49 protein-coding genes (1 of these 49 cut by a window edge) are annotated in these 51,512 nt (G+C 37.5%); 22 read left to right on the forward strand and 27 right to left on the reverse strand.

The features are described from left to right. The 6 genes from gdhA to B5X53_RS02600 form a co-directional block, all read left to right on the forward strand. On the forward strand, positions 1–959 hold the 3' portion of the coding sequence (gene gdhA, locus B5X53_RS02575; RefSeq protein WP_079711656.1) for an NADP-specific glutamate dehydrogenase. 385 nt of this gene lie to the left of the window's left edge; the window shows 959 of its 1,344 coding nt (coding positions 386–1,344); its start codon lies off the left edge, out of view; its stop codon occupies positions 957–959. Between the two features lie 82 nt (positions 960–1,041). Next, positions 1,042–1,761 (forward strand): DNA repair protein RecO, encoded by a 720-nt coding sequence (recO, locus tag B5X53_RS02580; protein WP_079711657.1) that lies wholly within the window; start codon positions 1,042–1,044, stop codon positions 1,759–1,761. After that, positions 1,762–4,167, forward strand: a complete 2,406-nt coding sequence (locus B5X53_RS02585; RefSeq protein ID WP_079711658.1) for a TonB-dependent receptor — start codon at positions 1,762–1,764, stop codon at positions 4,165–4,167. 148 nt (positions 4,168–4,315) lie between these two features. Beyond that, on the forward strand, positions 4,316–7,714 hold the full coding sequence (ileS, locus tag B5X53_RS02590) for an isoleucine--tRNA ligase (protein ID WP_079711659.1): 3,399 nt from the start codon (positions 4,316–4,318) through the stop codon (positions 7,712–7,714). A 5-nt stretch (positions 7,715–7,719) separates the two neighbouring features. Beyond that, positions 7,720–8,103: a TraR/DksA family transcriptional regulator gene (locus B5X53_RS02595; protein WP_075325218.1), complete on the forward strand. Its 384-nt coding sequence runs from the start codon at positions 7,720–7,722 to the stop codon at positions 8,101–8,103. A gap of 170 nt (positions 8,104–8,273) precedes the next feature. Beyond that, positions 8,274–8,897: a lipoprotein signal peptidase gene (locus tag B5X53_RS02600; RefSeq protein ID WP_079711660.1), complete on the forward strand. Its 624-nt coding sequence runs from the start codon at positions 8,274–8,276 to the stop codon at positions 8,895–8,897. Here the strand turns inward: B5X53_RS02600 and B5X53_RS02605 are convergent, their stop codons facing one another. The 6 genes from B5X53_RS02605 to B5X53_RS02630 are packed head-to-tail and all read right to left on the reverse strand — an operon-like array spanning position 8,898 to position 13,677. Then, positions 8,898–9,320 carry a response regulator gene (locus tag B5X53_RS02605; RefSeq protein ID WP_079711661.1) on the reverse strand — a complete coding sequence of 141 codons (423 nt, stop codon included), beginning with the start codon at positions 9,318–9,320 and terminating at the stop codon, positions 8,898–8,900. It lies immediately after the preceding gene. Positions 9,321–9,338: 18 nt separating this feature from the next. Next, complete coding sequence (locus B5X53_RS02610; RefSeq protein WP_079711662.1) at positions 9,339–10,787, reverse strand: PAS domain-containing sensor histidine kinase; 1,449 nt, start codon at positions 10,785–10,787, stop codon at positions 9,339–9,341. A 49-nt stretch (positions 10,788–10,836) separates the two neighbouring features. Beyond that, a complete protein-coding gene (locus B5X53_RS02615; protein WP_079711663.1) occupies positions 10,837–11,406 on the reverse strand; it encodes a 5-formyltetrahydrofolate cyclo-ligase in 570 nt (189 codons plus the stop codon). Continuing rightward, positions 11,399–12,379 carry a succinylglutamate desuccinylase/aspartoacylase family protein gene (locus B5X53_RS02620; protein ID WP_079711664.1) on the reverse strand — a complete coding sequence of 327 codons (981 nt, stop codon included), beginning with the start codon at positions 12,377–12,379 and terminating at the stop codon, positions 11,399–11,401. Before B5X53_RS02620 ends, B5X53_RS02615 begins: the two co-directional genes overlap by 8 nt. Before the next feature lie 3 nt (positions 12,380–12,382). Next, positions 12,383–13,255: a 30S ribosomal protein S6--L-glutamate ligase gene (gene rimK / locus B5X53_RS02625; RefSeq protein ID WP_079711665.1), complete on the reverse strand. Its 873-nt coding sequence runs from the start codon at positions 13,253–13,255 to the stop codon at positions 12,383–12,385. Then, positions 13,252–13,677 carry an ATP-dependent zinc protease family protein gene (locus B5X53_RS02630; protein WP_079711729.1) on the reverse strand — a complete coding sequence of 142 codons (426 nt, stop codon included), beginning with the start codon at positions 13,675–13,677 and terminating at the stop codon, positions 13,252–13,254. The genes rimK and B5X53_RS02630 overlap by 4 nt, the downstream gene beginning before the upstream one ends. A 178-nt stretch (positions 13,678–13,855) precedes the next feature. On the opposite strand from B5X53_RS02630, the gene uvrC reads away from it, so the two are divergent. From uvrC to B5X53_RS02675, 9 genes are all read left to right on the forward strand, one after another. Then, entirely contained in the window at positions 13,856–15,652 is a 1,797-nt protein-coding gene (uvrC, locus tag B5X53_RS02635) for an excinuclease ABC subunit UvrC (RefSeq protein ID WP_079711666.1), read from the forward strand. Between the two features lie 35 nt (positions 15,653–15,687). Beyond that, positions 15,688–17,916 carry a patatin-like phospholipase family protein gene (locus B5X53_RS02640; protein WP_079711667.1) on the forward strand — a complete coding sequence of 743 codons (2,229 nt, stop codon included), beginning with the start codon at positions 15,688–15,690 and terminating at the stop codon, positions 17,914–17,916. Positions 17,917–18,124: 208 nt separating this feature from the next. After that, positions 18,125–19,294, forward strand: a complete 1,170-nt coding sequence (locus B5X53_RS02645; protein WP_079711668.1) for a homogentisate 1,2-dioxygenase — start codon at positions 18,125–18,127, stop codon at positions 19,292–19,294. Positions 19,295–19,341: 47 nt separating this feature from the next. Further along, a complete protein-coding gene (hppD, locus tag B5X53_RS02650; RefSeq protein ID WP_079711669.1) occupies positions 19,342–20,484 on the forward strand; it encodes a 4-hydroxyphenylpyruvate dioxygenase in 1,143 nt (380 codons plus the stop codon). A gap of 299 nt (positions 20,485–20,783) precedes the next feature. Continuing rightward, on the forward strand, positions 20,784–21,563 hold the full coding sequence (locus tag B5X53_RS02655) for a DUF3108 domain-containing protein (RefSeq protein ID WP_079711670.1): 780 nt from the start codon (positions 20,784–20,786) through the stop codon (positions 21,561–21,563). A gap of 7 nt (positions 21,564–21,570) precedes the next feature. Then, entirely contained in the window at positions 21,571–22,539 is a 969-nt protein-coding gene (locus B5X53_RS02660) for a tryptophan 2,3-dioxygenase family protein (RefSeq protein ID WP_079711671.1), read from the forward strand. A 4-nt stretch (positions 22,540–22,543) separates the two neighbouring features. Beyond that, positions 22,544–23,788, forward strand: coding sequence for a M23 family metallopeptidase (locus tag B5X53_RS02665; protein WP_198550704.1), 1,245 nt, complete (start codon positions 22,544–22,546; stop codon positions 23,786–23,788). 126 nt (positions 23,789–23,914) lie between these two features. Then, positions 23,915–25,546, forward strand: a complete 1,632-nt coding sequence (gene pgi / locus B5X53_RS02670) for a glucose-6-phosphate isomerase (RefSeq protein WP_079711673.1) — start codon at positions 23,915–23,917, stop codon at positions 25,544–25,546. Between the two features lie 190 nt (positions 25,547–25,736). Further along, entirely contained in the window at positions 25,737–28,415 is a 2,679-nt protein-coding gene (locus B5X53_RS02675; RefSeq protein WP_079711674.1) for a TonB-dependent receptor, read from the forward strand. 53 nt (positions 28,416–28,468) lie between these two features. On the opposite strand, the gene B5X53_RS02680 is transcribed toward B5X53_RS02675, so the two are convergent. After that, positions 28,469–29,185 (reverse strand): energy transducer TonB, encoded by a 717-nt coding sequence (locus B5X53_RS02680; protein ID WP_079711675.1) that lies wholly within the window; start codon positions 29,183–29,185, stop codon positions 28,469–28,471. 207 nt (positions 29,186–29,392) lie between these two features. Here B5X53_RS02680 and B5X53_RS02685 point away from each other — a divergent pair, with 207 nt between their 5' ends. Beyond that, entirely contained in the window at positions 29,393–29,830 is a 438-nt protein-coding gene (locus tag B5X53_RS02685) for a hypothetical protein (protein WP_079711676.1), read from the forward strand. Positions 29,831–29,846: 16 nt separating this feature from the next. On the opposite strand, the gene B5X53_RS19265 is transcribed toward B5X53_RS02685, so the two are convergent. Next, on the reverse strand, positions 29,847–30,131 hold the full coding sequence (locus tag B5X53_RS19265) for an endonuclease/exonuclease/phosphatase family protein (RefSeq protein WP_317042309.1): 285 nt from the start codon (positions 30,129–30,131) through the stop codon (positions 29,847–29,849). Positions 30,132–30,234: 103 nt separating this feature from the next. Beyond that, positions 30,235–30,402, reverse strand: a complete 168-nt coding sequence (locus B5X53_RS18990; RefSeq protein WP_157822058.1) for a hypothetical protein — start codon at positions 30,400–30,402, stop codon at positions 30,235–30,237. A gap of 59 nt (positions 30,403–30,461) precedes the next feature. On the opposite strand from B5X53_RS18990, the gene B5X53_RS02690 reads away from it, so the two are divergent. Both B5X53_RS02690 and B5X53_RS02695 read left to right on the forward strand, forming a co-directional pair. Continuing rightward, positions 30,462–30,683: a hypothetical protein gene (locus B5X53_RS02690; protein WP_079711677.1), complete on the forward strand. Its 222-nt coding sequence runs from the start codon at positions 30,462–30,464 to the stop codon at positions 30,681–30,683. 30 nt (positions 30,684–30,713) lie between these two features. Beyond that, positions 30,714–31,121, forward strand: coding sequence for a hypothetical protein (locus tag B5X53_RS02695; protein ID WP_079711678.1), 408 nt, complete (start codon positions 30,714–30,716; stop codon positions 31,119–31,121). Between the two features lie 12 nt (positions 31,122–31,133). Here B5X53_RS02695 and B5X53_RS02700 read toward each other — a convergent pair whose 3' ends face one another. From B5X53_RS02700 to B5X53_RS02760, 13 genes are all read right to left on the reverse strand, one after another. Beyond that, the gene (locus tag B5X53_RS02700; RefSeq protein WP_079711679.1) at positions 31,134–31,862 is read right to left on the reverse strand and encodes a hypothetical protein; all 729 of its coding nucleotides are present in this window, start codon (positions 31,860–31,862) and stop codon (positions 31,134–31,136) included. A gap of 206 nt (positions 31,863–32,068) precedes the next feature. Then, positions 32,069–33,289 (reverse strand): GTPase HflX, encoded by a 1,221-nt coding sequence (hflX, locus tag B5X53_RS02705; RefSeq protein WP_079711680.1) that lies wholly within the window; start codon positions 33,287–33,289, stop codon positions 32,069–32,071. A 167-nt stretch (positions 33,290–33,456) separates the two neighbouring features. Next, positions 33,457–34,350 carry a DUF3078 domain-containing protein gene (locus B5X53_RS02710; protein WP_079711681.1) on the reverse strand — a complete coding sequence of 298 codons (894 nt, stop codon included), beginning with the start codon at positions 34,348–34,350 and terminating at the stop codon, positions 33,457–33,459. 91 nt (positions 34,351–34,441) lie between these two features. Further along, positions 34,442–34,954, reverse strand: coding sequence for a DUF2480 family protein (locus tag B5X53_RS02715; RefSeq protein ID WP_079711682.1), 513 nt, complete (start codon positions 34,952–34,954; stop codon positions 34,442–34,444). A gap of 53 nt (positions 34,955–35,007) precedes the next feature. After that, positions 35,008–35,331, reverse strand: a complete 324-nt coding sequence (locus B5X53_RS02720) for an iron-sulfur cluster assembly protein (RefSeq protein WP_079711683.1) — start codon at positions 35,329–35,331, stop codon at positions 35,008–35,010. 1 nt (position 35,332) lies between these two features. After that, on the reverse strand, positions 35,333–35,710 hold the full coding sequence (locus tag B5X53_RS02725) for a SufE family protein (RefSeq protein WP_079711730.1): 378 nt from the start codon (positions 35,708–35,710) through the stop codon (positions 35,333–35,335). A 43-nt stretch (positions 35,711–35,753) separates the two neighbouring features. Further along, positions 35,754–36,182 (reverse strand): META domain-containing protein, encoded by a 429-nt coding sequence (locus B5X53_RS02730; RefSeq protein WP_157822057.1) that lies wholly within the window; start codon positions 36,180–36,182, stop codon positions 35,754–35,756. Between the two features lie 10 nt (positions 36,183–36,192). Beyond that, entirely contained in the window at positions 36,193–37,431 is a 1,239-nt protein-coding gene (locus B5X53_RS02735; RefSeq protein WP_079711685.1) for an aminotransferase class V-fold PLP-dependent enzyme, read from the reverse strand. Positions 37,432–37,478: 47 nt separating this feature from the next. Continuing rightward, on the reverse strand, positions 37,479–38,795 hold the full coding sequence (gene sufD, locus B5X53_RS02740) for a Fe-S cluster assembly protein SufD (RefSeq protein ID WP_079711686.1): 1,317 nt from the start codon (positions 38,793–38,795) through the stop codon (positions 37,479–37,481). 93 nt (positions 38,796–38,888) lie between these two features. Beyond that, the gene (gene sufC / locus B5X53_RS02745) at positions 38,889–39,641 is read right to left on the reverse strand and encodes a Fe-S cluster assembly ATPase SufC (RefSeq protein WP_079711687.1); all 753 of its coding nucleotides are present in this window, start codon (positions 39,639–39,641) and stop codon (positions 38,889–38,891) included. A 43-nt stretch (positions 39,642–39,684) separates the two neighbouring features. Continuing rightward, positions 39,685–40,089 carry a hypothetical protein gene (locus B5X53_RS02750; protein WP_079711688.1) on the reverse strand — a complete coding sequence of 135 codons (405 nt, stop codon included), beginning with the start codon at positions 40,087–40,089 and terminating at the stop codon, positions 39,685–39,687. Positions 40,090–40,098: 9 nt separating this feature from the next. Next, positions 40,099–41,544, reverse strand: coding sequence for a Fe-S cluster assembly protein SufB (gene sufB / locus B5X53_RS02755; protein ID WP_079711689.1), 1,446 nt, complete (start codon positions 41,542–41,544; stop codon positions 40,099–40,101). Positions 41,545–41,618: 74 nt separating this feature from the next. Then, positions 41,619–41,948, reverse strand: coding sequence for a HesB/IscA family protein (locus tag B5X53_RS02760; RefSeq protein ID WP_079711690.1), 330 nt, complete (start codon positions 41,946–41,948; stop codon positions 41,619–41,621). Positions 41,949–42,223: 275 nt separating this feature from the next. Between B5X53_RS02760 and thiL the strand changes: the two genes are divergently transcribed. Further along, positions 42,224–43,297 (forward strand): thiamine-phosphate kinase, encoded by a 1,074-nt coding sequence (gene thiL, locus B5X53_RS02765; RefSeq protein ID WP_079711691.1) that lies wholly within the window; start codon positions 42,224–42,226, stop codon positions 43,295–43,297. Between the two features lie 27 nt (positions 43,298–43,324). Here thiL and B5X53_RS02770 read toward each other — a convergent pair whose 3' ends face one another. From B5X53_RS02770 to B5X53_RS02790, 5 genes are all read right to left on the reverse strand, one after another. After that, entirely contained in the window at positions 43,325–43,576 is a 252-nt protein-coding gene (locus B5X53_RS02770; protein WP_079711692.1) for a hypothetical protein, read from the reverse strand. Between the two features lie 72 nt (positions 43,577–43,648). Continuing rightward, the gene (locus tag B5X53_RS02775; RefSeq protein WP_079711693.1) at positions 43,649–44,419 is read right to left on the reverse strand and encodes an alpha/beta fold hydrolase; all 771 of its coding nucleotides are present in this window, start codon (positions 44,417–44,419) and stop codon (positions 43,649–43,651) included. Between the two features lie 191 nt (positions 44,420–44,610). Further along, positions 44,611–45,903 carry an aminopeptidase P family protein gene (locus B5X53_RS02780; protein WP_079711694.1) on the reverse strand — a complete coding sequence of 431 codons (1,293 nt, stop codon included), beginning with the start codon at positions 45,901–45,903 and terminating at the stop codon, positions 44,611–44,613. A 203-nt stretch (positions 45,904–46,106) separates the two neighbouring features. After that, entirely contained in the window at positions 46,107–46,397 is a 291-nt protein-coding gene (locus tag B5X53_RS02785; protein ID WP_079711695.1) for a chaperone modulator CbpM, read from the reverse strand. Continuing rightward, on the reverse strand, positions 46,394–47,341 hold the full coding sequence (locus B5X53_RS02790) for a DnaJ C-terminal domain-containing protein (RefSeq protein WP_079711696.1): 948 nt from the start codon (positions 47,339–47,341) through the stop codon (positions 46,394–46,396). The genes B5X53_RS02785 and B5X53_RS02790 overlap by 4 nt, the downstream gene beginning before the upstream one ends. Positions 47,342–47,618: 277 nt before the next feature. On the opposite strand from B5X53_RS02790, the gene B5X53_RS02795 reads away from it, so the two are divergent. From B5X53_RS02795 to B5X53_RS02805, 3 genes are all read left to right on the forward strand, one after another. Further along, positions 47,619–48,281 carry a succinate dehydrogenase cytochrome b subunit gene (locus B5X53_RS02795; RefSeq protein WP_079711697.1) on the forward strand — a complete coding sequence of 221 codons (663 nt, stop codon included), beginning with the start codon at positions 47,619–47,621 and terminating at the stop codon, positions 48,279–48,281. Between the two features lie 12 nt (positions 48,282–48,293). Further along, positions 48,294–50,297, forward strand: a complete 2,004-nt coding sequence (locus B5X53_RS02800) for a fumarate reductase/succinate dehydrogenase flavoprotein subunit (protein ID WP_079711698.1) — start codon at positions 48,294–48,296, stop codon at positions 50,295–50,297. Between the two features lie 66 nt (positions 50,298–50,363). Beyond that, positions 50,364–51,110 carry a succinate dehydrogenase/fumarate reductase iron-sulfur subunit gene (locus B5X53_RS02805; protein ID WP_079711699.1) on the forward strand — a complete coding sequence of 249 codons (747 nt, stop codon included), beginning with the start codon at positions 50,364–50,366 and terminating at the stop codon, positions 51,108–51,110. Positions 51,111–51,512: the final 402 nt, after the last annotated feature.

The following is a 51,512-nucleotide window of genomic DNA, read 5'->3' on the forward strand; positions in this document are numbered from 1 at the left end:
CTGATTTTAATCCAAAAGGAAAATCAGATAATGAAGTAATGCGTTTCTGCCAGAGTTTTATGACGGAACTTTATCGCCATATAGGCGCAGATACCGATGTTCCTGCTGGTGATATTGGTGTTGGTGCCCGTGAAGTTGGTTATATGTTTGGCCAGTATAAAAGATTGCAAAATGAATTTACCGGGATTTTAACCGGAAAAGGACTTTCCTATGGTGGTTCTCTTATTCGTCCTGAAGCTACCGGCTACGGAAATGTGTATTTTACACAAAATATGCTTAAAACACGTGATGAATCTCTTGAAGGTAAAACTGTAGTGGTTTCAGGATCTGGAAATGTAGCGCAATATGCTGCAGAAAAAGCTCTTGAATTTGGAGCGAAAATCTTAACGATGAGTGACTCTGGAGGATATATTTATGATACAGCCGGAATTGATTCAGAAAAGCTTCAGTTTATAATGGATCTTAAGAATGTACGACGTGGAAGAATTAGCGAGTACGTAGATCAATATCCTTCAGCTAAATATTATGAAGGAGAAACTCCATGGGGTGTAAAATGTGATGTAGCGCTTCCTTGTGCTACGCAAAACGAACTTCAAAAAGCTGATGCCGAAAAGCTAATTGAAAACGGCTGTATGTGCGTTGGCGAAGGTGCCAATATGCCATGTACTCCAGATGCTGTTGAGGTATTTAAGGAAGCAAAAATCCTTTTCTCTCCCGGTAAAGCTTCAAACGCCGGTGGTGTTGCTACTTCTGGTTTAGAAATGAGCCAGAATTCTATGCGATATAACTGGACGTCTCAAGAAGTAGATCAAAAACTTCACGCAATTATGAACGATATTCACGATCGGTGTGTGGAGTTTGGAAAAGAAGAAGATGGTTATATAGACTACGTAAAAGGAGCAAATATTGCCGGTTTCGTTAAAGTTGCCGATGCCATGCTTGCACAGGGAGTAGTTTAAAATTACTTTTTAAATACAATAAATTAAGGTCGCTGTTCAGGCGGCCTTTTTTAATTACCTTCGGATAAATAATTTTTCAATAATGCTTGTTACCACTCCGGCAATTGTAATTAGTGCTTTAAAATATGGCGAAGCCGATTTGATTGTGAAGGCCTATACCTATAGCGATGGCTTAAAAACCTATATGCTTAAGGGAGTGCTGAAGTCTAAAAAAGGAAAGTTTAAAGCTTCCCAGTTTCAGTTACTTACCCAATTGGAGATCGTGGCAAACCACCGCAACCAGGGAAAAATGGAATACCTGAAAGATGCTAAGGTATTGCACACCTACACCAGCCTGCATACCAATATGGTGAAAGGCGCGATGCTCATGTTTTTAGCCGAAGTTCTAAAAAATGCAATTCGGGAAGAAGAAACCAATCCGCAGCTGTTTAATTATCTTGAAAATTCCCTGATGTGGCTGGATTTGAATGATAAAATTGCCAATTTTCATCTTTTGTTTTTACTGAATTTAACCCGTTATTTGGGCTTTTATCCTGATGTAGCTTTTAAGAACCAAAATTACTTTAATCTTCTTGACGGGGTTTTTGAAATGAATAGTATCAATAATTACTGTAGAGAAGGGCAAAATGTCGCTATTTTACGCCAGTTATTAGGCATAAATTTTGATACCCTCAATGAAGTAAAGTTAAATCAGCAAAGTCGGTCTAATTTTTTAAGTATGCTGCTTTTGTATTACGAGTTGCATATTGAAGGTTTTAAGAAACCAAAATCGCTCGCCGTGCTTAACGAAATTTTTAGCTAAATGCGAAGTCTAACTGGAGTAATACTCCTTTTTTTTATGGTTAATTGTATCTACGCCCAGCAGATACAGGTTTTGGATGAAGAAAGTCACGAACCTCTTACCAGCGTGGCCATCTATAATGCGAACAAGTCTAAAAGTGCTCTTACTAATTTTGATGGTGAGGCCGATATTTCAGCATTTGACCTCGATGAAATTATACAATTTTCGCACGTTAATTATTCCAACAGAAGTCTTCAGAAGTCCCAGATTCTTCAAGATGAAAATAAAGTTTATCTAAAGGGTAATGATAACGAGTTGGAGCAGGTGGTACTGTCGGTGGCGAAATTTGAAATGAATAATGATGAAATTCCGCAGAAGATAGTCAGTTTTTCAGCTAATGATATTATTATGGCCAGCCCGCAAACTTCGGCCGATCTTTTGGAAAGCAGTGGGCAGGTGTACGTTCAAAAAAGTCAGTTGGGAGGCGGAAGTCCCATAATTCGTGGTTTTTCCACAAACAGACTTTTAATTACGGTAGATGGTGTAAGAATGAATACCGCAATTTTTAGAAGCGGAAATCTTCAGAATATAATTTCTATAGATCCGCTGGCAGTAGAAAATACCGAAGTAATCCTTGGCCCGGGCTCGGTGGTTTATGGAAGTGATGCCGTTGGTGGCGTGATGAATTTCTATACCTTGAAGCCTAAATTTTCTTTCGGAGATAAAGCTTCTGTTTCCGGAAATGCATATTCCCGTTATGCTTCTGCTAATAATGAAAAAACGCTACACGCCGATGTTAATATTGGGCTGGAAAACTGGGCGTTTGTAAGTAGCGTGACTTATTCAGATTTTGAAGATTTAAAAATGGGATCTCACGGCCCGGAAGAATATTTACGAAATGAATATGCAGTGAGAAGAAATGGAGAAGATGTAATTGTTTCCAATGACAACCCACGGGTGCAAAAACCAACTGGTTATAATCAAATAAATTTACTGCAAAAGGTAAAATTTATGCCGCATAAAGACTGGGATCTTAATCTCGGACTTATATATTCCACAACATCAAATTTTCCAAGATTTGACAGACTTTATAGAAAACGCGATGGTGAATTGCGTTCAGCAGAATGGTATTACGGTCCGCAGGAATGGTTTATGGGGAATTTTAAAATCAACAAAAAAGGCTACGGTGCATTATATGATAAAGCCCAGATGACCGCTGCATACCAGTTTTTTGAAGAGAGCCGGCATAACCGGGATTTTGGGGAAGACTGGTTATATAACACCCAGGAAAATGTAAATGCATATTCGGTGAATTTTGATTTTGAAAAGACTTTTGAAGAAAGCCGTTTATTTTATGGAGCAGAATATGTTTTTAATAAAGTAAACTCCATCGGGAATGCACAAAATATTTTAACCGAAGAAGAAAACCTTACCGCTTCCCGATATCCAGACGGTTCTACCTGGCAATCTATTGCAGCTTATACTACTTATCAATGGAAAATTCAGGAAGATTTTTCTTTTCAATCGGGACTTCGCTATAATTATATTCTGGTAGATGCTGAATTTGATGAAAACTTATACGATTTTCCGTTTCAGGAAGCCAAAATTAATACAGGGGCTTTAACCGGAAGCGCTGGAATTAATTGGCAGCAAAATAGGTTTATAGGTTGGCGATTAAACCTTTCCACAGCATTTAGAGCGCCAAATATAGATGATGTTGGGAAAATTTTTGATTCTGAGCCGGGAGCTGTTGTAGTGCCAAATCCAGATTTAAAACCTGAGTATGCGTATAGCAGTGAACTTGGTTTTGATTGGAAGCCGGCAGAGAATATCAGTTTTATCGCTACTGCATTTTACACTTATTTAAACGATGCAATGGTTCGCAGGGATTTCAATTTAAACGGGGAAACCGAAATTGATTACCGGGGAGAACCCAGCCGGGTGCAGGCTATTCAAAATACTTCAAAAGCTCACGTATATGGTTTTGAAAGTGGCATAGAAATAGACCTTTCGGTGGCCTTAAGATTCAGTTCGCAAATTAATATTACTGAGGGGAAAGAAGAGCAGGAAGATGGTTCTACAGCGCCACTTCGCCATGCCGCTCCAATTTTCGGAAATACACATTTAACCTGGCATAAAAAACGACTGAAACTCGATCTTTTTGCAGAATATAATGGTCAGTTCGATTATGAAGATCTTGCCCCTTCAGAACAGGGAAAAGCTTTTTTATATGCTGTAGACAATAACGGAAATCCATATTCTCCTTCCTGGTATACCATTAATTTAACGGGGCAGTATAACATAAGTAAAGATCTCCTGGCCACAGTTTCTTTAGAAAATATTACCGACCAGCGATACCGCACTTATTCTTCGGGGATTGCGGCTGCAGGAAGAAATCTAATTCTGGCGTTGCGCTATAGTTTTTAAAAGTTTTGAATGTTAAAACTCAGTGATCTTCTTGAGTTTTATAGCTGATTTTTGAGGCAATATCTTTTGGGTTAGCTTTTTCCGTTTTTCTATCGCACTCTTTTCTTAAATTTGATTATTTTCGCGACTCATTGGAAATTTTGAAGAAATGAGCAATAAGTTCCCTGAATATAAAGGACTTGACTTACCTAAAGTAGCCGAAGAAATCTTAAGTTACTGGAAGGAGAACGATATTTTTGAAAAAAGCGTTTCTACACGGGAAGGCAAAGAACCGTTTGTGTTTTTTGAAGGGCCACCTTCAGCAAATGGGCTTCCGGGAATTCACCACGTAATGGCGCGTGCCATTAAAGATATTTTTTGCCGATATAAAACCCAAAAAGGATTTCAGGTTAAACGAAAAGCCGGTTGGGATACTCACGGTTTGCCCGTAGAGCTTGGAGTAGAAAAAGAACTCGGGATAACAAAAGAAGATATTGGAACCAAAATTTCTGTTGAAAAGTATAACGATGCCTGTAAAAATGCGGTAATGCGTTACACCGATGTGTGGAATGATCTTACGGAAAAAATTGGCTACTGGGTAGATATGGAAGATCCATTTATTACCTATAAATCAAAATATATGGAAACGGTTTGGTGGCTGCTTTCCGAAATTTATAAAAAGGGCCTTATTTATAAAGGCTACACCATTCAGCCGTATTCGCCAAAAGCAGGAACAGGATTAAGTTCACACGAGCTAAACCAACCGGGAACTTATCAGGACGTAACCGATACTACGGTTACCGCGATGTTTAAAATTGCTGATGCTTCAGCGGCTGTAATAAATAATTTAGAAGGGGCTTATTTAATTGCCTGGACCACCACTCCGTGGACTTTGCCTTCTAACACTGCATTAACCGTTGGTCCCAAAATCGAATATGTTTCGGTAAAAACCTATAATCAATATACGTTTGAACCGATTACGATTCTTGTAGCGAAAGCACTGGCGAAAAAGCAATTCGATAAGAAATTTACAGAAGTTCAAACCGAAGAAGACTTAAAGGCTTATACTGAAGGTGATAAAAAGATTCCATTTTTAATCGGGGAAACCTTTTTAGGAAAAGATCTAGTTGGGATAAAATATGAGCAGTTATTGCCTTATGTGCTTCCGGCCGAAAATCCTGAAAATGCATTTCGCGTAATTTCAGGAGATTTTGTAACTACAGAAGATGGTACCGGGATTGTACATACTTCACCAACATTTGGTGCAGACGATGCGATGGTGGCAAAACAGGCTACACCGCAAGTCCCGCCATTATTGGTAAAAGATGAAAACGGGAATTTAGTTCCGTTAGTAGATCTTCAGGGAAAATTTAGACCAGAAATGGGCGAATTTGCCGGGAAATATGTAAAAAATGAATATTATGACGATGGGCAGGCGCCGGAGAAATCTGTAGATGTTGAACTTGCCATTAAATTGAAAGAAGAAAATCGTGCTTTTAAAGTAGAAAAGTACGTTCACAGTTATCCAAATTGCTGGAGGACTGATAAACCTATTTTGTATTATCCGCTAGATTCCTGGTTCATTAAAGTGACCGAGTTCAAAGATCGTATGCACGAGCTTAACCAGGGTATAAACTGGAAACCAAAATCTACCGGCGAAGGCCGATTTGGAAACTGGCTGGCCAATGCTAACGACTGGAATTTATCCAGAAGCCGTTATTGGGGAATACCTTTACCGATTTGGAGAACCGATGATGGTAAAGAAGAAAAGCTCATTGGTTCTATTGCAGAATTAAAAGAAGAAATGGCGAAGGCGGTAAAAGCCGGAGTTATGGATAAAGATATTTTTGAAGGTTTTGAACCCGGAAATATGAGTGAAGAAAACTATAATTTGGTTGATCTTCATAAAAACGTGGTAGATGAAATCACATTAGTTACAGATTCTGGGAAACCGATGAAACGCGAAGCCGATCTTATAGATGTATGGTTCGATTCTGGTTCTATGCCTTATGCACAATGGCATTATCCGTTTGAAAATAAAGAAAAAGTAGAAGGAGGAGACAGACAGGCCGATTTCATAGCCGAAGGCGTTGACCAAACTCGTGGATGGTTTTATACCCTGCACGCAATCGCGACTATGATCTTTGATGATGTCGCTTATAAAAATGTAGTTTCTAACGGACTAGTTTTAGATAAAAACGGCCAGAAAATGTCTAAACGCCTCGGGAATGCGGTAGATCCATTTGAAACTTTGGCGGCTTACGGGCCCGATGCTACGCGCTGGTATATGATCTCTAACGCGAATCCATGGGATAACTTAAAATTTGATATTGAAGGAATTGCTGAGGTGCGTCGTAAATTCTTCGGTACGCTTTATAATACTTATTCTTTCTTCACCCTATACGCGAATATTGATAATTTCACTTACGAAGAGAAAGATGTCCCGCTGGAAGAAAGACCTGAAATAGATCGATGGATCCTTTCAGAATTACATACGCTTATCAGGAAAGTTGATAAATTCTATGCCGATTATGAGCCTACAAAAGCAACCCGGGCAATTTCAGAATTTGTTCAGGAAAACCTTAGTAACTGGTTTGTGCGATTAAGCAGAAGAAGATTCTGGAAAGGCGATTATCAGCAGGATAAAATTTCGGCCTATCAAACCCTTTATACCTGCCTGGTTGAAGTGGCTAAATTGGGAGCACCGGTAGCGCCATTTTTTATGGACAGGCTTTACAAAGACTTAAACCACAGCACACATAAAGAAAACTTTGATTCAGTACATTTGGCTGAATTTTCAAAGTATGATGATAAGTTTGTTGATAAATCTTTAGAGCGAAAAATGGAGAAAGCTCAAACCATTTCTTCGCTGGTATTATCTCTTAGAAAAAAGGAGATGATAAAAGTGCGCCAGCCGCTGCAAAGGGTAATGATCCCGGTGCTTGACGAGCAGCAACGTGAAGAGATTCAGGCGGTTGAAGACCTGATAAAATCTGAAGTAAATGTAAAAGAACTTCAGCTTATAGATGATGCTTCAGGATTGCTGGTAAAGCAAATAAAACCAAATTTTAAGGTGCTTGGCCCAAGATTTGGAAAGGATATGAAGCTGGTAGTCAATGAGATAAATAAATTGGCTCCCGAAGATATTAAAATGATAGAGCGCGAAGGCGGTATTGCTATAAACCTTAACGGAGAAATGATTAAATTAGCTGCTGAAGAAGTAGAAATTACTTCTCAGGATATTGAAGGCTGGTTAGTGGCAAGTAGTGGGAATATTACCGTAGCTTTAGACGTTAGTATCTCTGAAGAATTGAAAAAAGAAGGAATTGCCAGGGAATTGGTAAACAGGATACAGAATATGAGAAAAGATTCTGGCTTTGAAGTTACCGATACTATTGATGTAACCCTACAAAAGGACGGTATTGTCGAGGATGCCGTTAACCAAAATATAACCTATATTAAGAATGAAACATTAACTGCAAGTCTCGAATTTGTAGAGGTGGTAACCGAAGGAGCCGAGGTGGCTTTTGACGATATTACTACCAAAATGTTTATTAAAAAACATTAGAAATTATGGCAACTGAAGTAAAAGAACGGTACAGCGATGCCGAATTAGCTGAGTTTAAGGCCCTGATTAAAGGCAAAATCGCGAAGGCACAGGAGCAATTGGAAATTTACGAAAATGCTTATAAAAATGATGGAAATAACGGTACCGATGATACTGCTCCTACATTTAAAGCTTTTGAAGAAGGAAGCGAAACTATGAGTAAGGAAGCGAATTCTCAATTAGCCATTAGGCAGGAAAAGTTTATCCGTGACCTTAAAAATGCTTTAACCAGGATTGAAAACAAAACTTATGGAATATGCCGTGTAACCGGAAAGTTAATCGCCAAAGAGCGTTTAAAACTGGTGCCACACGCTACCTTGAGTATTGAGGCTAAAAATATGCAGAAATAAATATTCTTCTGTTAATTATATTATTTATAGCGTCCCTCTGCTTATGCTTTGGGACGTTTTTATTTTAGAGATTAAACAATTATAAAAATGCTTCCCAGAAGCTGATTTTTAGCCGGGTAAAAACTAAATAATATTAGTATTTTAGCGGCGTTTTAAATTCCACAGAGTTCATGTCCTTAAAAAAAGCGGGTATTATTATCGTTTTGGTTCTTTTAATAGACCAAATTTCAAAATTTTATATCAAAACAAATTTTTCGCTTGGCGAAGAGGTGCCGGTTTTTGATTGGTTTAGAATTCTATTTGTAGAGAATGAAGGAATGGCTTGGGGAACCAAAATCCCGGGAGAATACGGGAAGCTTTTCCTTACTTTATTTAGACTGGTGGCTATAGTTGGTATTGGTTACTGGCTGTGGGACTCGGTTAGAAAAAATGGTTCGCGGATTTTAATTACTGCAATTGCTCTAATTTTCGCCGGAGCTTTCGGGAATATTATAGACTCTGTTTTCTACGGAATTGTCTTTAACGACAGTTATGGTCAAGTAGCTGAATTTATGCCGGCAGAAGGCGGCTACGGTACCTTATTTCACGGTAAGGTGGTAGATATGCTTTACTTCCCTTTATGGCAGGGCAATTTACCCGAATGGATTCCTTTCTGGGGCGGAAATTACTTTACATTCTTTGAACCAGTATTCAATATAGCGGATACCGCAATTAGTGCGGGCGTAATTTTACTTCTGCTTTTTAATAAGCGCGCTTTCCCGAAAGAAGAGGAAGACGTTAAAGAAAGTAAATAACTAAGCCGCTGCGTTCCCGTTTCGCTCAAAAATCTTTTCGAATTTTTTCAATTCTATTGGCTTAATCAGGTAATCTGTAACCAAATTAATAGATTTGGCACGTTCCAGATCTCTTGGATCTATAGAGGAACTTACCACGTAAAGCGTAATCTTCTTTTCAAAGTTATTCTTTATCTTAATAAACTCATTTAAAAACTCCCAACCGTCCATAACTGGCATATTGATATCTAAGAAGATAATATCGGGAAGTCTTTCTTCGGTAGCGTTTTCAAGGATCAATTTAAAATGATCTAAAGCTTCCATACCGTTTTTAAAAATGAGAAGATTATTAGAAAGTTTTTTAATTTCAATAATCTTTTTAACCAGGTTAACGTATATTTTGTCATCGTCAATAATACACGCCAATTCTACTTTTTGCCCCATGAGAATTAGTTTAATTTTTTAAAATTTAATCTTAAATGTAGTACCTACATCTACAGTGCTGGTTACCGAAATTGAACCTCCAAGTGTTTCCACCTGGTTTTTAGTTATAAAAAGTCCAATTCCACGGGAATCCAGGTTCTCATGAAAGGTTTTATACATCCCAAACATCTTGTCACCATATTGATCCAGGTCAATGCCCAAACCATTGTCACTCACCTCCAAAAAAGGAGTTTCATTCTTCAAATAGGTTTGAATATAAATTACCGGTCTTCTACCGGGATGTTTATATTTAATGGCATTTGTAATTAAATTTAGTAAAATACTTTCAAGATACTCAGAGATATAGCTAATTTCTTTTAGGGCGTGAAATTCAGCTACGATTTTTGCATTTTCCCGATTAATTAAAGATGAAGTTGAAGCCATTACCCCACTTAGGGCTCTTTCGAATGAAACAATTCGGCGCTCTTTTTCTAAAACTGTTTGTTTATTTACAATTTCGTTGAGCTCATTTATAGCTAAATCCAGATTTTCAGAAATATCTGCTACATTCGGGATTAATTCAATTTTATCTTTATCGGTTTTGGCGTCTTTTAGTAATTCTACAATAAGACAAAGATTGCTACTGTGGGAGCGCAAATGGTGAGAAACAATATGTGCGAAATTGAATAAGCGGGAATTTTGAGAGGCAACAAGGTCCAGGGAATTCTGTAAATTCAGTTCATTTATTTTTTGGTCGTTTATATCCTGGAAAACTCCCCGAATTCCTATAATATCCTGTTCTTCGTTATAAACTGGTTTTCCGGTGGCACGCACCCAGAAATCTTTGTCATAAAGATTCCGCATTTTTAATTCAACTTTAAACGGGATCCCATATTTCTCACATTTATCAAAAGCCGAAGTTACTTCAGGGTGTTCCTCGGGCGCATAAAATCGTAAATGTTCTTCGTAGGGCGGTTGATAGTCCAGGGGGCATCCAATTATCTTTTTCGTAACATTATCCCAATAGATATTCTTGTTTTGGGTGTCTATGTACCAACCACCGGTATTGGTCATTTGCGCGGTTTCGCGATAATAAAAGAAGTTTTCTTCAATGGTGTATTGGTCGCGCTTATTCTGATGAATATTTACGAAAAGAAGAACTGCGGTTTCTTTCTTATTCTCTTTATTTTTTAAATTTCGGCATTCAAACCAGCGGTATTTACCGTTATTAAGTTTCAGTTTAAGCTCTATGCTGAAAGCTTCATTTTCTTCAGTAAGTTTATCAAAATAAAGCCTGAAATCATAGCGATAGTCCTGGTGCAGAATTTCCTTTAAAAAATATTCAAAATGGGATTCAGAAAAAATGGGTTTACCAACAAGCGTGTCAAAATGCTCTGACCAGCTCACCTCTTTATTCAGAAGATTGATCTTCCAGTAGGCGATATCAAAATCTTCAAGAATGCTGTTTAATTGAAGGTCGTTTAGCATTAAAGGGGGCGAAAGTTTTGTTAAAAATAACAGAATACTTCTTAATTCCCTAATTTTTAAAGCTATATATTTTATTTGGTGTAACGCAGAAATCTAAAGGAATATCGCTGCTAAAGATTTCTTTAAAAGGAGTTTCTGCTTCAAAAAAAGAGAGTCCAATTTTTATCACTTCTGGCTTGCATTCGCTTAAAAAATTATCGTAAAAGCCTTTGCCGTAACCTATGCGATGGCCGTGCTCATCAAATGCAAGAAGCGGAACAAATACCACATCTATTTGCTTAGGCGGGATAGGAATTCCTCCTTCAGGCTCTGGAATATTCCAGTTATTCTTTTTAATAATGCTGGTATCGGTAAGTAAAAAATGCTCTAATTTATGATCTTTGACATTGGTTTTAGAAAGCACCACATTTTTATCTTTCCCTTGCAGAATATGCAAAATATTTTCGGTATCAATTTCCTTTTGTTCCGCAATGCTTAAGAAAAGATGGTAGAATTCTTTTTCCCAGACCGGTAAATTCAGTAATTGATTAGCAATTTCCAGGCTGAGCTCTTCAATTTTTTCTTCGGAAAGTTCTAAACGTAAAGCTTTGTACTTTTTTCTTAATTTGGCTTTATTCATCTTTTGGTGGTGCTGAAATATGAAAAACTGCATCTCCCTGGTACACGATGGGAGATTCGTTTATATTAATTACATAACCGGTATTCACTGCCTTAATTTTATGTCTGAATTTTCCATAAGGATCGGTAATGGTACCAATGTATTCTCCTTTTTCAACGTGTTTTCCGCAGGGAATTTTGATATGCAGGAGTCCGCTGTATTTTGCACGCATCCAGTTGGTATTTTCAATCACTACCGTTTCGGTAATCGCATCAGGATATTCAAACTTTGGATTTAGCATTTCCAAAAAGCTTAATATTCGCATCGCGCCTTCTACACCGTGTTTGGCAATATCTTTATTACTGTCTTGAGATTTTCCACCTTCAAAAAGCAACACCGGAATTCCTTTTTTAGCACAGGTTTCACGATAAGATTTTGTAATTGTCTTAGAGTAAATTGTAAAGGGAGCGCTAAATATTCGCGCATATTTTAAGCTTTGCTCATCGCCGCGTTTAACCCTGATTTGTGGAGCATTAAACCTGCTCGCCCCACCGGTATGAAAGTCTAAACAGAAATTTGCGAGCGGCAGTATTTTCTTTACAAACTGAAAGGCAAACCTACTGGCCAGGGAGCCGTGTTTGGTTCCGGGGAACATTCGGTTTAAGTCACGACCATCAGGAAATTCCCGGTGTAAATTTAAAAAACCAAAAATATTCACTACGGGAATACAAATAATAGTTCCTTTTTGAGGCCTGTTGATTCCTTTAGAGATAATTTGTCTAACAATCTCAACACCGTTTATTTCATCACCGTGAATTCCTGCGGTTATTAATACGACTGGGCCGGGTTTTTTTGAACGCTCAATAATTACCGGCACCTCTACCGAAGTAGTGGTGTAGAGTTTAGCCATATTAAAGTTAATAGTGGCGCTTTTTCCCGGCTTTACTTTTTCGCCGAGTATTTCCAGAACATTGTCACTGGTTATTTTTGACATAGGCTAAACGTTCCTTTCAATATATCTTATTATAGATTTGGCAATATCTTTCCCGGTAGCTTTTTCAATTCCTTCTAACCCCGGAGAAGAATTTACTTCCAGGATTAGCGGTCCACGTGCACTTTGTAGCATATCTACGCCGGCAACGCCAAGCCCCATTGCTTTGGTAGCTTTAACGGCGGCAATTTCTTCTTCATCTGTTAGTTCTACAACCTGCGCACTACCGCCCCGGTGAAGGTTAGATCTAAACTCTCCTTCTTTACCCTGTCTCTTCATTGCGCCCACAACGTGGCCATCTACCACAAAAGCCCGGATGTCTCCACCTTTGGCTTCCTCAATAAACTCTTGCACAATTACACGAGCCTGTAAACCGTTAAATGCTTCAATTACCGATTCTGCAGCGTTATTGGTTTCAGCAAGTACCACGCCAACACCCTGGGTTCCTTCCAGTAATTTTATAACCAGGGGTGTTCCGCCAACTTGTTTGATTACTCCAGAAACATCCCTGGAATAATTAGTAAAAACGGTTTTTGGTAAACCAATTTTTGCACGAGAAAGTACCTGTAAGCTTCTTAATTTATCACGGCTTCTCACTAAAGATTCAGATTCCGTGGTGGTAAAAGCTCCCATCATCTCAAACTGGCGTACCACCGCGGTACCGTAAAAAGTAACCGAAGCTCCAATTCTTGGTATTACGGCATCTACACCTTCTATATATCCACCTTTGTAGTAAATATTAGGTTTACGCTTCTCAATAACAATGTCACATTTTAGAGGATCTATTACTTCTACTTCGTGCTTGCGTTTTGTAGCGGCTTCTACAAGACGTTTTGTAGAATACAAATGGCTATTACGCGAAAGGATTTTTATTTTCATTTTTGTTTAAGATTGTAAGAAACGTCAGTTAATTCGGTGTCCACGATAAATTTTTTGGTAAGGAATTTTCGGCCAATTAGCACCGGAAACCTCATCTCCTGTCGGGAGGACAAAGAAAGCGAAATTTTATAGACCTTATTAAAAATTTTAATAGTAGATGTTACCTGATATCTTTTTTGAATAATTCCGTTACTGCTGCGCACAAAAACGATATCATAATCTGTAAAAGTAAATTTTTTTCCGTTGTACAAAGGATGCTCTTCATCAAGAAAAGTACATTCTAAAATTCCATCTTTTTCAACAATATTTTCACAGTGAATAGATGAAGTATAAGCACCGGTATCAATTTTAATAGCTATATCATTTAAATGCAGCGCAGGGAAATCTGCTTTGTCAAAACGCCCAATTACTGTTTTCTCCATACCGCAAGGTAGTAAAATACCCATCTATTTTTTTTATAGAAATTATAAAATTTAATGAACGTCAAGCCCATAGCTAAGCTGGTTACCGGAATTTCAACCTTCGAATTAATATAAATTTAACATTTACTGGCGCTACCAATTTTTACTGCTACGCATAATAAATTCTACCTTTGGGGAAATGGAAACGCTAGCTTTAGAAGTACAATTACAAACCCTCCCCAACAGTCCCGGAGTATACCAGTATTACGATAAAAATGGGAAGATTTTATATGTGGGGAAAGCCAAAAACCTTAAAAAAAGGGTGACTTCCTATTTTACCAAACGCCACGACAGTCATAGGATTGGCGTGATGGTAAAGAAGATTAAAGAAATAAAGCATATAGTAGTAGCTTCAGAAACTGATGCTTTACTTTTAGAGAATAACCTTATAAAGAAGCATCAGCCGCGGTTTAACGTGATGCTTAAAGACGATAAAACCTACCCGTGGATTTGTATTAAAAATGAACGTTTCCCTCGGGTTTTTCCCACCCGAAAATTAATAAAAGACGGTAGCGAATATTATGGGCCTTTTACCAGTTTTAAAACGGTAAACACTCTTCTAGATTTAATTAAAGGACTTTATAAGCTTAGAACCTGTAATTATGATCTTTCAGAAGAAAAAATAAGGAATGGGAAGTATAAAGTTTGCCTGGAATATCATTTAGGGAACTGCAAAGGGCCTTGTGAAGGGAAACAGGCTGAGGCAGAGTACAATAACAATATTGAAGCGATTCGGCAAATTGTAAAAGGGAATTTTAAAGATTCGTTACAGCAGTTTAGAGAGCAAATGAAAGCTCACGCTGAAAAAATGGAGTTTGAAGATGCGCAGCGTATAAAAAATAAGATTGATGTTCTCGAGAATTACCAATCTAAATCTACGGTAGTAAATCCAAAAATCACCAATGTAGATGTGTTTTCCATAATATCAGACGAAGGTTATGGTTATGTAAATTTTCTTCAGCTTTCTCACGGTGCAATTATTAGGTCGCATACTATAGAAATGAAGAAAAAGCTGGAAGAAACCGATGAGGAACTATTGGAACTGGCCATTACCGAAATACGGCAGCGCTTCAGTTCAAATTCCAAAGAAATATATGTGCCTTTTAAGGTTGATGCCGGCGAAGAAGTGAAAGTAACTATTCCAAAGTTGGGGGACAAAAAGAAGATTGTAGATCTATCGCTTAGAAATGCTAAATATTACCGTCAGGAACGATTTAAGCAAATGAAAATCGTAGATCCAGACCGGCACGTAAAGCGAATTATGGCTCAAATGAAGGAAGACCTTCGATTAAATGTAGAGCCTCGACATATTGAGTGTTTTGATAATTCTAATATCCAGGGAACAAATCCGGTTGCGGCTTGTGTGGTTTTTAGAAATGGGAAACCAAGCAAAAAAGATTATCGTAAATTTAATATTAAAACCGTGGAAGGGCCAGATGATTTTGCTTCTATGGAAGAGGTAGTTTTTAGGCGTTATAAACGGTTAATGAATGAAGGTGAAGAATTGCCGCAACTCATTATTGTAGATGGGGGTAAAGGTCAGCTTTCTTCGGGTGTGAAAGCTCTTGAAACTTTGGGTTTACGCGGAAAAATAGCTATTATAGGAATTGCAAAACGCCTGGAAGAGATTTTTTATCCGGGAGATACTATTCCGCTTTATTTAGATAAAAAGTCTGAAACTTTAAAAATTATCCAGCAGCTTAGAAATGAAGCGCATAGGTTCGGGATTACTTTTCATCGTAACAAAAGGAGTAAAACTGCGTTAAATACAGAGTTGGAAGAAATTACCGGCATTGGAGAAAAAACCGTGGTAGAATTATTAAAACAATTTAGATCGGTAAAACGAATAAAAGAAGCCTCAGAAAAAGAACTGGCCGAAGTTATTGGAGTTTCTAAAGCGGGAATAATTTACAATCATTATCAATCAAAAAAATAAACCGGCATTTTGCTGAATAAAAATTCAAATTACAAATGAGAAAATTACTGCTTTTACTTTTTCTGTTTGTAATGCTTCCTGGAATTTCCCAGGAGCAGGAAGATTTAAAAGTCGGCCTGGTTTTAAGTGGTGGTGGTGCAAAGGGCCTGGCTCATATTGGCGCGCTAAAAGTAATTGAAGAAGCAGGAATTAGAATAGATTATATTGGAGGGAGTAGTATGGGCGCAATTATTGGTGGTTTGTATGCTTCCGGATATACTGCGCACGAGTTGGATTCAATTTTTCACGAGACTAATTTCAATATTTTAATTCAGGATAATATCCCGCGTAGTGCAAAATCTTTTTACGAAAAAGAAGACGCCGAAAAATATGCGATTAGCTTACCTTTTGATGATTTTAAAATAGGTTTCCCTGCAGGACTTTCAAGGGGACAAAATATTTATAATTTAATGTCCCAGCTCACTATGCACCTGGGAAATGTTGATGATTTTAAAGAATTACCCATTCCATTTTTTTGTGTTGCAGCCGATGTTGAAACCGGCGAAGAAGTGATTTTAGATGAAGGCTCCCTTGCCCAGGCAGTTTCTGCCAGCGGCGCAATTCCTTCTATTTTTAGTCCTGTAAGTCTCAACGGAAGACTGCTTACCGATGGCGGGGTCGCGAATAATTATCCGGTAGAAGAACTTAGAAAAAGAGGTGCTGAAGTGATTATTGGCGTAGATGTGCAAGATAGCCTGGTTAATAAAGACGATTTGCGGAACGTTTTTGACATTCTTGCCCAAATAAGCAATTTCCGGACAATTAGTGATATGAAGGAAAAAATTCCTAAAACCGATATTTACATCAAACCAGATATAAGTCCGTTTTCAGTGTTGTCTTTTGAAAAAGGGGAGGCGATTATAGATTCGGGAAGGGTTGCTTCGCTTAAAAGAAAAGATGATCTCGAAAAACTAGCTGCGCGTCAAAACAGTTCTCCTCGAAATATTTTAATTCCGGAGATGGATACCCTGCAAATAAGTACGCTTACATTAGAGGGAAATAATAACTATCCTCGTTCTTATATTCTGGGAAAATTAAGGTTGAATTATTTCACAGATTTCACCTTTAAGGAGCTTAACGAAGGCATAAATAATCTATCTGCTACCGGGAATTTCAACCGAATTAATTACCGGTTAATTCCAAATAACGACGATCACCTTTACACTTTAAGCCTGCAAATAGAAGAAAGTGAAAATAAGAGTCAGCTGCGGTTGGGGGTTCACTATGACGAGCTTTATCAAATTGGTGCTCTTATTAATTATACCCATAAAAGTTTGTTGTTTACTAACGATGTCACTTCTTTAGATGTGGTGGTTGGAGATCAATTTCGGTATAATTTTGACTATTATATAGACAAAGGATTTTACTGGAGTATTGGAGTTAAATCGCGGTATAATAATTTTGACCATCCGGTTTCTTTTGACTTTGCCAGTGAAAATGCCCAATTACAGGATATTGGGGTAAACAGGATAGATATAGATTACCGGGATTTTACCAATCAATTTTACGCCGAAACTTTATTTAAGCAGGTTTTTTCCTTCGGGTTGGGAGCAGAGCATAAATTTTTAAGAATTGCTTCTGAAACTTTAAATAATCCAAATCCGGAAATAAGCGATAACAGGCTTTTTGAAAACAGCCATTATTACAGTGCTTTTAGCTATTTAAAATATGATTCTTACGATAATAAATATTTTCCGTCTCGCGGTGTTTATTTTGATGGAATTTTTCATCTTTATTTATTTTCTTCAGATTTTAATAATGATTTTTCTGAATTTTCTATCGCAAAAGGAACTTTAGGGTATGCTTTTTCTCCCCTCAATAGATTTTCTACCCGAATTGTAACTGAAGCAGGATTTAAAATAGGAAACGACGGCGTAAATACGCTGGATTTCTTTTTGGGAGGTTATGGAAATAACCTTATTAATAATTTTGTTCCGTTTTATGGGTATGATTTTATAAGTCTGTCGGGAGATAGTTATATAAAAGGTCTCGTGGAGTTTGATTATGAAATTTTCAGAAAAAACCACGTTATTGCCAGTGCAAATATTGCCAATGTAGGGAACAAATTATATTCATCTGGAGATTGGTTTAGCATGCCAGATTTTACCGGTTACGCACTTGGGTACGGCATAGATACCTTTATTGGACCTTTAGAAGTAAAATACACCTATTCCCCCGAAATTAAATCCAGCCAGTGGTTTTTTAGCCTTGGTTTCTGGTTTTAAGTTATTCAGATTTAATTCTTTTTTTGAATTAGTTGTTGCTAATTTTCTCTCCAGGAATTTACTTTTCTGCTGCAGGTTTTTAGAGATGTTTTAAGAATGTTTCCTTAAAAATTCCCGATATTTGTTTTAAAGTAAAATAACACTGAAAAAAATAACAAATTCTCAATATTCTTTTCGAAATTGGGGGTTGAATTAAAAATATCAGATTATGCCTTTTTATCATAAACTCGGTAAGATTCCTCATAAACGCCATACGATTTTTAAAAAACCCGATGGAAGCCTTTATTACGAACAACTTTTTGGTACCATTGGTTTTGACGGGATGTCTTCTAATCTCTACCACGAGCATCGCCCAACGCAAGTAAAGGAAGTAAGGGGGAGTTATAGTGTAAAACCAAAAATAGCCACAGAAAACAATATAAAATCATATCGACTTAAAGGATTCCAGGTAAAACCTGATCCCGATTATCTTGAAAGCCGAAAAGTGGTTTTAACCAATAGCGATGTAGATATCACGCTGGCGTCTCCACAAGGTTCTACCGATGATTATTTTTATAAAAATGCTGATTCAGATGAATTGCTTTTTATTCATAAAGGAAGTGGAAAATTAAGAACACATCTTGGAAACCTGGATTTTAAATACGGCGATTATTTATTAATTCCGCGGGGAACTATTTATAAAATAGATTTTGATGATGAAAATAACCGATTATTCATCGTAGAATCAAGAAGACCAATCTATACGCCTAAACGCTATAGAAACTGGTTTGGGCAGTTATTGGAACATTCTCCATTTTGTGAGCGCGATCTAAGACAACCACACGAACTGGAAACAAACGATGAAACAGGAGATTTCCTGATTAAAATTAAGAAACAGGGAGAAATCTTTGATATGGTTTACGCTACGCATCCATTTGATGTAGTGGGTTACGATGGTTACAACTACCCGTATGCTTTTTCCATTCACGATTTTGAACCTATTACGGGAAGAATTCACCAACCACCACCGGTGCACCAAACTTTTGAAACAGATGCTTTTGTGGTATGCAGTTTTTGTCCGCGTAAATACGATTACCATCCGGAAAGTATTCCGGCACCATACAGCCATAGTAATATAGACAGCGATGAGGTGCTTTATTATGTAGATGGTGATTTTATGAGCAGAAACGATATTGAAGCGGGACATATTTCACTACACCCGGCGGGAATCCCCCACGGGCCGCACCCGGGAGCAGTAGAACGCAGTATTGGCCAGGTAGAAACCGAAGAATTAGCGGTAATGGTAGATACTTTTAAGCCACTTATGCTTACCGAAGACGCGATGGAAATTGCCGATGAAACCTACCATAAATCCTGGTTGGAAGACAACCATAATTAATCAAAGAAAGTTCAAATAGCTAAAAAGTAGCAATAAAAATTATAAAAATGAGTACTGATAATACATCACTTAAATTAGAAAAGGTAATGCAGGATGCCGAAGATTTTCTGCCAATCCTGGGAACCGATTTTGTTGAACTTTATGTTGGGAATGCCAAGCAGGCCGCATATTATTATCAACACGCCTGGGGTTTTCAGCCTGTGGCTTATTCCGGCTTGGAAACCGGTAGAAAAGACAGCGTTTCTTATGTACTTCAACAAGGAAAAATTAGAATTGTACTTACTTCCCCGCTTCAGCCCGAAGGCGATATAAATGCCCACATCAATAAGCATGGTGACGGGGTAAAAATGGTGGCTCTTTGGGTAGACGATGCCAGGAAAAGTTATGAAGAAACCACGAAACGTGGAGCGAAATCTTTTGTTGCACCTTATGAAATGGAAGATGAACACGGTAAAGCTGTGATTTCGGGAATTCATACTTATGGGGAAACCATTCACCTGTTTGTAGAACGAAAAGATTATGAAGGGCCATTTCTTCCCGGTTATAAAACCTATGCCACCAAAGTACAGGCAGAAGATACCGGGTTAAAATACATAGACCATATGGTGGGAAATGTAGGTTGGAATGAGATGAACAAATGGGTAGATTTCTACGCTAAAGTAATGGGCTTTGCGCAAATGGTATCTTTTGATGATAAAGATATTTCTACAGATTATACGGCCCTTATGAGTAAGGTAATGAGTAACGGGAATGGGAGAATTAAATTCCCCATTAACGAACCTGCTGAAGGAAAGAAAAAATCCCAGATAGAAGAATATATAGATTTTTATAATGGTGCGGGTGTACAGCATATCGCGCTGGCTACCGATAATATTATTGAAACCGTAACTCAACTTAGAGATCGCGGGGTAGAATTCCTTTATGTTCCGGAGACTTATTATGATACTTTATTAGATAGAGTAGGAAAAATAGATGAAGATCTTGAACCATTAAAAGAGCTCGGAGTATTGGTAGATCGTGATGATGAAGGTTACCTTTTACAGATATTTACCAAACCGGTTTTAGACCGTCCAACAATGTTTTTTGAGATAATTCAACGAAAAGGAGCCCAATCTTTTGGAAAAGGAAACTTTAAAGCCCTTTTTGAAGCAATCGAGAGAGAACAGGATTTGCGAGGAACCTTGCAATAAATTTTAAAATATTTACTTTAACTAAAACTTATAGTTAAAAAATTGAATTACTGAAAATTTTTGTGTTAAACTCAATTTTTCGGTTGTTATAACTCCATTAAATACGGACTTTTGCGCTCGCATTTTTGGAGTGGTTACCAATAATGTAATTAATTTTTCATAATTTAAGTTTTAGTTGGTTAATAAGACAAAAACCCCGTCATTAATTTGATGGGGTTTTTTGTTTTAATACATTTGGAATAGAAATTGTAAATATCCTTAGCCCAAGAACTCTGTAGATCAGTATTTAAAAATTTGGTATGAAAAAAAGTATATTTACAATATTCCTTCTTCTTTTAACCGGCGTCGCGCTTCAGGCTCAGTCCCAAAAAGCATTTAGTGCGGGTGAATGGTTTAAATTCCGCATACATTACGGTCCCTTTAATGCCAGTTTTGCAACTTTAGAAGTTGATGAAACCAGTATAAATGGGAAACCGGTTTATCATGTGGAAGGCAAAGGGAAATCTACAGGTTTACTGCATTGGTTTTTTAAGGTAGATGATAACTATCAAACTTATATAGATAAACAAGACGGGAAACCGTATAAATTTATTAGAAAAATAGATGAAGGTGGCTATACCAAAGACCTGGAAATAGACTTTGATCACAGTGATAATAAAGCATACGTTTTCGACAGAAAACACAACGAAAATCACACCTATACTACCAAGCCGAAGGTACACGATATGTTATCGGCATTTTATTATATTCGCAACAATATAAATACTGACGAGCTTCAGCCAGGGGATGATATGAATCTCAATCTTTTTATAGATGATGAGAACATGGATTTTAAACTGAAATTTTTAGGCAGGGAAGTAATCAAAACCAAATTTGGTAAGGTTGCAACTTTAAAATTCAGACCTTATGTTATGGCTGGCAGAGTTTTTAAGGAAAAAGAAAGTCTTACTTTTTGGGTAAGTGACGATGCTAATAAACTGCCTATTAAAATTGAAGCGAATCTCGCTGTTGGATCTTTAGATGCCGATTTAGATGAATATAAAGGCCTTAAGCATCCGTTTAAAATAATTATGGAATAAATAATACATGGAAATAAAGCCGGAAATTGCAGAACGTATTTTTGCATTAGAGGAAAAGTTTAAAAATTCAGGTCAGGATCTGGCTTCCTATTTAGACGGACTTTTATATGACAGATACCTCACGTATTGGGATTATTTAAGTATCGACACTTTATTAAGTCTGCAAAAAACCTTAACCCATTTTCCAGACGAAAAAATCTTTATTACCTACCATCAAATTACCGAACTGTATTTTAAACTCATTATTCACGAGCAAAAACAGATAATAGAAGCTAAAGCTCCAGATGCCGGGTTTTTAATTGAAAAATATAATCGTTTAAATCGTTATTTCAGAATTCTGACCGATTCTTTTGATGTAATGATCAAAGGAATGGAAAGAGAGCAATTCCTTAAATTCCGAATGTCTTTGTTGCCGGCAAGCGGATTTCAATCTGCACAGTTTAGAATGATAGAAATCTATTCTACCCCTTTAGAAAATTTGGTTTCCTTTAAAATAAGAGAACAGTTTTCTAAAGAGAATAGTTTAGAAGATTTGTACGAAAATATTTACTGGAAAAAAGGTGGAATTGATTTAAAAACCGGGGAGAAAACTTTAACCTTAAGGCAGTTTGAGAAACGCTATACAGCGCGTTTTCTTAGAATAGCTTCAGAATATAAAGGAAGAACTCTTTTTCATAAATATCAGGAGCTTCCAGATTCGGTTAAAAATAATAAGGGATTAAAAGAAGCATTACGTAATTTTGACGCCAATGTAAATATAAATTGGCCCCTTATGCATATGGGTGCTGCTTACAGGTATTTAAATAAAGATAAAGAAACTATTGCTGCGACGGGTGGAACTAATTGGAAAGAATTTTTACCGGCCGGATTTCAGAGAGTTAGTTTTTTTCCTTATTTATGGAGTGAAGAAGAATTAGAAGATTGGGGCAAAGAATGGGTAAACCATATGTTTAACACACAGAAAGAAAATTGCTAAAAAATTGAAGAAAATAAGTTTCCTACTGGTATTGATGTTGGCTTTCACGGCCTGTGAAGATGACACAAAAGAAACCGCCCTTAATGAAGAAAAGGTAGAAAAGAAAGTGCCTAAACCTGTTAAGAAAGAATTCGGATTTATTCTGGATAATTTTGAGGTTGTAGACGGCACGGTAGAATCTGGAGATAGTTTTGGCTATATCCTGGATCAACACGGGGTAGATCGAGGTAAAATTTACCAGATTTCAGAAAAAGTAAAAGATACCTTTAATCCCGCTAGAATTACCACCGGGAAAAAATACAAAATACTTAAGGCAAAAGATTCAGCTAATACGCCTGAATTTTTTATCTATCAGAATGACAGGGTGAATTATACCGTGCTGGGAATTGGTGATAGTATAAGTGTTGAGCGTAAAAAGAAACCGGTAAGCGTAAAGAGAAGGGAAGTATCTGGAGTTATTACTTCTTCGCTTTCAGAAGCAGTTCAGGCGCAGGGCTTGAGTAATCTCTTGGTTTATGAACTTTCAGATATTTACCAGTGGAGTATAGACTTTTTTAAACTTCAGAAGGGCGATCAGTTTAAAATGATTTATTCTGAAAAATATATTGATGATACCATTTTTGTTGGGATTGAGAATGTTGAAGCCGCAGTTTTTAAACACGGCGACAAGCCTTTTTATGCTTTTGAATATGAAACCGATTCTTTAACCGGGCAGCCCAGTTTTTATGATGAAGAAGCAAAAGCGCTACAAAGTTTCTTTTTAAAGGCACCGTTAAATTATAGCAGAATTTCCTCCAGATATACCAAAAGAAGATTTCATCCGGTTCAAAAACGATGGAAAGCTCATTTGGGAACAGATTATGCCGCAGCCCACGGCACGCCAATTGTAAGCACTGCCGATGGAACGGTAATCGCTGCCAGCTACACTTCGGGTAACGGAAATTATGTAAAAGTTAGGCATAACGATAAATATACCACGCAGTATTTGCATATGAGCAAGAGAAATGTACGTAGTGGACAAAGAGTGAAACAAGGCGATGTTATTGGTTATGTAGGTAGCACAGGGCTTGCCACAGGGCCGCACGTTTGCTATCGTTTCTGGGTTCACGGCAAGCAGGTAGATCCTTATCGCCAGAATTTACCCACCGCAAAACATATAGAACCTGAGCATAAGGAACAGTATTTTGCAGCCATTGAAGATCTAAAAACTTCGTTGGATGAAATTCCATATAAAGATTATAAAAAGTAAATTTCAATAGATAATCAACATAATATTTAAGTGAAATAGATTGAATAAATCTGTAAATTTCGCTGATTTAATAGAAGAGAATAGAATTAAAAATTTTTAGGCCTAGGCCAGGAAAGAAGAAAATAAATGAAAAATATTAATCCAACCCAAACAACAGCCTGGAAAAAATTAGAAAAGCATTTTAATGAAGTGCAGCAGTTGCAGCTTAAAGAGCTATTTGAAAAAGATCCTGAAAGGGCTTCTGCATTTACCATTGCCTGGGAGGATTTTTACCTGGATTACAGCAAAAACCTGATAACTAAAGAAACCCGTGATCTACTACTCGAGTTGGCAGAAGAATGTGAACTGAAATCTGCAATAGACTCTTATTTTGGTGGTGATGCGATTAATCAAACCGAGAATCGTGCGGTTTTACACACAGCATTAAGAGCTCCCGCCGATGTAAAAATCACCCTGGAAGGTGAAAACGTAGTGCCTGAAGTACAGGAAGTAAAAGAGAAAATCAGGAAATTTTCTGATAAAATAATTAGCGGAGAGAAAAAAGGTTTCACCGGAAAAGCCTTTACTGATGTGGTGAATATAGGGATTGGAGGTTCCGATCTTGGTCCGGTGATGGTAACTGAATCGCTTCAGTTTTATCAAAACCATCTTAAAGTTCATTATGTTTCCAATGTAGATGGTGATCACGTATATGAAATCTTAAAAAACTTAAATCCTGAAACCACTTTGTTCCTTGTAGTTTCTAAAACTTTTACCACGCAGGAAACTCTAACAAACGCTACTACTATAAGAAACTGGTTCAGAAAAACTGCTCCGCAGGAAGCAGTTGCAGAACATTTTGCAGCAGTTTCCAGCAATTTAAAAAATGTAGAAGAATTTGGTATTACTATAGAAAATGTTTTCCCAATGTGGGATTGGGTTGGTGGCCGTTTTTCTTTGTGGAGTGCAGTAGGATTATCTATAAGCCTGGCGGTAGGTTATGGCAATTTTGAAGCTTTATTAAATGGCGCACATATAATGGACGAACATTTTAAAACTTCAGATTTTAAAGAAAATATTCCGGTACAACTGGCTTTATTAAGTATTTGGTACAATAATTTTTATAAAGCAGAAAGTGAAGCGGTAATTCCTTATACTCAATATTTGCACAGGCTCCCGGCGTACTTGCAACAGGCAATTATGGAGAGCAATGGGAAAAGTGTGGACAGAAACGGGGAAAAAGTAGATTATCAAACAGGGACCCTAATTTGGGGTGAGCCGGGAACCAATTCCCAGCATGCTTTTTTCCAATTAATTCACCAGGGAACTAAATTAATTCCTGCGGATTTTATAGGATTTAAAAAATCCCTACACAAAGATGAAGACCATCACAATAAACTGATGGCGAATTTCTTTGCACAAACTGAGGCTTTGCTTCAGGGGAAATCTAAAGCGGAAGTAAAACAGGAACTTGAAGCCCAGGGATTATCTAAAGATGCAGTAGAGAAGTTATTACCATTCAAAGAATTCGATGGTAATAAACCTACCAACAGCTTACTTATAAACAAACTTACTCCTGAAAGTTTAGGAAAACTTATCGCGATGTACGAGCATAAAATATTTGTACAGGGCGTAATTTGGAATATTTTCAGCTACGATCAATGGGGTGTGGAATTAGGTAAGCAGCTTGCAAGCAAAATTCTTGCGGAAATCGAAAGCAAATCAACCGATTCTCATGATTCTTCTACCAAAAACCTATTATCCTTCTTTTTAAAATAAAAATTACACTTTTGTTAACACTTGGTTGAAATCTATAGTTTTCAAAGAATCAATTAGTTGAAAATTTGTTTTAGTTTTGCGCCGAACAAGATGTTAAAGTTAAATTTCTTAACATTTCCGTAAACTGCGGGTTGTAGGATTTAGTTTCATTTGCATCGAAATTTAAACTCAAAACAAACAAATTTTAAACATGAGGAAATTACTAGCATTAGCGTTGTTTCTAACATCAGCTACAATTTTTGCTCAAGGAACTCTTACCGGAACGGTGATTGATTCTGAAATGGACGGCCCACTTCCGGGCGCAACCGTTATGGTTGTTGGTACTAACAATGGTACTACTACAGACTTTGATGGAAATTTTTCTCTGGATGTTGAATCTACTTCCGGGAAAGTAAGTGTAACCTTTGTGGGTTACCAAAAGCAAACTATTAACTTTGACGTAGCAAGTGGGGCTACACAAGATTTAGGTACAATTACTTTAGGTCCCGATGCAGATGCTCTGTCAGAAGTAGTAGTAATTGGTAAAGGAGTTATTGATGTTGCTATAGGTCGTCAAACACCAGTAGCTGTGAGTACTGTGAGAGCTGAGGAAATACAAAAGTCAGCCGGAAATATGGAATTCCCACAACTACTTAGATCAGTACCTTCAGTTTACGCTAACACCCAAGGTGGTGGTTATGGAGATTCTGAAATTAGAGTACGTGGTTTTGACCAAAGTAACACAGCTTTCCTTTTAAACGGGCAACCTATTAACGGGATGGAAGATGGTAATATGTACTGGAGTAACTGGCAAGGTGTGAAAGATATTGCTAATGCAGTACAGGTTCAGCGCGGACTTGGAGCTTCGAAATTAGCAATTTCCTCTGTAGGGGGTACAATAAATATTGTAACTCAAACCTATAATAATATTGAAAGAGGTTATGTTCAGCAGGAAATAGCTAATAACAACTATACAAAGTCTACCGCTTATTATTCTACAGGAAAGAACGATAAAGGATGGTCCTCTACATATATGTTGTCTTACTGGCAAGGTGACGGTAACTTTTATAAAGGAACTCAAGGAAAAGGAATTACTTACTTCTTTTCAGTTGGTTATAAGCCTTCTAATGAGCACGCTTTCAACCTTCTTTTAACTGGAGCTCCTCAAACGCACGGACAAGCATACCAGGGGAGCATTGGTGATGCCCTTACTTATGGGAGGGATTATAATGAAAACTGGGGATATAGAGACGGAAGTCTGTATAATGAAAGAACCAATTTTTATCACAAGCCGGTTTTAAACTTTAACTGGGACTGGAATATCAATAGCAGAACAGATCTTTCTACTGTAGTATATGCTTCCACAGGTAGTGGTGGAGGAACAGGACCTTTGGGTTATTATGAGAATAAATTTAATAGTAATGGGCAAATTAATTTTGACCAAATTATTGATCATAACAGAAATTTACCTGCTACAGATATAAATGGTACTAATTACAAAGTTGGAGATCATCCAGATCTTGATGAAGAACTAGGAAATGGTTACATTACTCGAGCTTCTATGAACAATCACTATTGGGTTGGAGCGGTTTCTAACTTTAATCATGAAATTAATGAAAACCTTGAATTCAACATTGGTGGGGATTATAGATTCTACCATGGAGATCATTACAGACAAGTAGTTGATTTTATGGGACTTGATGGCTGGTATGTAGATAATAATGCTTCTATACCTCAGGGTCAGACCGTTTTCGCTAATTATGACGTAAACTTGCTTGATCCTACTTTTAACCGCGCTAGAGCTGATCAGCAAATAGGATATAGTAACTCTGAAGATATCTCGTATATTGGTGGTTTTGGTCAATTGGAATATAAAAATGATGAATTTTCAGCTTTTGTTCAGGGAGCTTTATCAAGTCAGTCTCACACTCGTTATGATTATTTTGTATATAGCCGACCAGAAAATCAGGAATCAGATAAGATTACTAATACCGGTTATAATGTGAAAGCAGGGGTTAATTACAATATTAACGAGCAGCATAATGTATTTGTAAATACTGGTTTTTATTCAAGACAACCATTTCATGATAACTTGTTCTTAAACTTTTCAAACGATATTAACCCTCTTACCGAGAATGAAGAGATTACTGGTATTGAAGTGGGGTATGGATTTCAAGGCGAAAATTTCGGTCTTAACTTAAATGGATACTATACTAAATGGGGTAACAGAACAGATACAAGAACGAGCTTCTTTGATTTCGATGAAGATGGAGTAGATGAAGAATATCTTGCAAACTTTAACCTATTGGAGCAAACGCATATGGGTGTGGAACTAGATTTTCTTTTTAAACCAACGAATGCTTTAACCATTAACGGGATGGCTTCTTTGGGGGATTGGACATATTCCGATAACCCAATCCAATCTTTATTTGATGCCGAAGATTTAACTGTGGTACCAGGATTTGATAATGTAGAATCATTTATTGACGGAGAAAAAGTTGGTAATGCGCCACAAACTTCTCTGGGAGTAGGTGTAGATTATGCAATTATGGATAATCTTTCAATTGATGGTGATTGGTTCTATTATGGAGATCTTTATGCAGGTATAGACCCAGTATCCTTTACAGAAGAAGGCGGTGAAGTTGTAAAATTACCTTCGTATGACCTTGTAAGAATCGGAGCTTCTTATAACCTTCCGTTAGGAAATAATACATCTCTTGACTTTAGAGCAAATGTTGACAATCTATTTAACGAAGTTTATCTAACCAGTTTAGCGACCAATAGACCAGGGTCTGCAGGTGATGATCTTTACAAAGGTATAAACATTGCTAACCGTGGTTACTTCGGATTTGACAGACAATGGAGTTTAAGTGTAAAGTATAACTTCTAATTTTAAGTCCTTAATTTTTATAAAACCACCCCAAATCGGGGTGGTTTTTTTGATTATTCCTGAACCTGGAAAATTATTGGTAATGCATAATTTACATTAACTGGTTTTCCGCGTTGTTTCCCCGGTTGCATTTTTGGTAAAGATTTTATAATGTTTTCGGCTTCTTTTTCCAACTCCGGGTGTGGCGCTCTTGCCTGAATATTTACAATTTCACCCTCGGTATTTATTTGAAAAAGGATATTAATTCGATTAACTCCTGAAAGACCTAATTCGCTTCCCAAATCCTTATTAAAGTTCTTGTTTACATACGCGGTTATTTTTTCACTCATACAACTTTTTCTCGCTGAATTATCCTCAAGTGCTTCACAACCTGGAAATATAGGCACATCTTCAATTAGTGTGAAGGGAACTGTTTCTATTTCTTCATCGGGCTCATGCTCAATTATTTCTTCCGGTTCTACAATATCATCAAGGTTTGTTTCGGTAGATTCAATTTCGTCTTCTTTAGCTTCGGGATCATCTTTAATAACCTCTATTTCATCTGGAATTACCGGAGGTTTGGGAGGCGGAGTGTTTGCCAACTCGGTAATGGGAATAACTTCTTCTTCAAGCTCATCTAAATAGACCTGTTCTTTTGTGAATTCTTCCTTGTCATAGGTTTTCCATTCTATTAAAAGTAAGCTGGCCAGTAAGGCTAAAATAAGTCCGAATGATAAAAACAAATTCGATTTTTTCCGAAGATCGGCTTTGGCATTTTTCTTAGGTTTCATAAGATATTAGATTAATAGTTAGTAAATAAATAATAAGAAACTTAATAGAATGATTGGTATTTTGCATAACTATCAATTAAAATGCCAAAAAACTAAAATATAGATACACTGTAATTAATTTGTATTTAAATACGTGATCTTAAACTTAGAAGTACAATGCAGCTGCAATTTTATAGAAAATCCTATATTTACTAAAAATTTACTCATATGTATCCAACTGTACAATTCATACATTCCTACTGGGCTTATTTAGTATTAATCGTTTTATTCGTAGCCTCAATAAACGCAATTATTGGTTATGCTTCTAATAAAGAATATGGAGCGACTAATTTCAGGATTGCACTTTTCACACTTATCACGTCGCATATTCAGCTTTTAATAGGAATAGTTTTATACTTCGTATCTCCTTATTTTTCGGTGCTTCTGGAAGAAGGAATGGGTACGGTAATGCCAGATCCAACATTAAGACTTTACATTCTGGAACATCCCTTAATGATGATAATTGCTGTAGCTTTAATTACCATTGGATATTCAAAACACAAGAGTAAACTTACTTCAAAACCTAAGTTTAAAATCCTTGCTATATTTTATACCTTAGGATTATTGATAATGTTATCCCGTATTCCTTGGAATGCTTGGTTTTAAAGTTTAAAATCTTAATTTACTTTCCGGCATCGGTGGAGCTTGAAGAGACTTCTTTAAGCAGGTAAATATATACCGGAAAATGGTCACTGTAGTCACCTGGATAGCCGCTATTACCATAACTTCGGAAGGAATATCCCTTGTATTGTCCGTTTTCGGTAATTAGGTATCTGTTATTAAAAATTCCAGCTTTATAAAACTGAAATTGGAAATAGCCTTTTCCGGTTAACGCTTCTGAAACAAGAATTTGATCAAATAAATTCCGACCATCACGATAGGCCAGAATACCTATCCGTTTTTCAATATATTCTCATCTATAGTAGTTTCATCGGTATTAAATGCTGAAACCCGAATATATCTATTCCAATCAAATGTTCTCGGTTCAAACGCCTTACCGCCTTTTTCATTTATATTTGTCCATCCATTATTTTCCAATACAGCAATATCCCTACGGTGGGAATTTCAGGTTTATCCTGCAACACCAATTCTTTATAAAAATCGTCTCTCCATCCCTGAAAAACGCATAAGCCGGCTGGTGAGTTCCCCAGTAGATTTAGATAGTGTTTCCCGCGCACATTTGTTTTTTGAAATTATGTCTTCTATGATAATGTCACTATTTTGAATGTAATGGTAATTGAAGAATTTACCGGTAAATGATTTAACACCGAACTGGACTCCGCTGGATGCTGTAATTCCTACAGGGCCTACTAATCAATGCAGGAAAAAATTCGTGAAAAGTGAAATAGATAGTTCCTGTTTAAAGGGTGATATTCATTTCGCCTATAGATATTTAGGTGCTGCGTCAGATAAAAGCACAACTTATGATATTGATAACATACGCATAAACGGGAATTGAGTAAATTGTAAGATTATTTAAAATCAACGCATGAAGCAAACATTACTCTTTCTATTTTTAATTGCAACATCTTTAGGGTTTGCCCAGCATTCCCAGGATTTTGCCGGGAATTGGTTTTGGGAATCTCCAGACGGCCAAAATACTATGGAACTAGAACTGGAGTATGAAAGCCAGGGAAGTATTAAAGGCAATCATTGTGTGATTTTCTCGCAGGGAGAAAATACCGATTGTAAAAGAAACAATGGAAATTCGTTTACAATAAATTTGGTGAAAATTGCGGAAGGTGTGTACGATGGGACTATTGAAAGCGCTGTGAGTTTTACCTCAGGAAAGATACGTTTGCAGTATATAGATAGCGAAAAGGCGATTCGGTTTTATTTAAAAGAAGTGCCTCCCGGAGAATTCTATATGCCCAAGGAGGCTTTTTTAGTTAGATGATTTTCTTAAATATTATTTCTGATAAGCTTCGCTATATGGTGACCAGATTTCATATATAGGATCTCCTTTTGAGCTTTTTCCTTTGTGATGCCATTTACCATCTTTTACTTCATACTGAAATTCTAAACTCGCGCCTACACGGCTGGCATCTCGTGAGAAGAATTCAATATTTTCAGTGTATTTTCCATTTTCAGCAGTGTAGGTTCCTCCGCCGGTTCCATTAAATTCTTTGGTAGCCGAATTAAAAGCAATCCATTGAAATCTTCCGCCACTTAAGATTTTAACTGTTCTTCTGTCCCCGGGAGTCATCGTATTCATTTCTCCGTTTCTTTCACGACCGGTAATAACCCAGGTGCCCGTTAGCGCATCTGATTTCTCTGAAACACGTTCCCATATTTTTGTCGTATTTCCGTCAGAGATTTCCATTTTGTCCTCACCATCCCAGGAAATATTATAGTCGTGCTCTGCCCCGATTTCTTCGGTGTCATAAGTGTCAAAATCCCTTAGTTCCGTCAGGGTTTCATCTTCCAGGCTAAGTTCTCCTCCTGCAGCACCTAAAAATTCATTATTACTTAAATTTTTAGAGCCCAGGGCAAAATAACCGTCCTGTATAATTTTAATTACTTCTCTGTCATTAACAGCTTTACCGTCCTTTTCAGTTAATTTCCAGGCTCCATCCAATTCCTGAGCTGTGATTATTCCGAAGAAAAAAAGCAATGGTAATAAGATTAATTTTTTCATTGTAGTAATTTATTGGTACACTCTAAATTACTAAAAAAACAGATAAGGTTTTAGAAGTTTTTTAAGTCGTCGCCCTGAATTTATTTTCAGGGGCTAAGCTTGTAGATATTATAAACCTATTAGAATCCCGAAGTAAATTCGGGATAACGTCTGAATCCATCCCGAAACTTCGGGACAGATTGACGTCTCTAGTTTTTCCCTCTAGTCTATTTTTCTTCTCCGTATTTATCGTATTCCGGGTACAGAAAATTATTGTAAGGAAAGCGGGTGATATGAATCTTACGAACCGCTTCGTAAACTTTTCTTCGGAAATCTTCCATATTCTCCTTATTCAAAGCAGAAATAAACAACACATTATCTCCCATCTTATTCATCCAGGTTTGCTTCCATTCTTTAAGGGTGTAATGAGCTTTGGTTTTTTCAGTAATTAAATCGTCGTCTTCAATTTCTTCAGCTTCATATTGATCAATTTTATTAAAAACCATAATAGTTGGTTTGTCATTACTCTTAATCTCACTCATAATCTGGTTTACAGACTCTATATGATCTTCAAAATTGGGATGCGAAATATCGACCACGTGCAGTAGCAAATCGGCTTCCCTAACTTCGTCTAAAGTAGATTTAAAGGACTCTACCAGTTGCGTGGGGAGTTTCCTAATAAATCCTACCGTATCGGTTAAAAGGAAGGGTAAATTGCGAATTACTACTTTTCTTACCGTAGTATCTAAAGTCGCAAAAAGTTTATTTTCGGCAAAAACCTCACTTTTGCTAATAGTATTCATTAAAGTAGACTTTCCAACATTGGTGTAGCCTACAAGTGCCACCCGAACCAACTGCCCGCGGTTGCCACGTTGCACTTCCATTTGTTTGTCTATAGTTTCGAGTTTCTTCTTTAAAAGCGCAATTTTGTCCCGCACAATCCTACGGTCAGTCTCAATCTCGGTTTCCCCTGGTCCGCGCATTCCAATACCACCACGCTGGCGCTCAAGGTGAGTCCACATTCCAGCAAGTCTTGGTAGTAAATATTCATATTGCGCGAGTTCCACCTGGGTCCTGGCGTAACTGGTTTGTGCACGTTGGGCAAAAATATCAAGGATAAGCGTAGTTCTATCTAGAACTTTACATTTCAGGATTTTCTCTATATTTTTTTGCTGGGCTGGAGAGAGTTCATCATCAAAAATAGCGGTACCAACCTCATTTTCGTCTACGAATTGTTTAAGTTCATTCATCTTCCCTGTCCCAATAAAAGTTTTGGGATTGGGTTTATCCATATTCTGGCTAAAACGCTTTATCACTTCCCCGCCGGCGGTATAGGTTAGGAATTCTAATTCGTCCAGGTATTCTTTTAATTTATCGTGCCCCTGCTCTTTGGTAACAATACCAATTAAAACAGCTTTTTCGTGGGTTAGGTCGGTTTTTTCAATCATAAATACAAAGTTACACAATAGATTGCTACTGCGATTTTTGCGGAAATTATTTCAACATATATTTAACTAAAATCGCTTAAAAACAACAAACCTGCCGGAATGGGCAGGTTGTATTTTTATTTTTTTGTTTGTTTTGGCGTTACGCTGAACTTGAATGACGTTACGGCTTAAAATCCGTAGTTAAATCCTAAACCGAAAACTTCTCTTATTTGAAAACCTTTTACAGCATTATCATCATAGATAGCCTGGAAAATAAGGTTTGTAGAAAGATAATCGTTGATTTTCATTTTCATGTTCATCGTATAATCGATATCTACATTCTGGGGATCTTCCAAATAGTTGGAGTAGAGGTTGATTAAATTCTCCATGGTCACATTTTCGATTATATTGAATTGAGCGTATCCTGAAACCGATGCACCAAATTCAAAACGCATGGCTTTTTCGGCATCTACCCCAAAATAATCTCCATCTACATAATCTGGTCCTGAAGTGAAATCTTTATCTACAAAGACCATTCTTCCCGTAGCCGGAGCAAGATTTAAATATAAATTTTCACTCTTTTTCCACATCATACCGGGACCAAATTGAAGGTAGGCGGGGGATAAAAAATTGGTGTATTCTGTTCTGGTGGTTTGACCGCTTTCAGGGTCTTCACCGAATTTATATCCTTTTGTAATTTGTGTTCTGAAATTTAGAAAAAGGGAATAAAACCAGTTTGATTCCTGTACCTGCTTTCCGGCGATCGAGTTGAATTCTAAGCGGTCACTGGTTTTCCTCGCAAATTCGTCGCTTCGCTGCTTGGTTATACCATAATCAAGGAGTAATTTATTATCCCAGGTAAAATCGTTTTTCAAATAATTAAAGTCGTAGTCAAAAAGAAAATTCCCTGCAATGTTGGAAGTTCCTCCGCCTGTCCATTCTTCATTAAAGGCCGACTGATTAAAAAGTAAGGCGATATTTCCTTCTTTAGTCCATCCTTGTTTTTGTTCTTCTTCCTCTTCCTGTGCCGATAAATTAAAAATTCCGCCAAATAGGGCGAAAGCAAGTACTAATTTTTTCATTTTTTATAATTCTGAATGTCACCTGAACGCTAATACAGTAATAATCACTTTCTGGTATTGTTGATTGCGACCAGCATCATACTGGTTCATCTTAATTTTTAGGTTTTTTATACAAAGGTACCGATGAGCAGGCCTCACCATACATTAAACTTTTTACTACGGGTTGTAGTTTTTCTATCAAAAGTAAATAAGCATTCTTTGGAACCGGTTTGTGCGAACAGCCTTTAATAATCACAGGTTTATCTGTAAGATCACTAACATCCATTTTGTTAATAGCTTCGGTGTAAAGTACAGTTTCCAGTGTTTCCAGGTTTCCGGTAATCACTTTTTTGGCATAAGGCTGCAAATAGGTGGCTAAAAGCATAAACGCCCAGGCCGGGATTATCGCATCACTGGAGCAGGTAAGGGCTATAAATTTACCCTGATATTGGCTCCAGTCGTGGTTTTTTGCATGTTCCCTAAATTCTCCTTCTCGCAAAACAAAACCTTCCAGAAGCCAGTCTTTCACATCAAACACCACGCGTTCCCCTTCAGGATAATAATCCTCAAGGTTGAAGGTGATAAGTTTACTGTTGGCTATGCGGTTTACAATTTCTTCGGCCATAAATGGAGTTGAATGTTAATGGTTAAAAGTTAATCGGTTAAAACTTTTAGAAACTATAAAAGGCCCAATTCCAATTTTGCTTCTTCACTAATAAGGTCCTGGTTCCACGGTGGATCGAATGTAATTTCTACTTCGGCGTCTTTTACAGTATCTATAGAAGCTACCCTTTCCTTTACTTCCTGCGGCAAACTTTCGGCTACAGGGCAGTTTGGTGTGGTTAAGGTCATTAATATTTTTACTTCGTGATCGGTGTTTACCATCACGTCGTAAATAAGCCCTAATTCGTATATATCTACGGGAATTTCAGGGTCGTAAATGGTTTTTAAAACCGTTACGATTTTCTCTCCTAATTCCTCGGTGTTTATTTCTTTTTCCATCTTAATTGAGTTGTGTTTGGTATGCCACGGCATACATTTTAAGTTGCTTGATCATACTCACCAAGCCATTGGCGCGAGTAGGAGACAAGTGCTCTTTTAGACCAATATCATCAATAAATTGAGTGTCGGCTTCAATAATTGCCGAAGGGTGATGATTGGAAAATGCCCTGATTAAAATAGCTACTATTCCTTTGGTAATTATCGCGTCGCTATCGGCAGTAAAAATCAGTTTTTCATTTTCCAGCTCGGCGTGAACCCACACTTTACTTTGGCAACCTTTAATAAGGTTTTCGTCTATTTTATATTTTTCGTCTATAAGCGGAAGCGCTTTTCCAAGCTCTATCATATACTCATAACGCTGCATCCAGTCGTCGAACATTGCAAACTCGTCTACAATTTCTTCCTGTATTTCCTGTATCGTCTTACTCACTGTTTTCTTTTTTTTGCAGGTTTAAAAGCTCCTGATTTTCTTCAGATAAAAATATTAAATCTTTATCGCTAATTTTAACATTTCTAATCTCCGGGATTACTTCATTAAAAATTTCTTCATATTCCATCTGTCCTTCGCAGTACATTTTTGTTCCAAGCGGCGGATTGAATTTTACAATAGAATCTTCAATCTTATAAGCCGTTACAAAATTATTGCACCCGGTTTTTCCCGAAAGTCGTTGTTCTGAACCATTAAAATTTAAGATAAAACCTTCGGAAGAAATATCTTCTCCATCCATTTCCAGCAATTCATAATCGCCGTTAAGTGAATTCAGATCTGCGGGATCTTCTGAAATTTTTTCTTCTGAATTTCCGCAGGAAACAATTAGAAATAAACTTAATATAAATAGTAATTTCTTCATTATGCTGTATTTAAGAAAGCATTGATTTTGCTTTTTTAACCGCATCAATAAACCGGTCAATTTCTTCTTTTGTATTATAAAACGAAAAAGAAGCTCTAACCGTACCCGGAATTTTATAAAAATCCATAATGGGCTGTGCGCAATGATGCCCGGTCCTTACCGCGATACCCATTTTGTCGACAAGTGTACCAATATCATACGGATGAAGCCCTTCAATATTAAAAGAAATCACTGCGGTCTTGTCTCTGGCAGTCCCGTAGAGTTTCATTCCTTCAATTTCCTGAAGTTTTAAAGTAGCATAACCCAGCAATTCTTCTTCGTAGCGAGATATTGCTTCAAAACCTATAGCGTTCATATAATCAAGTGCAGCAGCGAAAGCAATACCGCCACAAATATTTGGCGTCCCGGCTTCAAATTTATGCGGGAGTTCCGCATAAGTTGTTTTTTCAAAACTTACCGTAGCAATCATCTCGCCACCACCCTGATAGGGCGGGAGTTTGTTAAGCCATTCTTCTTTCCCGTATAAAACGCCAACTCCGGTTGGGCCACACATTTTATGGGCAGAAACCACGTAAAAATCCACATTCAAGGCCTGTACATCCGCTTTAATATGGGGAGCGGCTTGTGCACCATCTATTAAAACGGCTGCGCCTTTTTCGTGGGCCTTATCTATAATCTTTTTAATAGGATTTATGGTTCCCAACGCGTTTGATACGTGATTCAAGAAAACCATTTTTGTTTTTTCTGAAAGTAATTTTTCAAAAGACTCATAAATAAGTTCTCCCTGCTCGTTCATAGGAATAACTTTCAGTATTGCGCCCGTTTTTTCACAAAGCATTTGCCAGGGAACAATATTGGAGTGGTGCTCTAATGCGGAAACCAGAATTTCATCTCCCTCTTTCAGGACTGAAGCGAAACCACTTGCCACAAGATTAATCCCATGCGTAGTTCCTGATGTAAAAATGATTTCGTGAGTTTTTTCAGCATTAAAATGTTGCTGAATCTTTTTCCTGGCGCCTTCGTATTTATCGGTTGCTTCCTGAGACAGGCTGTGCACACCACGATGAATGTTGGCATTGTAATTAGAATAATAATCTACAATTGCATTCATCACCTGCTTTGGCGTTTGCGAAGTGGCCGCATTATCCAGATAGACCAAGGGATAACCATTAACTTCCCTATTTAAAATAGGGAAGTCTTTTCTTATTTCTTCAACGTTAAATGCTATATTATTAGTAGCAATGCTCATTTTTATATTGATTTGAGGATCCTTTTAAAGCTACTTTAGATAGCGATTTACAGGTTGAATCCTAATTCTACACCCAGTTTAAGGGCTATAAGTTTATTAATTCTCTTTTTAATTTCCGGGATTTTCACACTTGCCAATACATTATTTGCAAAAGCGTACATTAAAAGTCCGCTGGCTTCTTTTCTTGGAATCCCACGTGATTGAAGATAGAACAAAGCTTCTTCGTCTAACTGCCCAATAGTACAACCGTGGCTACATTTAACATCATCTGCAAAAATTTCCAGCTGAGGTTTTGAGTTTATGGTTGCTTTATCGTTTAATAAAACATTATTGTTAGACTGATAAGCGTTTGTTTTTTGCGCTTCTTTTTCAACAACTACTTTTCCGTTAAAAACACCGACTGATTTTTCATCAAAAATACCCTTGTAATCCTGGTGGGATTCGCAATTTGGTTCAATGTGATGCACCAGGGTATTGTGATCTACGTGTTGTTTTCCTTCAATGATAGTTATACCTTTCATTGTAGAATCTATGCGTTCTCCTCTTTGATAGAAATTCAGGTTGTTTCGGGTTAATTTTCCTCCCAGGGAAAAAGTATGTACCGAACAGAAACTTTCTGATTTCTGTTCTATGTAGGTATTATCAATTAAAGAAGCAGAAAGTTTATCGTTCTGAACCTTGTAATAATCTACAATAGCACGTTTATCGGCAAAAATTTCAGTAACCGAGTTGGTAAGCACCGGTTGATCTGTTAAACTCTGGTGACGCTCAATAATCTGGCAGTGTGAATTCTCGTCTACCACAATTAAATTACGAGGCTGTACTAATAAAGAAGATTCATTTCCGGTAGAGAAATTAATAATCTGAATTGGCTTATCGGCCAGAGTATTCTTGTGAATATGAATAAAAGCACCCTCCTTGGTAAAAGCAGTATTCAACGAGTTTAGTCCGTTTTTTGGAGCAAGTTTGTTGAAATAATTATCAATTACCGGCTTATAAAGATCTTTATTCAAAGCCGAAGACATTAGGCAAACATCAATCTTATCGTGCGTGGTGCTGGATAAGTGTGATGAGTAAATACCGTCTATAAACACCAAGTCGTAAGTATCAATCTCGTGTATAAAGTATTTTTTAATGTCCTTGTATTCTAGAGCGTTTTCCTTCTTTGGGAAAAGACTGTAGTCTTCCTTTAAAATCGATTTAAGGGAAGTGTATTTGTAATCTTCTTCCTTTCGGCTAGGGAAACCTATAGTTTCAAAATCCTTAATCGCCTGATTTCTTATTTTATGAAGATCATCGTTAGTCCCTGTGTACTCTTCTTCAAAAGCCAGGAAAGATGATACTAATTTCTCTTTTAATTCCATTATAATGTATTTTGTCTTTCCCGCATAGGCGGGAAACTTGGCCAGTCTTTAAAAGACTAAAATAGCTTTTCTTACTTTTCTCGAAATAAGTTATTAGATCGCTTTTTCAGCTTTAACCCATTCGTAACCTCTTTCTTCCAGCTCGAGTGCAAGTTCTTTGCCGCCAGATTTTACTATTTTACCATCTATCATTACGTGGACAACATCTGGTACAATATAGTTAAGTAAACGCTGGTAGTGAGTAATAAGCAATACTGCGTTGTCTTTGCTTCTTAATTTGTTCACTCCATCGGCAACAATTTTAAGCGCGTCAATATCCAGACCTGAATCGGTTTCATCTAAAATAGCCAGTTTTGGCTCTAACATTGCCATTTGAAAGATCTCGTTTCTTTTCTTTTCTCCACCTGAAAATCCATCATTTAAAGATCTTGACAAAAATTTACGGTCAATTTCAAGACTTTCGGATTTCTCTCTAATCTTTTTCAGCATTTCATTTGCTGGCATATCTTCGAGTCCGTTGGCTTTTCTATGAGCATTGATTGCTGTTCTCATAAAATTTGTAACTGAAACTCCGGGAATTTCCACCGGATATTGAAAAGAAAGAAAGATACCTTTATGAGCTCTTTCTTCAGGATCCATTTCTGAAATCTCTGTGTTTTCAAAAAGTATTTCTCCTTGGGTTTGTTCAAATTCCTCTTTCCCGGCAATTACCGAAGAAAGTGTACTTTTTCCTGAACCGTTAGGTCCCATAATGGCGTGAACTTCTCCCGGATTAATTTCAAGATTAATTCCTTTAAGGATTTCTTTATCTTCTATACTCGCGTGTAAATTCTTTACTTTTAGCATAAATTATCTGTATGCATCCCGAATAAAATTTGGGATTGGTTTATTATTCTTCTTCCTGATTTTCTAAAGCCTTCTCAGACTCCAGAATTTCTATAATTTCTCTTATTTCTATATTCTCGTCCCAGCCTTCCTGTCTTGGGTTGGGAACAATTTTTCCTTTAACTCTTACCGGAACCATATCAAATTCTTCTTTCTGAAATGGTTGTACCTGTTCGGCCAGTACTTTGGACATAGAGTCTATGGTGACCCCGTAAACAAAATCGGTTCCTCTTAAAATTGCTGCATCGCCGGCATAGATGAATTCCCCGGTTAGCGTTTGAATGCTATCGGGAACTTTTTCTGTTTCAGGCTGGTTCATAAGATCCTGGCGGCCTTCGTCCTGGCAGGAAAAAGCCGTAACAGCAAGAGTAAGAATTAGCAAAAACTTCTTCATTTCTTCAATCTTCATTTTCCCTTTTTATCCTACAGATCCTTCAAGGGAAATTTCTAATAGTTTTTGTGCTTCCACAGCAAACTCCATAGGCAATTTGTTCAATACCTCTTTACTAAAACCGTTTACGATAAGTGCAATAGCTTTTTCGGTATCAATACCACGCTGATTGCAGTAGAAAATCTGGTCTTCCCCAATTTTACTGGTGGTAGCTTCGTGTTCTACCTGCCCGGTTTTATTTTTAACTTCAATATACGGGAAGGTATGCGCGCCACATTTATTTCCCATTAAAAGGGAATCACATTGGGAAAAGTTACGTGCGTTTTCGGCTCTGGCGTTTATTTGCACGAGTCCGCGATAGGAGTTTTGCGACTGTCCTGCAGAAATACCTTTAGAAATAATGGTACTCTTGGTATTTTTACCTAGGTGAACCATTTTGGTGCCGGTATCTGCCTGTTGGTGGTTGTTGGTAACCGCGATTGAATAAAATTCACCAATAGAATTATCTCCTTTTAAAATACAGGATGGATATTTCCAGGTTACTGCCGATCCGGTTTCAACCTGTGTCCAGGAAATCTTCGCTCCTTTTTCGCAAATTCCACGTTTGGTTACAAAATTGTAAACCCCACCTTTTCCTTCTTTACTTCCAGGGAACCAGTTTTGAACAGTACTATATTTAATTTCCGCCTCGTCTAAAGCTACTAACTCTACTACCGCCGCGTGTAATTGATTTTCATCACGGGTTGGTGCAGTACAACCTTCAAGGTAACTAACATAGCTCCCGGGCTCTGCAACTACAAGCGTACGCTCAAATTGCCCTGTCCCGGCCTGGTTAATTCTAAAATACGTTGAAAGTTCCATTGGGCACCTAACGCCTTTTGGAATGTAGCAAAACGAACCATCACTAAATACTGCGGAATTCAATGCCGCGTAAAAATTATCGGTTGTAGGTACTACTGAACCAATATATTTTTTAACAAGCTCCGGATGTTCTCTGATTGCTTCTGAAATTGAACAGAAAATAATTCCTTTTTCAGCAAGTGTCTTTTTAAAAGTTGTAGTAACTGAAACAGAATCCATAACTACATCTACGGCAACACCGGCAAGTTTTTTCTGTTCGTCTACCGAAATTCCAAGTTTTTTGAAGGTATCCAGCAATTCAGGATCTACTTCGTCTAAACTCTCGTATTTCGGTTTTTTATTAGGAGCCGAATAGTAAGAAATATTCTGAAAATTAGGCTTTTCGTAATGTACGTTAGCCCATTCAGGTTCTTTCATGGTTTTCCAGTGGCGATATGCTTTAAGTCGCCATTCAGTCATCCACTCGGGTTCTTCTTTCTTCTTGGAGATCGCTCTAACAATATCTTCATTTAATCCCACGGGAAATGTATCCGATTCAATATCGGTATAAAACCCGTACTCATATTCTTTCGTTTCGAGCTCTTTTTTTAAATCATCTTCAGTATATGCCATCTCAATTTTTTCTAAAATTATTTAAGGAACAATGTTTAAAATTCTTGTTTTTAAATTTTGTTCCTTCTAATTAATTACAGAGAAAAACTTTCTCCGCATCCGCAGGTTCTTTGGGCGTTTGGATTATTAAATACAAATCCCTTGCCGTTTAATCCGCCGGAAAATTCTAAAACGGTTCCCGCCAGGTATAAAACACTGCGTTTATCTACTACTATTTTTATATCGTTGTCTTCAAAAAGTTTGTCGTCTTCGGCTTTAGATTTGTCAAAATTCAATTCGTAGGACAAACCGGAGCAGCCTCCGCTTTTTACACCTACACGAACAAAGTCTTGCAAATTGTCAAAACCCTCTTCACTCATAAGTGCGGCAATCTTTTTTTTAGCGCTTTCGCTTACTTTTATCATAGCTTAAAAAGATTAATTCTAAATTGGGTACAAATATACTATAAAACAAGCGGTTTACCATAGCGCTAGTATATGTTTTAAGAATACATTGATAAGTCCTGCCAATTCTAATTTTTGAAATGTCACTTGCTTTTAAATAACTGAAAATTAAGGCATTTAGTATTTAATTTCAATTCTTTCTGAAATAAGTAAACCGTCGTTTTTTTAATCTATGCCTATCTTTATAATGGCAGTTGAATAATATTCAGTTATTTTGCAAATTAAAATAATTAGTTATGTTTCAGGATAGTCAGGATATGCGTACAAACCTTTCAGAATTAGGTGAGTTTGGCTTAATAGATCACCTTACCAAAGGTTTTGAGCCCAAACTTTCTTCAACCGTAAAAGCAATTGGTGATGATGCTGCGGTATTAAATTTTGAAAATAAACACACCATAGTTACTACCGATCTTTTGGTGGAGGGTGTTCATTTTGATCTGGCCTACATGCCTCTTAAACATCTGGGCTATAAAGCCGTAATGGTAAATGCTTCAGATGTTTACGCAATGAATGCAAAAGCTACTCAAATTACCGTTTCTATTGCGGCTTCCAATAGGTTTCCGGTAGAAGCTCTGGAAGAATTATACTCCGGAATTGAGCTGGCTGCAAAATTATACAATATTGATGTAGTTGGTGGGGATACTACTTCTTCAACTTCAGGATTATTAATTAGTATTACTGCGCTTGGCATTGCCGAAAAAGAGGATATTGTTTACCGAAGCGGGGCAAAACCTAATGATCTTTTAGTGGTTACCGGTGATCTTGGTGCGGCCTATATGGGATTGCAAATTTTAGAGCGTGAAAAAGAGGTTTTTAAAGCGAACCCGAATGCCCAACCCGATCTTGATCCTTATACTTATCTAATTGAAAGACAGTTAAAACCTGAAGCCAGAAAGGACATAGCGCCTTTGCTGAAAGAGCTTGGAGTAAAGCCAACTTCTATGATAGATATTAGCGACGGACTTTCTTCTGAAATTATTCATTTGTGTAAAAACTCGCAGGTTGGAGCGAATTTATATGAAGAAAAAATTCCGTTAGATCCTGCTGTTATCTCGGTTTGCGAGGAGTTTGATATAGATAGTACCACTATTGCTTTGAGCGGTGGTGAAGATTACGAATTGCTTTTCACTATTTCCCAGGATGATTTTGATAAAATAAAAGCAAATCCAAATTTAAGCGTTATTGGACATATGACAGAGGAAAAAGAAGGAATGCATTTAATAACGCGTGCTAATCAGAAATTGCCATTAATTGCACGAGGCTGGAATTCTATGGAAGATAAAAATGAAAATTCTGAGAAAAAGGAATAAACTTTCGGAATTTTAATTCCGAAAAATTTAAGAAGCGTGGGCATAATGTTTACGCTTTCTTTTTTGATGAATTTTAGAAATATAATCGTTGGTTTCTTTAAATTTTGGGGTTAGGCGAGCCAGAAAGCCATTTGCGGTATCGGTCATTTCCATACCACATTTCCCGCATTTGTATTCGTGTACGTGATCGGTAACATTTTTAGATACACGTAATTTATGTCCGAAAATGCTGCAAAAAACCTTTCCGAACGAAAATCTTGTAGGGTTTTTATCTTTCATAAAAGCTTGATTTTCTTGTTTCTGAAAGTCTAAAGTATAAAAAAAAGTTAAACTTTCGATAAAAAGTTAAAATTAATCGATAAAATGCAAAATTTTCGAGAGGTTATCTTTATTTTCCAAGAAAGCTAAGTGCCCACCAGGAAGACTTTCAAACTCACTTTCACAACGTATAGCTATTGCTTTTATTGTGTTAAAATCCATAACAGAATCTTGTTTTCCTGCAATGATAATTTTTTGTCCATTAAATTTTGCAAAAAGCCCGGTATGATCTGTACGAATTTTCATACCCTTGATAGCCGCGTAGATTCCTTCAGTAGAAAACTTAAGGGCGCGATTTTTTAATTCTTCAATTTGAGATTTGAATATCTTATTATTTTCAGGCGTCAATAAATTTGAGATCGCCATACTCACAAAAGCCCTTTTATTTTTTAGAACCAAAGCGACCGCGCGGTCGCGATTTGCTTTTCGTTCTTCAGAATCTGCTTGCGGGGTAGAATTTACCAGCACCAGACTGTTGCACATGGTAGGAAAAATATTTTGGAATTCCAAACTCACATATCCGCCCATTGAATGACCGGCGAACGATGCTTTTTTAATTTCCAACTCATCTAAAACCGACTTCACTGTTTCAGCCATTTCTGCCATGCTGTGAACCTCTGATATATTCCCCGATTCGCCGTGACCGGGAAGATCTATACAAATTACTTGTCGCTTAACCGAAAGTTCTTCGGCGAAATCTTTCCATATTTCTTTCGATTCCAAAAATCCGTGAAGAAGCACCAGCGGATTACCGGTTCCCTGGCTTGTAAACGAAATTTGAGTGTTTTTATAGGTTATTTTCATTAATGCTTAAAATAGAAAAAGCCACGAATTTTCAAATGGGTTCGTGGCTTTTGATTTTAACTCGTTATCCTGAACTGGTTTTCAGGGTCTAATATAATTCTTGTTAGTCTCATGTTTGAAGCTGAAATAACCCGAAGTATCGGGACAGCTTGACGGTAAAACATACTAAGCTAATTGTAAATATTCTTCAATTAAGAATTCATAACCTCTTCAATCTCTTCAACTTCAATTGGGATATTGCGCATCAGGTTGAAAGGCTCGCCTTCGGGCTGGATTACCACATCGTCTTCCAGGCGAATTCCGAAGCCTTCATCGGGCAAATAAATTCCCGGTTCTACGGTAAAAACCTGGTTCGGCTTCATCGGTTCGGTTAAAATCCCGTAGTCGTGGGTGTCTAATCCAATGTTATGCGCTGTACCGTGCATAAAATACTTTTTATAGGCTGGCCATTTTGGATCTTCGTTTTGAACATCGGCTTTGTCCAGCAAACCTAAATCCAATAACTCTGAGGTCATTAATTCACCGACTTCTTTATGGTAGTCTGCCCAAATAGTTCCAGGTACCAACCATTTTGTAGCTTCTTTCTTTACCTTGTTTACCGTTTTGTAAATCTGTTTCTGACGATCGGAAAACTTCCCGGAAACCGGAATAGTTCTTGTCATATCGCTGGAATAATTGGCATATTCTGCACCGGTATCCAGGAGGATTAAATCTCCCTCTTTACATTGTTGATTATTCTCGGTATAGTGTAGCACATTTGCATTATTCCCGCTGGCAATAATTGGAGTGTAAGCGAATCCGCGACTGCGATTTCTAATCATTTCGTGCCAGTATTCGGCTTCAATTTCGTGTTCCCAAACTCCAGGCTTTGTGAATTTCAGGGCTCTGCGGAACGCTTTTTCTGTAATATCACAGGCTTTTTGCATTAAATCCAATTCAACAGGATCTTTAACTGAACGTAACCGCTGTAAAATAGGATTGCTTTTCGCTACCTGGTGTGCAGGATATTTCTCCTTACACCATTTTATAAATCTATCGTCCCGGGTTTCTGTTTGTACATTGGCTCGGTAATGTTCGTTCGTATTGAAATATACCGTTTCACATTGCGACATCACTTCAAAAAAGATCTTTTCAAAATCTTGAAGCCAGTAAACAGTTTCTACACCACTAACTTCTAGGGCTTTTTCCTTATCTAATTTCGCACCTTCCCAAACCGCGATATGCGGATTGGTTTCAGTTAAAAATAAGATCTCACGATGCTCGGGTTTTGGAGCATCGGGGAAAAGTACCAAGATCGCTTCTTCCTGGTCTACACCACTTAGATAGAATAAATCCCGATTTTGCTGAAAGGGCATTGTACTGTCGGCACCAATCGGGAAAATATCATTGGCGTTAAAAACTGCTAGGCTGTTGGCTTTCATTCCGGCCATAAAGCTTTTGCGGTTTTTTATAAATAATTTACTGTCTATTTGATCGTATCTCATATTATTATTTATGAAGAGACTGTCTTAAAAGTTATTTAAGGCGTCATCCTGAATTCATTTCAGGATCTAAGTTTGGGGAAATTAGAAAAAGTTAGAAGCTGAAACAAGTTCAGCTTGACGATACATAACCATTGAAAACAGTATCTCTGGTTTTTATTGTTTTGCAAAGTTATCAATATCTAAGAGAGTAAAAAGTTCTCGCATTATTCATATAAACCTAACCGGTTTTTAAGCTTGCGATTTTGTTTTTGCAATATTTTTACCTGCCTAATTAAATGTTGAATCGCTTCCAGGCCTTCTACATTGATATCCAGGTCGTAATGTAACCGCCTTAATCTTTCAAATTCTGAAATTTCATCGCAGTGCACATACTCAGTTTCTTCTACGGTCACGATTTCAATCAAACCGCTTTCGTAAAGGGAGCTTACAAAAGTTCGTTCCACTTTATATCGGGAACAAATCTCATCGGTGGGGATTAAATCTTCTAAATTCATGAGCGTAATTTTTGAAGTTCTTTAAACAGTTCTTTCTCCCGGTTGCTTAAGTTGGTAGGTATTTTTATGTTGTAAGTGATAATTAAATCACCAAACTGGCCTTCCTTTTTATATTTCGGAAAACCTTTTCCTTTTAATTTCACCTTGGTCCCGGGTTGGGTTTCGGGATTTACGTTTAATTTTACTTTTCCACTAAAAGTATCTACGGTAATTTCCCCGCCAAGCAAAGCTGTGTAAAAATCAATTTCTATCGTAGTGAATAAGTTTTCTTTTTCCCTTTTAAATTTTGTGTTGTTTACAATATTAAAAGTGATAAAGAGATCGCCTTTTGGTCCACCCTGGACGCCTGGCCCGCCGTGGCCTTTAATTTTAATGGTTTGTCCGTTTTCAACTCCCGCCGGAATGGTTAACCGAATATTTTTTCCGTTAACGGTGAGGGTTTGTTTGTGACTGGTATAAACATCACTTAGGTTTAGCTGAAGTTCAGCATTAAAATCCTGGCCTTTATAATGCCTGCCACGGCCAGATCCCTGAGCTCTTGCACTGCTGCCAAACATTTCTTCAAAAAAGTCTGAAAAAGTATCATCATCAAAATTTCCTGAATAAGAATATCCACCGGCCTGGCCACCACCAAATCCGGATCCGCCAAAACCTCCACCAGAATAGGCTCTTCCACCCGATGCTTGTTGCTGTTTCCTGGCTTCTTCGTAGGCATCAGCGTGTTGCCAGTCTTTTCCGTATTGATCGTATTTTTTTCGTTTTTCGGGATCGCTCAACACCTCGTTAGCTTCATTTATTTGCTGAAACCTGAGTTGCGCTTCTTTATCGTTGGGGTTGAGGTCTGGGTGATATTTTCTGGCCAGTTTTCGGTATGCCTTTTTGATATCGGCCTGGCTGGCAGATTTATCTAATTCCAGCAATTTGTAGTAGTCTATAAAAGCCATTAAAATCTATGAATTAGTGGTGAAATTCTAACCCCTGAAATTACTAAAAAGCTAGCTCAATTCCCGTTAAGTTTTTGTAAAATTGGGGATAGAGTGATAATTATCAGGTTGAATATTCTTTTAAAAATTATCCTGGTATTTCTTTATTATTTAATTCAACAAATATTAAACTTCTTTGTATTAGTTCTAAATAGCAGGTAATTTACATCTCAAAGTTTGTGAGTAACTCTTTTGAGATGTATTTTTGCTGTTAAATTTCTATAAAATAATCAAACCAATGGGTGGATTTCTAAATTCAACCATAGCAAGAAAAGTTGCTATGGCCTTATCGGGACTTTTTCTGGTCTTATTTTTAGCTCAGCATTTTACCATTAATTTTCTTTCAGTATTTAGTAAAGACTTGTTTAATGAAGTTTCTCATTTTATGGGAACTAACTTTTTTGTACAGGCTTTATTACAGCCGGTTTTAATTTTTGGAGTTATTTTTCACTTTGTAATGGGTTTTATCCTTGAAGCGAAAAACCGAAGTGCAAGAAATATAAAATATGTGAAGTTTGCCGGAAATGCAAATTCCAGCTGGGTCTCAAGAAATATGATCTATACCGGTCTTGTAGTATTGGCTTTTTTAGCGCTACACTTTTACGATTTCTGGTTTCCGGAAATGATTCATAAATATATTGAGTCGCATCCAGAAGATACTGCTCGTTATTATGAAGAGTTAATAGCAAAATTCCAGAGCCCGGTTAGAACAATATTATATGTGGTTTCATTTGTATTTTTAGCCCTTCACCTTTATCACGGTTTTTCTTCTTCTTTTCAATCCGTTGGTTGGAGAAATAAATACGCCAAAGGTCTTAGAGGATTCACTCAGGTTTATGCGATCATCATACCACTAGGATTTATTTTTATAGCCCTTTTTCACTATATTAATAACCTTTAATACGTAAGATTTATGTCAGTTTTAGATTCAAAAATACCTAAAGGGCCTCTCGCAGAAAAGTGGACCAATCATAAAAACGATATTAACCTGGTAAACCCGGCCAATAAGCGTAATATTGATATTATTGTTATTGGAACAGGTCTTGCCGGAGGAGCTGCAGCTGCAACTCTTGCCGAATTAGGTTATAATGTGAAAACATTTTGCTACCAGGACTCTCCAAGACGTGCGCACTCAATTGCGGCACAGGGAGGTATAAATGCTTCAAAAAATTACCAGGGGGACGGTGATTCTGATTATCGCCTGTTTTACGATACAGTAAAAGGTGGTGATTACCGTTCCCGGGAAGGAAACGTTTATCGCTTAGCCGAAGTTTCCGGAAATATTATAGATCAATGTGTGGCTCAGGGAGTTCCTTTTGCCCGTGAATATGGAGGTTATTTAGATAACCGTTCTTTTGGGGGGGTTTTGGTATCCCGTACTTTTTATGCCAAAGGACAAACAGGACAGCAGTTATTGCTAGGAGCATATTCAGCAATGAACCGCCAGATTAACCGTGGAAAGATCAAGCCTTACAACCGTCACGAAATGATGGATTTGGTATTGGTAGATGGTAAAGCCCGCGGAATTATCGCCAGAAATATGATTACCGGCGAAATTGAACGCCACTCGGCTCACGCCGTGGTATTGGCTTCCGGTGGGTATGGGAATGTTTTCTTCCTTTCTACCAATGCGATGGGAAGTAATGTGACTGCCGCCTGGAGAGCACACCGTAGAGGCGCATATTTCGCGAATCCTTGTTATACACAAATTCACCCTACCTGTATTCCGGTTTCAGGAGATCATCAATCTAAACTTACGTTGATGTCTGAATCACTTCGAAATGACGGAAGAATCTGGGTGCCAAAGAAAAAAGAAGATGCCGAAGCCATTAGGGCCGGCAAGAAAAAGCCAACCGAGCTTGCAGAAGAAGACAGAGATTATTACCTAGAGCGTCGTTATCCTGCTTTTGGGAACCTGGTACCTCGGGATGTTGCCTCCAGAGCAGCCAAAGAGCGTTGCGATGCCGGTTATGGTGTAAATAAAACTGGCCAGGCAGTTTACCTGGATTTCTCTAACGCGATTGAGCGATACGGAAAAGAAAAAGCTTTTACCTCTGGTCATAAAAATCCTTCGAAAGAAGAAGTTGTGAAATTAGGAAAAGCAGTAGTAGAAGCTAAATATGGAAACCTCTTCGATATGTATCAGAAAATCGTAGACCAGAATCCGTATGAAACTCCAATGATGATATATCCTGCTGTTCACTACACTATGGGCGGACTTTGGGTAGATTATAATTTACAAACTACCATTCCGGGTTGTTACGCTGCAGGAGAAGCAAACTTCTCAGATCACGGGGCTAACAGGCTTGGTGCTTCAGCATTAATGCAGGGGCTGGCAGATGGATATTTTGTATTGCCTTATACTATTGGAGATTATTTATCAGAAGATATTCGTACCGGAGCAATTCCTACAGATTCACCTGAATTTGAAGAAACCGAAAGAGCCGTAAAAGAGCGAATTGACAAATTGATGAATGCCGGCGGTAAGAAATCGGTAGATTCCTATCATAAGGAATTAGGATTAATTATGTGGAATAAATGCGGAATGGCTCGTAATGCTGAAGGCTTAAAAGAAGCGATTGAAGAAATTTCTGCTTTAAGAGAAGATTTCTGGAAAAACGTGAAAATTCCGGGAAGTGCAGCTTCCAAAAATGCCGAGCTTGAAAAAGCTGGCAGAGTAGCCGATTTCCTTGAGCTAGGAGAATTGTTCGCTAAAGATGCTTTACATAGAGATGAATCTTGTGGGGGTCATTTTAGGGAAGAATATCAAACCGAAGAAGGTGAAGCTTTAAGGGACGATGAGAACTTTAGGTATGTTGCCGCCTGGGAATATAAAGGAAAACCTTCAGATGCTGTTCTTCACAAAGAAGACCTAGTATTTGAAAATATAGAATTGAAAACAAGAAGTTATAAATAGATTTGAGATTTCGGTATTGGGTTAAAAACTCGGTACTAAATACTCACTACTCAATACTTTTAAGATATGAAGCTTAACTTAAAAATATGGCGTCAGGAAAATGCCACTGCTAAAGGAAAAATAGTAGATTACCCTATAGATGGAGTAGACGGGGATATGTCTTTCCTTGAAATGCTGGATATTCTTAACGAGCAGTTGGTAGAAAAAGGAGAAGACACTATTGAATTTGATCACGATTGCCGTGAAGGAATTTGTGGTTCCTGTTCTTTGCAAATTAACGGTGAGCCTCACGGCCCCGATAAATTAATTGCTACCTGCCAGTTGCATATGCGTTCTTTTAAAGATGGTGATACCATTTATATAGAGCCTTTCCGTGCAAAAGCTTTTCCGGTAATAAAAGACCTTATTGTAGATCGTACTGCTTTTGACAGGATTCAGCAAGCCTGGGGATATGTTTCGGTAAATACTTCTGGAAATACCGTAGATGCGAATACAATTCCTGTTGAAAAGGAAAAAGCAGATGAATCTTTTAATGCGGCAACCTGTATTGGTTGTGGAGCTTGTGTAGCTGCTTGTAAAAATGCGAGTGCTATGCTGTTTACTTCAGCTAAAGTTTCTCAGTATGCTTTGCTTCCGCAGGGGCGCGTAGAAGCTACAGAGCGTGTTAGAGCGATGGTTAGACAAATGGACGAAGAAGGATTTGGAAATTGTAGTAATACAGGAGCTTGTGAAATTGAATGTCCTAAGGGGATTTCGCTCGAAAATATCGCGCGTATGAACCGTGAATATCTTGCAGCGAGTGTAAAAGGATAAAACTTCCTTAAATAAGAAGAAATCAATCCCAAATTCTTTTTGAATTTGGGATTTTTTATGGTGTGCCGTGCATGGCATATCACTTGACGGTGCAAGTCCGTTATGGGGGTTTATAGCTACCTATCATTAGCCAAAGGCAAGGGTGTCCATCGTGAGGTGGAATCTGAAGGAAGCCTGCGGCAAAGTTCCGGTCCGAGGAACACGAACATCATATAAGGCATAGCTGATCTGGATGAGCTTGCCATACAAAGCGAAGTCCTAAAGCTATACGGAGATCAGGGTGTAGATGATGCGGATATATGGAATGAAAGTGATATGTCTTACCGCGGGAGATCTCACAGACATAGGTGAAACAGTGTATGAGCCTATGGTTGAAACAAGATTTATTGTGAGAATTCAGCA

It is taken from the genome of Salegentibacter salinarum, from assembly GCF_900168115.1.
In the GTDB taxonomy this organism is placed as follows: Bacteria; Bacteroidota; Bacteroidia; order Flavobacteriales; family Flavobacteriaceae; genus Salegentibacter; species Salegentibacter salinarum.

What these genes read in the sequence shown, in the direction of transcription:
- B5X53_RS02640 (WP_079711667.1), top strand. Translation starts at nt 15,688, where the DNA reads ATGAGAAAATTACTGCTTTTACTTTTTCTGTTTGTAATGCTTCCTGGA.
- B5X53_RS02790 (WP_079711696.1), bottom strand. Translation starts at nt 47,341, where the DNA reads ATGGCTTTTATAGACTACTACAAATTGCTGGAATTAGATAAATCTGCC.
- ileS (WP_079711659.1), top strand. Translation starts at nt 4,316, where the DNA reads ATGAGCAATAAGTTCCCTGAATATAAAGGACTTGACTTACCTAAAGTA.
- B5X53_RS02730 (WP_157822057.1), bottom strand. Translation starts at nt 36,182, where the DNA reads ATGAAGAAATTACTATTTATATTAAGTTTATTTCTAATTGTTTCCTGC.
- B5X53_RS02595 (WP_075325218.1), top strand. Translation starts at nt 7,720, where the DNA reads ATGGCAACTGAAGTAAAAGAACGGTACAGCGATGCCGAATTAGCTGAG.
- B5X53_RS02615 (WP_079711663.1), bottom strand. Translation starts at nt 11,406, where the DNA reads ATGAATAAAGCCAAATTAAGAAAAAAGTACAAAGCTTTACGTTTAGAA.
- B5X53_RS02700 (WP_079711679.1), bottom strand. Translation starts at nt 31,862, where the DNA reads ATGAAAAAATTAATCTTATTACCATTGCTTTTTTTCTTCGGAATAATC.
- pgi (WP_079711673.1), top strand. Translation starts at nt 23,915, where the DNA reads ATGAAAAATATTAATCCAACCCAAACAACAGCCTGGAAAAAATTAGAA.
- B5X53_RS02725 (WP_079711730.1), bottom strand. Translation starts at nt 35,710, where the DNA reads ATGTTCGACGACTGGATGCAGCGTTATGAGTATATGATAGAGCTTGGA.
- B5X53_RS02680 (WP_079711675.1), bottom strand. Translation starts at nt 29,185, where the DNA reads ATGAAACCTAAGAAAAATGCCAAAGCCGATCTTCGGAAAAAATCGAAT.
- B5X53_RS02620 (WP_079711664.1), bottom strand. Translation starts at nt 12,379, where the DNA reads ATGTCAAAAATAACCAGTGACAATGTTCTGGAAATACTCGGCGAAAAA.
- sufC (WP_079711687.1), bottom strand. Translation starts at nt 39,641, where the DNA reads ATGCTAAAAGTAAAGAATTTACACGCGAGTATAGAAGATAAAGAAATC.
- B5X53_RS02775 (WP_079711693.1), bottom strand. Translation starts at nt 44,419, where the DNA reads ATGAAAATAACCTATAAAAACACTCAAATTTCGTTTACAAGCCAGGGA.
- B5X53_RS02795 (WP_079711697.1), top strand. Translation starts at nt 47,619, where the DNA reads ATGGGTGGATTTCTAAATTCAACCATAGCAAGAAAAGTTGCTATGGCC.
- B5X53_RS02770 (WP_079711692.1), bottom strand. Translation starts at nt 43,576, where the DNA reads ATGAAAGATAAAAACCCTACAAGATTTTCGTTCGGAAAGGTTTTTTGC.
- B5X53_RS02760 (WP_079711690.1), bottom strand. Translation starts at nt 41,948, where the DNA reads ATGATAAAAGTAAGCGAAAGCGCTAAAAAAAAGATTGCCGCACTTATG.
- sufB (WP_079711689.1), bottom strand. Translation starts at nt 41,544, where the DNA reads ATGGCATATACTGAAGATGATTTAAAAAAAGAGCTCGAAACGAAAGAA.
- hppD (WP_079711669.1), top strand. Translation starts at nt 19,342, where the DNA reads ATGAGTACTGATAATACATCACTTAAATTAGAAAAGGTAATGCAGGAT.
- B5X53_RS02585 (WP_079711658.1), top strand. Translation starts at nt 1,762, where the DNA reads ATGCGAAGTCTAACTGGAGTAATACTCCTTTTTTTTATGGTTAATTGT.
- uvrC (WP_079711666.1), top strand. Translation starts at nt 13,856, where the DNA reads ATGGAAACGCTAGCTTTAGAAGTACAATTACAAACCCTCCCCAACAGT.
- B5X53_RS02695 (WP_079711678.1), top strand. Translation starts at nt 30,714, where the DNA reads ATGAAGCAAACATTACTCTTTCTATTTTTAATTGCAACATCTTTAGGG.
- B5X53_RS02715 (WP_079711682.1), bottom strand. Translation starts at nt 34,954, where the DNA reads ATGGCCGAAGAAATTGTAAACCGCATAGCCAACAGTAAACTTATCACC.
- B5X53_RS02605 (WP_079711661.1), bottom strand. Translation starts at nt 9,320, where the DNA reads ATGGGGCAAAAAGTAGAATTGGCGTGTATTATTGACGATGACAAAATA.
- B5X53_RS02800 (WP_079711698.1), top strand. Translation starts at nt 48,294, where the DNA reads ATGTCAGTTTTAGATTCAAAAATACCTAAAGGGCCTCTCGCAGAAAAG.
- B5X53_RS02805 (WP_079711699.1), top strand. Translation starts at nt 50,364, where the DNA reads ATGAAGCTTAACTTAAAAATATGGCGTCAGGAAAATGCCACTGCTAAA.
- B5X53_RS02710 (WP_079711681.1), bottom strand. Translation starts at nt 34,350, where the DNA reads ATGAAAAAATTAGTACTTGCTTTCGCCCTATTTGGCGGAATTTTTAAT.
- B5X53_RS02785 (WP_079711695.1), bottom strand. Translation starts at nt 46,397, where the DNA reads ATGAATTTAGAAGATTTAATCCCCACCGATGAGATTTGTTCCCGATAT.
- B5X53_RS02780 (WP_079711694.1), bottom strand. Translation starts at nt 45,903, where the DNA reads ATGAGATACGATCAAATAGACAGTAAATTATTTATAAAAAACCGCAAA.
- B5X53_RS02660 (WP_079711671.1), top strand. Translation starts at nt 21,571, where the DNA reads ATGGAAATAAAGCCGGAAATTGCAGAACGTATTTTTGCATTAGAGGAA.
- B5X53_RS02675 (WP_079711674.1), top strand. Translation starts at nt 25,737, where the DNA reads ATGAGGAAATTACTAGCATTAGCGTTGTTTCTAACATCAGCTACAATT.
- thiL (WP_079711691.1), top strand. Translation starts at nt 42,224, where the DNA reads ATGTTTCAGGATAGTCAGGATATGCGTACAAACCTTTCAGAATTAGGT.
- B5X53_RS02735 (WP_079711685.1), bottom strand. Translation starts at nt 37,431, where the DNA reads ATGAGCATTGCTACTAATAATATAGCATTTAACGTTGAAGAAATAAGA.
- B5X53_RS02600 (WP_079711660.1), top strand. Translation starts at nt 8,274, where the DNA reads ATGTCCTTAAAAAAAGCGGGTATTATTATCGTTTTGGTTCTTTTAATA.
- B5X53_RS02685 (WP_079711676.1), top strand. Translation starts at nt 29,393, where the DNA reads ATGTATCCAACTGTACAATTCATACATTCCTACTGGGCTTATTTAGTA.
- recO (WP_079711657.1), top strand. Translation starts at nt 1,042, where the DNA reads ATGCTTGTTACCACTCCGGCAATTGTAATTAGTGCTTTAAAATATGGC.
- B5X53_RS02720 (WP_079711683.1), bottom strand. Translation starts at nt 35,331, where the DNA reads ATGGAAAAAGAAATAAACACCGAGGAATTAGGAGAGAAAATCGTAACG.
- rimK (WP_079711665.1), bottom strand. Translation starts at nt 13,255, where the DNA reads ATGAAAATAAAAATCCTTTCGCGTAATAGCCATTTGTATTCTACAAAA.
- B5X53_RS02750 (WP_079711688.1), bottom strand. Translation starts at nt 40,089, where the DNA reads ATGAAGATTGAAGAAATGAAGAAGTTTTTGCTAATTCTTACTCTTGCT.
- B5X53_RS02655 (WP_079711670.1), top strand. Translation starts at nt 20,784, where the DNA reads ATGAAAAAAAGTATATTTACAATATTCCTTCTTCTTTTAACCGGCGTC.
- B5X53_RS02610 (WP_079711662.1), bottom strand. Translation starts at nt 10,787, where the DNA reads ATGCTAAACGACCTTCAATTAAACAGCATTCTTGAAGATTTTGATATC.
- sufD (WP_079711686.1), bottom strand. Translation starts at nt 38,795, where the DNA reads ATGGAATTAAAAGAGAAATTAGTATCATCTTTCCTGGCTTTTGAAGAA.
- B5X53_RS02630 (WP_079711729.1), bottom strand. Translation starts at nt 13,677, where the DNA reads ATGGAGAAAACAGTAATTGGGCGTTTTGACAAAGCAGATTTCCCTGCG.
- B5X53_RS02645 (WP_079711668.1), top strand. Translation starts at nt 18,125, where the DNA reads ATGCCTTTTTATCATAAACTCGGTAAGATTCCTCATAAACGCCATACG.
- hflX (WP_079711680.1), bottom strand. Translation starts at nt 33,289, where the DNA reads ATGATTGAAAAAACCGACCTAACCCACGAAAAAGCTGTTTTAATTGGT.